Consider the following 57671-nt stretch of genomic DNA (forward strand, 5'->3'; position numbering starts at 1 on the left):
GGAGGTCTCGAATACGTCGACCTCCCAGCCCGCCGCGCGCAACGTATTCGCTGTGAGCAAGCCGCCGAGCGACCCGCCGATCACGACAGCGCGCGGTTTCTCGAGCGATTTCATGCTGCTTTCCTTTGCCCTGCCGAACGCAGGGCGTTAGTGAAGACCACGGGCGGCTGCGCGCCGCTGATCGCGCGGCCATCGATCAGGATGGTCGGCACGGCCTGAACGCCGAGCTTGTCCGCGCGGTCGCGCGCTGCTTCGACTTCCTGATTGCCGGCCGAGGAGAGCAGATACGCGCGCACTTCGTTTGCGTCGAAAGCGTGTTCGGCAGCGATGTCCACCAGTGTCTCGAGCAAGCCGATGTCGCGGCCTTCAGCGAAGTAGGCGGCGTAGAGCGCCTGATACAACGCGGCGGTCCTGTGCGGTTCGTTGCGCTGTTGCGCGAAGTGCATCAGGCGATGCGCGAGACGGGTGTTCGGCGTGCGCAACACCTTGTCGTAATCGAACTGCGCGCCGGCCGCGAGACCCGCCGCGGTCACCTGCGCATCCATGCTTTGCGAGCGTGCCCAGCTGCCGAACTTCTGCGTGCGGTAGGCGCGCCGGTCCATCCCTTCAGCCGGCATCGCCGGATTCAACTCGAACGGCACGTAGCGGATCGAGACAGCTGCGCCGGCATCGCCTTGCGCGAGCGCCGCAGCGAGATTGCGTTGGCCGATCCAGCACCACGGACAAATGAAGTCGTAATTGACTTCGACCTGAATGGCTTGCATCTCGTAACTCCCATTAGGTAATGCACGCAGCTTATATGTTGCGTTATGGTTGGTGAATTGGGATAAAATGCAAACCCGTGTTGCGCTATACGCAACCAAACTGTGCAAACTGTGGATGGGGCCGGTCATGGACAAATTCCTCGCCGTGAAAACATTGCTGGAAGTGGCTGACGCGGGCGGCTTTTCAAAGGCCGCGCAGCGCCTCGGCGTGGCCACCTCCTCGGTCACGCGTCTGATGGACTCGCTGGAGGCCTCCCTGGGCACCGCGTTGCTGACCCGCACACCGCGCAAGGTCAGCCTTACGGACGCCGGCATTGCTTACGTCGAGCAGGTCGCCAAGGTGCTCGACGATCTCGCCGAAGCCGACGAGAGCGTGTTCGACAGTGGCGCGTCGCCGGTCGGCGCGCTCAGAATTTCGGTGCCGTCCACGTACAGCCGCTTGCGTCTCGCGCCGCACCTCGCGGCTTTCCTCTCCGACAATCCGCGGGTGTTTCTCGACGTGGTTGTCGCCGATCACTTTGCCGATCTCGCGCTCGACCGCATCGATGTCGCGATCCGCATCGGCCTTGTCGATCGCGACGCGAATCTGATCGTCAAAAAGCTGGCGGACAATCCCCGCTACGTGGTGGCGAGCCATGACTACCTCGAACGCAACGGCACGCCGTCGACACCGCAGGAACTCGGCGGCCACGAGTGCCTGCGCTTCGCGTATGGCGGCAGCTATCGCTCGCATCAGGTGTGGACCTTCCTGCGTGAGGACGCACAACTGCGCGTCGATATACGCGGCCATCTGTTGTCGAACAATCTCGACATCCTGCTCGAGTCCGTGATTGCCGGACGCGGTATCGCGTTGCTGCCCGAATGGCAGGTCGCGCCCGAGATTCGCGCCGGACGTCTGATGCGGATGTTCGACGATTTCGATGCCAACCCTCATCAAGGCGATGCCGTCGTCTACGCCGCGTATTTACCTAATCGCCGCCACTCCAGCAAAGTGCGCGCATTCGTTCAATTTCTCGAGGCGCGACTGCACGCTTCGCTGGAAGGTTGACCCGCGTAGCGTGACGTGACTAGACGCGTCGCACGATTAAGTGCGTCGTTCGGTCTATTTCGGTCGTAGGCCATACTGATTGTCCTGGGCCTGAAACTGTCAACCAGCCGCTGTCTATCGCGCGTGCCCAGACAGTGAGGAGTCCATGATCGATCATGGACCATCCGATGAGCTTCGCAGCCCACGCACGACTCGATACTGGTTTACCCCGTCCGGCAGCAAGCACAAAAATGCCAACCAATCTAAGTTTTATCCATGGACCGGTCGTCGCCCGCGCAATTAACCTTGCCGAGTGATGTTCGATACGTGTTTCGCCGAAAGCGACATCGAGCACGCGGGAAATCCGATCAACCAAAGGAGATCAGATTGAGCAGCAAAACTAACTAAGGCTGTTAGCTTTCACCGCCGTTGCCGACTCGAAATCCGGCAGACAACAACCCAACGGTTGTATCGCAACCGACGCTCCATTCATAAGACCGCGGCATATCCCGGTGTATCGGCACGTCCGATCGATTTAGTACAAGACACTTCATTTAGCTAAATCGTTTCAACAAATATCAATAAAAGCATCGGCATTCCGATGCGAATAAAAATGGAGATCCTGCATGAAGAGACTGGTTACTCTCGCATCCGGCGCAGTCTTGTCCTGCGCGTCCGCTTCCCCCGCGCTCGCGCAGTCGACGGTCACGCTCTATGGCGTGCTCGACAACGGCTTCGTCTACCAGAGTTCGGGCGGTAGCAATTCGGCAATCCGCGCGGTACCCGGCGGGCTCTTCGCGACTCGCTACGGGCTTAAGGGCAGCGAGGATATCGGCGGTGGCCTGCACGTCAATTTCCAGTTGGAGCAAGCCTTCTCCGGTCAGACGGGGGCTGCGACGGACCCGACCAAGGCCTTCAACCGTCTGGCGTTTGTCGGCATGTCCGGTGGTTTCGGCGAAGTCCGTTTCGGTTTGCAAAACTCGCCGCAATACGATGTGCTCCAGGCCGCAATGGATCCGTCCTGGGTCAAAAGCATTGCGTCGCCCATGAATAATTTCAACGGCCTGATCATCCGTGCGAACAATGCCATTTCCTATTACACACCCACATTTGGCGGGCTGAACGCAAAATTCATGGTGGCATTGCGCGACTCGGCGACCGGCTCGGGTAATGGAATAGGGTTTTACAACGTTGTCTTTCAGTACATCAACGGCCCGTTGAATGTGGCGGCCGGCTACGAACGAGGAGACGAACCAGGCGTTGGAGCGGGTGGCAGCTATGCGCTGACGGGCGGTGCCGCGGCGGGTTCTGGTGCGGTATTTAGCGTGTTCAATGCGGGTGCTTCGTATGCGATCGGGGCCAACCGCATCTGGCTCGCCTATCACACGGAAAACCTGACTAATACGCCGAAATACATGCAGCACGATGTCTACCAGATCTCAGACTCGTATCAGTTATCGCCATTTGCCCTCGTTTCGCTGATGTACGGCTACGTGCACGACCGTACCGGAGCGAGCAACAATGCGCAGCAGTTGGGCCTGCTTTACGAATACGCTCTGTCCAAGTCGACCGAACTCTATACGGCCGCCGGTTTTATTCAGAATAGAAATCAGGCCAAATACACGCTCTCCGGCACCGCGTATTCGGGTCTTCCAGTCACTCCCGGTACTGACACGCGTGGCATCGGTGTCGGCCTGGTGCACAAGTTCTGAGGCCACGGCAGAGGCGCCGGCCCGGCGTTGTCCAGACGTGGCGCCCGGGTATTTCGATCTAACGTGGACGGTCGCCAAAAAAGTGCCATTGAATCTGAGTTTTGTGTAGGGACGCGCGTCCCATCCTCCCATATTCTTGACCCATCGAGACAAGCCGCCGGCGCCAGGGTCGTGACCCGGTCGCCGGCGACGGCCATAAACAGGAGAGGATGTTGCACGCGGCAGGCACTCGGCAAATAAGAGCAGCGCAGCCGCGCAGATTCTGTATCCGGTTCTGGCCTGAGGTTGCATCGCGGAATTCAACTCAACTAAAGAGAAACAAACAGATGGAGACAAACAAACCTGCAGGCGCCGGAATCGCGAGCCGCTGGGCGGTGCTCGCGCTCCTTGCGGTTGGTGTGTTGATCTCATTTGTCGATCGCACCAGCATTTCGTCGACGCTGGCGGACCCAGGCTTTGTTCGGCATTTCGCGCTGACCAGCGTGGATCGCGGCTGGATCAACGCGGCCTTCTTCTGGTCGTATGGATTGTTTCAGGTGCCGATGGGCTGGGTGGCGGACCGCTATGGCGTGAAATGGCCGTATGCGATCAGCTTCGCGCTGTGGTGTCTCGCCACAGCGTTGATGGGTGCTGTGACGGCGCTTGCGAGCCTGGTGGCGATGCGTCTGATCATCGGCATGGCGGAAGCGATCGTGATTCCGGCGAGCTATCGCTGGATCCGCAACAACTTCGACGAAAGCCGCAACGGCCTTGCGGTCGGCATCCTGGCGATGGGCAACAAGTTCGGACCCGCGCTGGGCGCGCCGGTCGGCGCATGGTTCATCGTCAACTATTCGTGGCAGGTGATGTTCATCGCGACGGGTCTGGTCGGACTCGTCTGGCTTGCACCGTGGTTGCTGCTGGTGCGCAACGACTTGCCGACGAAAGCGCAACTCGGCATCGCCAACCGCAGCGCCCGCACGGTGACGCTCGGCAGCATCCTGGCGAGTCCGGTCGTATGGGGCGGCATGATCACCAACTTCTGCTATGGCTACTTCACGTTCTTCTGCATGACGTGGATGCCCGCTTACCTGGTGGAGCAACGGGGTCTATCGATCACGCGTTCGGGTCTGTACACGTTCTTCAGTTTTGCCGGAATCGCGATCGTCGCGGCGCTGGCGGGATGGGCAGCAGATCGGATCATCGCGCGGGGCGGCAATGCCATCCTGGTGCGCAAGATTTTCACGATCGCGGGGTTCGTGGGCGGTTGCACGGTGCTGCTCGGCGCGTATGCCCACACGCTTGAAATGGCGCTGTTCTGGAACGTGTTGTCGCTTTCGCTGCTTGGCCTCACCACCGCGAACAACCTCGTGCTGTCGCGTCTGACGCTGATTCCCAGGCAGGCTATCGGGCTCGTCACCGGCGTGCAGCAGGTGGCGACGAGTCTGGCGGGCGGCGTGGCAGCGAGTCTGTCAGGTTGGCTGCTGCATATCAGCGGCAATTACAACTTGCCGATGCTCGTGATCCTCGTCTTCCTGGTGATCGGCGCATTGACCACGATGTTCCTGTTTCGTCCCGAATGGGCGCCAAAAGTGAACGACATACACGGTTCGCTGCAAGAAGCCTAGACATGATGGCGGGGCCGCAACACAGGGATCGACGGCCTCGTCGAACACATTAATTCACTGAGAACTCGTAAATGGCGAAGATCGTATTCGGCATGGCTGTGCCGCACAGCGGCATGCTGGGTCAAGCACCGGAAGACTGGCTGAAGAACGGTGAGCGCGACCGTAACAATCCGGAGTTGTGGTACCGCAATCGGACCTGGACGTACCCCGAGCTGGAAGCGCATCGCGAAGCCGCGTTCGAGAAATTCCTCACGATCGAGGAACGCACCGCTCGCGCCGCACGCTGCCGCGCCGCGCTCGACAGGATGGCCGAAGCGTATCGCGCGGCGAAGGTCGACGTCGCGATCATTCTCGGCAAGGACCAGAAGGAAATCTTCACCGATTTCTCGCCGTCCATCGCGATCTACACGGGCGAAAAAGTGCACAACGGTCCGCCGCAACGTTCGGTGTACGCGCCGGATCATCACGTCACGCACGAGTGCCATCCGAAGTTGGCTACGTATCTGATCGAGCACTTCCAGCGCGAGAACTTCGATCTGACCGATCTGTTCGCGTGGCCTGACAACGTGTGGATGAAGCCGTTGCCGGCGTATCCCGTGGTGCCGCACGCATATAGCTTCGTGTACCACCAGATCATGGGCGACAACCCGCCGCCGCATGTGCCGGTCATCATGAACTGCTTCTATCCGCCGACGCAACCGTCCATGGCGCGTTGTATCGAGTTCGGCCGCGTGCTGCGCGATGCACTGAACGCATGGCCCGACGACGTGCGGGTAGGCATCTTCGCCTCGGGCGGTCTGTCGCACTTCGTGAACGACGAGGAATTCGACCACAGCATCATGCAGATGCTCGCCGACTACGACTACGAAGGCCTTGCCGCAGTAGACGATCGTTCGTATCAGTCGGGCACGTCCGAAATCAAACTCTACGTCAGCGTGATGAAAGCGGTGCAGGAAACCGGCGCCGAAATGACGCTGGTGGACTACGTGCCGTGCTGGCGCACTCCCGCCGGCACCGGCGAGGGGATGGGCTTCATGTACTGGAAAGCGGAAGACTGAGCCGGCTTCGCGTCGCCGATAATCGTCTCGATCGATGAGAGAGAAAGATCATGAGCGACACACGCCTGATCGCGGCGTTTTACAAAGTGAACAAGCGGTCGGCCATCAACACGATAAAGGCGGCGCATAAAGCGGGTGAACGGATTGTCCCGTTCACCCGCGCATAATTAATGGAGGCAATACCCTGTGCATTTCTCACCATCATTGAAGCAGCTCCTGGCCAATACGGCGATTGGCAGCGCGTGGGTTCTGATTGCCACGGGGGCAGGGGCCGCGACACCCGGTTCGAGCGGTACGATGCTGCTGAACCGCGTGGGTCCGGTGACGTCCGAACTGTATGTCGCGAATGCGGACGGTTCGGACGAGCACAAGTTGCTGTCGACACCGGGTTTCGACTATCACGCGTCGTTCTCCAAGGATGGCCAGTGGATTGTCTTCACATCGGAGCGCGACGGTTTGGGCGAGTCGAACCTGTATCGCGTGAAAGTGGACGGCACCGGTCTGCAACAACTGACCAATCACATCGCGGTCGATGACGCCGCCGTGATTTCGCCGACCAATCCCGACCTTATCGCTTTCGTTTCATCGCGCCGCGGCGAACACGACTTTGGCACGACCAACGTCTGGACGCTGAACATCCAGACGGGTGCGCTAAAAAACGTCACGGGCGCGTTGAAATTCGATCCGAGCAAACCGCACAGCTATTTCCGTCCGTCATGGTCGCCCGATGGCAAGTGGCTGGCGATTTCCTCCGATATCGGTTCGGACTGGCGCGGTCACAATTTGCCGGTGGGTTGGGAGCGCACGCAGGAAAGCAGCATCTACCTGATCAAGCCGGACGGCTCCGGCTGGAAGAAGATCGCCAGCAAGCCGGGATTCGACGAAGGGTCGCCGTCATGGGCGCCGGACGGCAAACATGTGGTGTGCTATGAGACGCCGGTGGAATCGACATGGGGTGCGCATCGGCCCGAGTTGATCAACAAGGTGAGCTCGCAGATCGTCTCGGTGGACCTGTCGGATCTCGAACGCAAGACGTGGACGTCGACGCCCGGTTTCAAGGTGTTCCCGCAGTATCTGAACGACACCACCGTGGCGTATCACGTGAAGGGTGGCGAGACGGAAGGGATCTACTCGACGGCCGGCGCATTCCGTTCGACGGCGAACTCCGGCATTCGCTCGCCGCGTTATTCGACGGACGGCAGCAAGATGGTGTACGAGAAGATCACCATGCGTCCGGCGCATACGAACGGCACACCGCTGTTCAGCTTCGATCCCGACTGGAAATACACCTATATCGATGTGTTCCCGCAGCTTTCGCCAGATCGCAAGAAGCTCGTGTACACGGAGAAGGCGGTCAATTCGTCGATCGCGATCATTAACCCGGATTTCACGGGCTACACACGCATTTACGACCCGGCAACGAGCGGCCTGGACCCGGTCAAGATCAAGCAGGGGCTGGCCGGTGCGTTTCAACCGACGTGGTCGCCGGATCGTGAATGGGTGGCGTTCGGCGTGGGCGACTGGTTCTTCACGCGCGGTGCGGGTGAAGGCCGGATTGTGCGGATCAAGGCGGACGGCAGTATGAATGGTCATCCCGAAGTGCTGACGGACGGCTCGATAAATGCGGGGTATCCGAGCTATTCACCGGATGGCAGGAAGCTGGTTTATCGCGTGTGGAGTCAAACGGTGCAGGGTCTGCGGATTCTGGATCTGGATACGCGTCAGACGACGACGTTGACCACGGAGCCTGACAACCTGCCCAGCTGGTCGCCGGACGGGACAAAGATCGTGTTCACGCGGAAGATTGTGGATCCCGCCGATCCGAACAGGTTCAACTACGACGTGTTCACGATCAAGCCTGATGGAACCGGGCTGACGAGATTGACCTCGGACGGCTCCAACCAGGGGCACGCTGTGTGGACTTACGACGGACAGATTGGCTATAGCTCGGGGACGTACGGATTCCGCGATGAACTGGCGCTCTACGACAACAGCTTCCAGCCCGATGGACAGAACTGGGTGATGAATGCTGATGGAAGCGACCCGCATGCTGTCACGGATACGCTGTGGGAGGAAGCTATGCCGTTGTATGTGCCAGCGGCGCAATAAAGACGTTGTTGCTGGACTTTGGCCCCGCCGGTTTTCAGCCGGCGGGGCTTTTCCTTGGCCTGGTTGTTTCGCCTGCGGTGGTGCTGTTCTATTGATACCGGGATTGATTCGATTTCCAGAGGGAAATACGCAACCCGCTCCACGGGTCGCGTATTGTTGCATTCGCTACGGCTAGCGATCAAAAGTGAATTTCGGCCATCAGCATGGGTACTGAAGTGTTCGTGCTCACAGTTTCGCTGGCCGGCGTGCCGTACATGTGATGCCAGTATTCGTATCCGACTCCCGCATACACCGCGCGCGGATGATTGATGAACGAACCCAGGTCAGCGAGCAGCGAAACGCGCGTCAGGAATTCCGTGGTCGTTTGAACGCCGAAACCGTCCTTGCCCTTGGGACCGGTCAGGCTCGCGAAACCGCGCACCACCATCGGCACCGGCCCCACGCGGAACGGAAATAGCCACGAGCTTTCGATGTGCCACGCGGTGTTGAAGTGCACGTCCACGCCCATGATGCCGTTGTGGTTGCTTTCGGTGCGCAGCCCCGCGGTCAGGTTCAGGAAGCCGCGCGGCAGGGCGAATTCGATGGTCGGGCCCAGCACGAACATGCGCGCTCGCTCGGCGTAGGCGTCGTTCTTGGTGCCGAATTCAAAGCCGCCGGTCAGGCCGACGTCACGGATGATGCCGAGGCCCACCTGGCGTCCGAGAATCTTGCCGGCGCTCAACTCGACACGGCCCACGCTATACACTTCCTGCGCGCCGCCCGAGGAGGGACCGCCCGCCTCCGGATTGGCGGAGTTCGAGACGAGATAGTCGACGTTGAATGCATAGCTGCCGAACCGGAAGCCGCCGATCGTCGTGAGGGAGCCGATGTTTTGCGTCACCTTGTCGGGCACGCCGGGGTAGCGGAAATTCTGGCCGTAGCGATAGCCGATATACGTGTCGTTCCACGACACCGGCGGCGCGCCGATCTGTTCCGCCGACTTCAGATCCGGCGCGGTGAGCGGCGCAGTGCGATTCGAAGGAACCGTCTGGTTCGACTGCGAGGGTGAGGGCTGCAATTGCTGTCCCGTCGTCGGCGCCGATTCACTCGGTGCCGTGTACACCTCGGCGTGACTCGTTTCGCTCAAACAGCAGAAGAGGGCCGCGCCGAGCAGCGGCTTGCACAATGCTACCGATACTTTTCTCATGTCTCCGTCCATATGATTTTTTTGTTTGCCCGTTGCTGTTTCATTCCCCGCGTGACGAATAGCGAAATGAAATGATCGGGGGCGTGATAGTCAAAAGACTCGGCCGCGCACTCATGCAGGAACGGGCCAGGACGCGACCTGGCCCGGCGCGATGCGCCCGATCAAGGTGGTGTGCATGTCTGCGTCCAGATTGGCTTTATGCTGATGGCGTGCGCGGTCGTTATTCGACTCTTGAATCGACCGCAATGTCTGCTGTGCTGCACCGGGCGATCCAATGCAGATTTCTTATTGCGGTCGTGAAGATGGTATGGGATGCCAGGCGGTATGCCTCTACACAAAAAGTAGATTCGCTGGCATTTTTCGTTGAGAGAAATGTAGGCAATTTGCGCGCAACGGCACAGGGTATACCGGTATTGCGGCGGCCCCGCGTGCTGATGAGCGCCGTGCGATCGTCAGCGTGTTCACCGCTTGCATGCCCCGCCGGCATTGGCGTCGGCACGAACACGCCCTGCCGCCTGGATGTCGCACTTCACCGGTCGAGGAAATGTACGGAAAATTTTGGCTGTTTCCGCGACTCATCGGCAACGTTAAGATGATGCGTGTGAGGAGCGCATCACCGTGACGCAGCGGCCGCACGGATTCGATGCAGCCGCGAGGAGACGACAATGACACACAGTGCCGCTGCCAGGCATCAGGCGAAATCGGTTGGGAAAGCAAAGCTGACCAGCGTTCCCAAGGTTCGTCTGTACGGAGACCACCCTGAATCCGACAACTGGTTCGTACACGTCGGGCACGTAACCGACCGCGGTCGCTGGCGCACCGAGCCACATGCGCATCCCACCTACGGCCAGGTGATCTTCGTTCGCAACGGGCGCGGCATGATGAATCTGGAAGGCAGCAGTGTGCCGTTCGAAGGACCGTGCGCGCTGCTATTGCCCACCGAATGCGTACATGGCCTCGATTACGAACTCGACGCCGACCGCTGGGTCGTGACGATCGAGGTCTCCTATCTCGCGCAGGTCAACGCGAAGTTGCGCGAGTTCATCTCGCTGTGGGCGTCGCCGCGTGTGATCCCTCTCGTTTATTCGACGGAAGGGGGCGTCGAATTCCATAAGCTGATCAAGAGCCTCAAGCAGGAAGTCGAGTCCGACGCGGTGGGCCACGTGGTCGCCACGGAAGCTCTTTTGACGACCATCCTCCTGACGCTGGTGCGGGAAACCCGCTTCGACCAGGGTGTGAACGAAAGCGCTTCGCGTAACGATGTCCGCCAGGTGGACCGGTTCCGCAAGCTGATCGACGAGCATTTCCGCGAGAACCTGCCATTGCAGGATTACGCGTCGATGATGGCGGTGTCTCTGGTGCAGTTGCGCGCGGCGTGTGCATCGGCCTCGGAGCAGAGTCCCACCAAGATGATTCACGCACGGATCATTACCGAGGCCAAGCGCAATCTTATTTTCGGCGACATGTCGGTGGAGCAGATCGCTTTCGGGCTCGGCTTCACAGACGCGGCTTATTTCACGCGCTTTTTCCGCCGTGAGGTGGGCCAGGCACCGAGCCAGTTTCGCGTCGCGGCGCGACAGCAACCGCCGCAACGCAAGTCCGGTTCGTAGCTGCCGGTGCGGTTCGTCATCGCGCCCATTCGTCCCGATCGCCTCGTATCCAGGTTGCCTTGCCAGAAGGCCGACGGTTCCGGCGCGCGTAGCGTGACTGTGAGAGCGCTTGGAAAAAAAGTCCCAGCGAACAGGATTTTTGTGCAGGGACCGGCGGTGGCGAATCGACTACGCTTGATGTACCTGTCCAACACGTTCGATGGTGCGTGATGTTTGGGTGTGACGGGGAAGAGCACAAGGCCGCCCACGCGCGGCACATCTATAACATGGAGACAGACCGGGGCGTTGGCGCGCTCGCAGGTCTTCAATCAATCGACAATGACTCAGCTCTGGCAGAGAAGCAGATTGAGACGCTATGGCGTGATCGCGGCATTGGCCGCGACGATGTCGGCGTGCGCGCTGGTCGGGGCGTGCAGTAGTACAACGAGCGGTACCACGGTGGCGTCTTCGAATCAGGACCATACGGACCTGGTGTATGTGGGCACGCAGGAGCGCCAGATTCAGGCGCTGCGCTTCGAACCCGCCACGGGCAAACTGACGATGATCGGCCAGGTCGCGCAAGGCCTGAATGCCACCTGGGTGGCCGCGCATCCCGAACTCCCGGTCCTCTATTCCGTGGACGACGACAACGCCCGCGAGGGCAGCGTCACCGCCTTTGCGGTGAATCGCAACAACGGCGCGCTCACACGCATCGACGAAGTGGCGACGCAAGGCAGCGGAACCACCAATCTGTATCTGGACATTCCTTCCATGACGCTCTTCGCCGCCAACTACGGCGGCGGCTCGGTATCGACCATCGCGGTGAATCAGGACGGCAGCCTGGGCGCGCTTGGGTCGACGGTCAAGGAAACCGGCTCCGGACCGAACCGGCGTCAAGCTGGCGCGCATGCGCACAGCGCCGTGGTGGACTCTTCGGGAAAATACGCATTGGTGCCAGACCTGGGCGCGGACCGCGTCTTCGTCTATCCATTCGACCGCGCCACCCACGCGTTGTCACCGGATGATGCCGCGGTGTCGCACGCTTTCGTTGCGCCGCCGGGCAGCGGTCCACGGCATCTTGCGTTTGGTGCGGATGGACAATTCGTCTATCTGCTGACCGAATTGAGCGCGGACGTCTTGGTCTTGCGTTGGGACGCGTCGCAAGGGCGTTTGACGACTGTGCAAACGGTGTCGATAACCAGTCCGGGACTTCAGGGTGTGAAGAGCGGTGCCGAGATCGCGCTTAGTCGTGACGGCCGGTTCGCGTACGTCGAAAACCGTGCGGAGAATGCTCTCGTGGTATATCGCGTGAGTCCGGATTCGGGTCGGCTTGCTCTCGTTCAGCGCGTTCCCTCGGGAGGTGAAAAGCCTTGGGCACTTGCGATTCATCCGTCGGGGAAATGGTTGCTGGTCGCCAATCAACGCAGCGGCAAGGTAAATGTGTTCAGCATCGATCCGGTTTCGGGCGAAGTGGCGGATACGGGGCGGTCGGTGCAGATGGCAACGCCGGTTAGTTTGGCGTTTGTGCGGTGAGGCGAGCCAGGTGAACGGATTTAGCGAAGGGCCGGCATGCGCGTGGCTGCCTCCTCGATTTATTGATTGACGCAGTGTGCGTGGGTCGAAGCATGTCGCTTAGCGGCCTTTGTCGCCGCGCTAGTCAGATACCCATCTCCTCGGCCTAGAGCCTGTCGCGCAGAGTCTGCGTCGACATTCCAGATCAACAAACACAGTGCGCTGGACAAACCTTAACCGTTCGCTCAAGCCGAACGCGGTTTTATTCAATGGACCAGCGGCGGCGTGCTGTCAAAATTTCACTGCGTTACAAACAAACGAAAAACGTGGTTCACACCGGGCGGTGACCGTCTGGGCTCGCTACCAGAGCAATTCGTGAAGCACGACAGGAGACAGTGAAGACCATGAATTACAAGACCGCATTATGTGCGTGTGCCGCATTGATGAGCGCCGCGCCGGCATGGGCGCAGATTGAAGACGAAGGCGTGGCGCCCACCAAGGCAAGCACGGTCACGCTATACGGCTTGATCGATCAAGGCGTGGAGTACGTCAACAACGTAGCCAAGGGTAAAAATGCTACGACCAATGCGTATCGCACAGGAGACGGTACCGCAACGTCTTACTTCGGCATTCGCGGCAGCGAAAATCTCGGCGGAGGCGTGGAGGCCATCTTTGACTTGCAAGGCGGCTTTATGCCTGGCAACGGCACGTCGAGGCAAGGCGGTCGCCTGTTCGGCCGGCAATCCTATGTCGGCCTCGATGGAAAATACGGCCGTTTGACGTTCGGCCGCCAATACACCATGCGGTTTTATGCGGTTTCCTTCATCAACCCATTCGGAACCGGCGCCCAGGGCCTCACCACGCTCGATAACGGAATTGCCAATGCGCGGGCTGATAGTTCCGTCAGCTACCGTTATTTCCTCGGCAACTTCGAAGCCGGCGTGAACTACAGTTTCGGCCGCGATGCCGTCAACGGTGACCCGGCGACCGCTGCTGCCGCTAATTGCCCGGGCGTAGCGTCACCTTCGAACCAGTGCCGGGAATACTCCATGATGGCCAAATATGAAGGACACACCTGGGGCCTCGCCAGTTCCTACGAGCGAAACTATGGCGGCACGTCAGGGACATTCGGCGGCCTCACGTCACCCAAGCTCACGGACAGCCGGTTTACATTGGGCGGGTACTTCAAGATCAGTCAGGCCAAGTTCGGCGTAGGTTGGATCCGGCGCGATGACGAAGGCCTCAAGACGCCAAAAAGCAATCTGTTCTGGGTGACGGGCACTGTGCCGGTGACGCCGTACTTCTATGTCGACGGCATGGTGGCGGACCTCAAATACGACCATTCGCCTAATAAAGCGCTGGTGCTCGTGTTGCGCGGAGAATATCTGCTGTCCAAGCGGACGTTCCTTTATCTGACGGGCGAGCACATTCATAACGACGGCAATCTCGCTCTCTCGGCGACCACCATCACGCCTGTCCCGACGCCGCCGGCCGGCGGCTCGCAGATCTCCATCATCGCGGGTATCAGGCATACGTTCTGATTTTGTGGCGCATTCAGGCACTCAGCTTCGCCGCTGCACTCGCCGCCGACATGTCGGCCACCGCGGCGAACGGTTGCTTCTGCTTCAGGCTGCCAAGACCAATGAACATATCTTGCAGATAGCCGATGTCGCTACCGTTAAGCGTCAGGTCTCTGGAGTAGGGCCTTTGCATCTGATTGAAATCCCAGGTGGCCTGGGCCGACGCCGCGTCGAAATGCTTGTGGGCGCGCCTGCGCGCTTCGAAGAAGGCGTCATGAGCGCCCGGCGACATCAGGTACTCATAGAGCGCGCCATAGGCGGCCATCACCGCGACCATGCCTTCGTGCTTGTCACTGATCGCGGCATTGGATGCATAAGCAGTCTGGAAGATGCATCTGGGCAGTGCCTGCCACATGTTGGCCTCGCTGATCACGACCAGTCCGTCTTTGTCGTTCAGATGCGAGATGCTCGAGCAGCACGCGTGCGCCTCGCCATTGACAACCGCCTCATGGCACTGATCGTTGCTGCCTCTGTCGACGAAATTCACCTGCGAAGCGTCGATGCCTTTTTCTTTCATGAGTTGCAGCATCAGTGTGTGAAGCAAACCCAGGCGCGGGCCGACCGCGACTGTCTTGCCCTTCAGATCGGTGAGCGTCGTTATCGCAGCGGGCCTTGCAAAAACTGTCAGCGCACACTTTTTCATACCGGCGCCGACGATCTTGACGCTCGCGCCTTGCGCGATGCGGGATAACACCATGTTGTAGCCGGATACCATGCAGAGGTCCGCGGCTCCAGTGGAAATGGCATCGAAGGGGCCGGTCACACCGGGCACCTCGACAATCGCCGCATCGACGCCGAATTGCCTGAAATAGCCTTGCTCGTCCATGAGCGCGTTCAGCGTGGCGTTCTCCAGCCCCGGATTGCTGACGATCCGAATCCGAGTGGTGGCGGCCCGCGCAATAAACGGCGCGGCAATTCCGCTCGTGGCAACGCTCAGCCCGAGCAGGCCGGCGCCGCGCAGGAAGCGGCGGCGGTCGAAGGTGGGGGGCATCGGCTGTCTCCGTGCGCTGGTTGAACCAGCGAGTTATAGGCGTGCGGCGACGAACGGCTTCGACGCGCGCATTCGGAGTGTGCCTGCGGGTTGCCCCTTCAGTCGATTGAGTAAAATTGCCGTAGACTTAACGGATTGGTAAAACCCCGAAGAGAGGTATGTGACGTGTCGGAGCTTGACTGGTACCTGCAGCTCAACCTGAAGGCGCGGCAGCTGCGCCTGCTCGTGACGATCGACACGTATCGCAATCTGAGCCAGGTCGCCGAAGTCACGCATGTGACCGTGCCCGCCGTGTCCAAGTCACTGGCCGAACTCGAGCGGGGACTCGGATTCGCGCTGTTTTCACGCACCACACAAGGCTTGGTGCCCACGCCATACGGCGACTGCCTGATCCGGCACGCGCGCTCGATATTGGCGATACTGCATCAGGCCCGCGACGAGTTGAAGGCGCTCAGTTCCGGGACCGAAGGCAAGATTCACATTGGCATGTTGCCGGCCTCCGCCTCCGTGCTGCTGCCGCAGGCGCTGAGCCTGCTGAAGCAGCGTTCGCCTGGCACCAACGTGGTGGTGAACGAGGGCACCACAGCCTCGCTGTTGCCTGAACTCTGGCAAGGCCAGCTCGACCTGGTGGTGGGCCGCCTGCCGGCGCCCGACACGCTAGGCAGCTTCGAGGAAAAGGAGCTTCTCGAAGAGCCCGTGACGCTGGTAACCGGGCGTCAACATCCGTTGGCGCGAAGGAAAACCCTGGCGTGGTCGGATCTTCACCCTTATCCGTGGATCCTGCCGCCGCCCGGTTCGATTCTGCGCGATCCCCTGGAGCGGGCTCTCGAAGCGCACGATGTGCCGCTTACCAACAATTACATCGAAACACTCTCCATCCACGTCGTGCGCGCGCATTTGCAAGTCTCGGACTGCATTGCCGTGATGGCCGACACGTCCGCCAACGAGACCACGCAGCCGCTTCATACGCTTCCGTTGAGCCTGCCGCGATTGCTGCGCCCGGCGGGCGTGCTGTGGAATCGCAACCGCGGGCTGACGCCCAGTGCGCAACTCATGGTTGCTTGCCTCGAAGAGGCCGCCAAGCTTCTCGAACTGAAGGGGCAGGGGCGCAGCCACCGTATCCTTCGACAAGACTAGTCCTCAGCAGCGGGCTCTCCCTTCGCGCGCGGTGCCCGTGCGCGAGCCTTAACCGTTTACTCAAACCCTGGGCGGTTTTTCTCAATTGACCCAGTTTGACGCGCTGGCAAAATCTGATTGCGTCCAGTGATAAGCGGGCGGCAGCGCGATCCATCCGGGCCACGGAGGCTATCTCCGGTGCGTCACGATGGCGGATCGCGGATCAATACAAGGAGACAGGGACGACTATGAACTACAGGACCGCCATATGCGCTTGCGCGGCGCTGTTGAGTTTTGCCGCAACGGCATTTGCCGGGCCAATTCCTGATCCGTCTGTCGAAAAGTTCTATCACGGCAAAGCGCTGACTCTGGTTGTCAGCGCTGACGCGGGCACGCCGACCGACATCATTGCTCGGCAGTTCTCGCGCTTTTTCGTCAAGTACATCCCCGGGCATCCGCAGGCGATAGTGATGAACGTAGTCGGCGCCGGCGGGATGGTGGCGGCGGCTTCGCTCCAGTCCAGACAGCCTCATGACGGTACCGTGATCGGCTTCCTGCAACGCAATAATCTTTATATCCCGCTACTCGATCCGAGGCAAAACCGCTTCGATCCGCGGCAAGTCAGGTGGCTCGGCAGTCTGAACAAGGTCGAATATTGTCTGGTTGCCATGACCCGATCCGGTGTGACGACGGCGAGCGATCTCACCACGAAGAAAATGTATATCGGCGCGACCGGCTACGCCAATGAAGACAGAACGTTGCCGGCTTTACTCGATGAGTACATCGGCGCGAGGATGAGCATCGTGCCTGGCTATACGGGCCGCGGCGAAGTTTATCTGGCAATGCAGCGCGGCGAAGTTGACGGCTGGGCCTCGACCATCGACGGACTTCAGCAAGGCGAACCCGTGCGGATGCTCGCTGACGGGAAGATGAAGGTGCTGCTGCATCTAGGTTGGACAAGCCCGCCGGAGTTTCCGGATGTCCCGAATCTGAGTACCTACATCACCAAACCAGACGACAAAGCGCTCTTCAACCTGTTCCTGCTGCCCTTTCAGGCGGGGCGGCCGATCGCCGTGCCGAAAGACGTGCCTGCGGATCGTCTGAATGCGCTTCGCGAAGCTTTTTCAAAGACGATCGCGGATCCCGAGTTCATCGAGGCAATGAAGCATTCAGGCTTTCCAGTCGATGCGATCGATGGAAGCGCCGTGGAACAGATCGTCAGCAAGCTGTACGCCACGCCCGAATCGCAACTCGAAAGCGCACGCAAGCTTATCTTCAGTTCACATTGAATGCGGCCGGCGAGTGCGGCTGCCCGTTCCGCTTATCGAGCGGTCCTGGCCGGCTCCAACCCGGCAATGAGATTGTCATGAACCTCGCCAGGGTGACTGACAGCAAACCATCAGGAGGTCCAATCACATGACACCCGAAATCATCGACATCCATCCGCACATCATCTCGACGGATACGGTCCGCTACCCGATCGCGCCTCAGCATGGGCATCGCTCGAACTGGTCCGCCACGCGTCCGGTCACATTCGAACAGATGATCGCCGAGATGGATGAAGCCGGCGTGGCGAAAGCCGCGATCGTGCATTCCTCGACTACTTACGGTCACAATAACGCCTACGTGGCTGACAGTGTGGCGCAGTATCCGAAGCGCTTCACGGGTGTCTATTCCTTCGACCTGCTGGCCCCCGACGCATTGGAGACTTTCGATTACTGGTTGAAGCATGGCATGGGCGGAATCCGGCTTTTCACCGGCGGCGCCACTCACCAGAGCGACGGCAGCTGGCTGCTCAATCCGGCGACCTTTCCGATCTGGGCACGCTGCGCTGAAATCGGCATGACGATGGTCGTGCAGACGACGCCGGACGGTTTGTCGATGGTGGCTGAACTGGCCGAACGCTTTCCTTCCGTGAAGATCGCCCTCGATCATTGCGCGAGACCCGATCTGTCCGAGGGGCCGCCGTATGCAAATTGCGCGGCGCTGTTCGAGCTGGCGAAGTATGACAACGTCTATCTGAAGATCACCCCGCGCACCTTTGATCTTGCGCAGGCGGCACCGGGCGGAGCGGACGCGTTTTTCCCGCATCTGGTGAAGGTGTTCGGGGCGGATCATCTGGCCTTCGGCTCGAACTATCCGGCCTCGGCAGGGCCGTTGAAGAAGCTGATCGATCAGGGGCACGCCTGTTTCGCAAGTCTCGACGAGGAGGAGCGCGCATGGGTCTGGGGCCGTACGGCGAAAGTTCTCTACCCTGCGCTTGCGGACTGATCCTGACGCGACGCCGAAGAGTGAGCACTGCGTTTTCAATCGATTCAGCGCTGAAATCTTCGACCCCTCCTGGCTCACCGCGTGAGCCGACTGAGCCTGCTCTCTCATCAGGATGACGCATGCATTTTTACAACGACGCGACGCTGTTGGCGGCAGGCCATGCGCTGACGGCGCTCTTGCAGTTCAACCGCCTCATCTTTCTTGTCTTCGGCGTGGTGGTCGGACTGGCGATTGGGCTGTTGCCCGGCATCGGCGGACTGACGGGCTTCGCACTCCTCGTGCCGTTCACCTACACGATGGATCCGTACGCGGCCTTCGCGATGTTGCTCGGCATGGCTTCTGTGATTACCACTTCGGACGTGATACCGGCGGTACTCTTCGGCGTTCCGGGTCACGCGGCTTCGCAGGCCACGGTGCTCGACGGTTTGCCTATGACCAAGCGCGGGGAAGCCGCGCGCGCGTTGAGTGCGTGCTACACCTCGTCCCTGCTCGGTGGGTTGATCGGGGCGGTCATCCTCGCATTCTCGCTGCCTCTGGTCCGGCCTTTCGTCCTCTCTATCGGCACGCCGGAAATGCTGGGGCTCACGATCTTCGGCGTTTCGATGGTCTCGGCACTCTCGGGCAACGCGCCATTGAGAGGCGTGGTGGCCGCATGCTTCGGTATCCTGGTTGGCATGGTCGGCACCAATGTCGCAACAGGCCAGATGCGCTGGACAGGAGATCTCCTTTACCTGCAGGACGGTATCCCGTTGGTGCCGATCATCCTCGGCATATTCGCGTTGCCCGAATTGTGTGAACTCGCCATCAGACGCACGGCAATCGCCGAAAATGTGCAGTTCAGTTCGCGTGAAGGGATGCGCCAGGGGGTGGTCGATACGCTGCGCAACTGGTTCCTCGTACTTCGTTGCGGCACGCTCGGTTCGGTCCTCGGCGCGGTTCCGGGCATTACCGGGGCGGTGACGGACTGGATCGCCTACGGGCACGCGTTGCAGACCTCGAAAGGGGCGAAGCAGACCTTCACCACGGGCGACGTGCGCGGCGTCATCGCCCCTGAAGCAGCCAATAACGCGAGAGAGGGCGGCAGCCTCGTGCCCATGCTGTCTTTCGGCGTACCGGGCGGCGCGGCGCAAGCCATCCTGCTCGGCGCGATGATGGTGCACGGGTTTATCCCCGGGCCCGACATGCTCACCAAGCATCTCGACCTGACCTATTCCATGGTCTGGTCCATCGCGCTGGCGAATATCTTTGGAGCCGGCCTGTGCTTCCTGCTCAGCGGGCAATTCGCCAGGATCTCGACGCTGCGCTACACGCTGATCCTGCCGGTCATCATGCCGATCATCTACGTCGGCGCGTTCCAGGGTTCGCGTAGCTGGGGCGACCTGTTCGTGCTGCTCATTGCGGGGTTGATCGGCTGGACCATGAAGCGGTTGAGATGGGCGCGTCCGCCGCTGATCCTCGGCCTCGTGCTCGGCGTGCTGATGGAACGGTACATGTCGATTTCCTTCGTACGCTATGGAACGGATTGGGTGACGCGGCCGGTGGTGATGGTTCTGCTCATCCTCGCGGCGCTGGTCTTCTTCAAACCGCTCTTCAAGCTGGTGCGCGGCGGCGGCCTCGCACACTTGCGCCCGAGCGGAAAGATCGCACTAAAGCCCGAAGATCTCGTCTACGTGTTCTTCATCGGCATTGGAATCTACATGCTGGCGACTTCGCAGGGATGGCTGCTGATGGCTCGAATCGGGCCGACTGTGGTCGCGAGCATTCTCGTGATCGCCGGAACCGTCAGCCTTGCCTATAAGGTCTTCGTCATTCCGGCTCAGGCAGGACTGTCGCATGGCGCGGGTGGCATCCATATGGATGTCTCGAGCGACCACGGCGAGAAACTGTCGAACAAGGTCACGCTGCTGCGGGCCGCGCGGTTTTTCGGCTGGTTCCTAGCGTTTCTCGCCTGTATGGCCTTCATTGGTTTGATCCCGACCGTGCCGTTGATGATCGTCGCCTACATGCGGATCGAGGGGCGCGAGTCGTGGCGGCTCAGCCTGATCCTCGCTGTTTGCGTGACGGCGTTCCTCTACGCGATCTTCGACCAGATCATCCATATTCCCTGGCCGGACAGCTTGCTGGGGCAGTTATATCCGGCACTGTCTATTGGCGGCACGTGAGCGCGTTGAGCACGTGAATCAAGGCGTAAATCGTCGACGTGATGGCCAGTATTCCTATTGACACGAAGCGTGCCGAACTGAATTTCAGCTTCGGCCGCTTCTCACTGGATGGTGAAAGCATGATGGACAATCGACTCGAGCAGATCGACGCGGAGAAGGCCACCGACGAGCAGAAAAAAGTCATCGCGCGTTTGGGCGAAGGGCGTGGTCGGATTCCAACACCGTTCAATATCTGGCTGCACAACGCGCATCTGGCTGAGGGAATGGAAATCATCGGCACCCACGTCGATCATTCTCCGGTGCTCAGCGAAGCGGAAAGCGAAGTGGCCATTCTCTCCACCGCGGTTTTCTGGAACGCGCCTTATGTCATTGCCAACCATCGCCGGCATGCGCTGAAGTCCGGGGTTCCCGAGCCGGTGGTCACGGCCATCCTGGAGAAACGGCGACCCGAAGGTGGGGACGGGCGTTTGGGTCTGGTCTGCGACGCTGTCAGCGACATTCTCGCAGGAGGCGTGATCGACGACGCGAGCTTTGCCCGTTACGAGACGGGGCTGGGCCGCGCGGTGATTGCCGAGTTGCTCATTACGGTGGGCTATTTCACTTCGATTTCGCTCGGCATGAGTTTGCACGCTCTTCAGCCCAAGGGCTAAGAGCCCATCTCGCGCCGGGTTGTTCGATAGCCTTGCCGTTATCCGTGCACGCTCCTTGACGAGATGACAAAACCGCAGAGGTACACGACGTGTCAGCACTTGACTGGTATCTGCAGATCAACCTGAAGGCGCGGCACATGCGTCTGCTCGTAACGATCGACACGTACCGCAATCTCACCCAGGTGGCGGACGTCACCCATGTGACCGTCCCTGCCGTGTCGAAGTCACTGGCGGAACTCGAACGGGGACTCGGGCTCACGTTGTTCTCGCGCACGTCCCAAGGTCTGGTCCCCACGCCGTACGGCGATTGTCTGATTCGGCACGCGCGCTCGATGCTGACAATCCTGCACCAGGCCCGCGACGAGTTGAAAGCCCTGAGCTCCGGGACGGAAGGCAAAGTTCGCATCGGCATGTTGCCGGCCTCTGCCTCCGTGCTGTTGCCGCAGGCGCTGAGCCTGCTGAAACAGCGCTCACCCGGAACCAACGTGGTGGTGAACGAAGGCACGACGGCCTCGCTCCTGCCGGAACTCTGGCAAGGCCACCTCGACCTGGTGGTGGGCCGCCTGCCGCCGCCCGACACGCTGGGAAGCTTCGAGGAGCTGGAGCTTCTGGAGGAACCGGTGACGTTGATGACGGGCCGTCACCACCCGCTGGCCCGCAGGAAAACCCTCGCGTGGTCGGACCTCGTCCCTTACCCATGGATACTCCCGCCACCGGGTTCGATCCTGCGCGATCCGCTGGAGCGCGCTCTGGAGGCGCACGACGTGCCGCTCACCAACAACTACATCGAGACGCTGTCGATCCACGTCGCGCGCGCACAACTGCAGATCTCCGATTTCATTGCCGTGATGGCCGACACGCCTGCCAGCGACAGCATGCAACCGCTCCATACACTTCCGTTAAGTCTGCCTCGACTGCTTCGCCCGGCGGGCGTGCTGTGGAATCGTAATCGCGGCCTCACGCCTAGCGCGCAACTCATGGTTTCGTGCCTCGAAGAAGCGGCTCAACGCATGCTGACGGGCCACGGCGCCTCGCCGCGCACGGTCGCATCGAAGGCTTTACCAATTGGTTAAGGCACCTGCAGCTTAATTCAATAGACGGGAAACCCTGCGGGAAAGATCATGTAGTCAACGAAATCACCTGTTCAGCCTTGCAGCTTGCCGCACCAGACGTTCAAGCGGCGAACGGCGTCAGGTTCATCAATTGGTCCAGTTCAAAGGAGACGAAGTTGGCCAACAAAGTACATCTGAAGATCGCTATTGCGGAGCACCCGCACACCGCTGCGATCCGTGACGGTTCGATCCCTATCGAAGGCGTCGACGCCGAGTTCATCACAGTCCATCCGCAAATCGGCGCGTTTCGCCGCATGGTTCGCGATGTCGAGTTCGACGTGTGCGAACTGGCGCCGACTACCTACATCATTGCCCGCGCCTATGGCGCGCCTTTCGTCGCGCTGCCCATTTTTGTCGTGCGTCGTTTCCATCACGCCGGGTTGCTGGTGCGCCCGGATGCTGGGATCAAGACACCCAAGGATCTCGAAGGCAAGAAGGTCGGCGTGCGCGCCTATTCGGTCACGACCGGCGCGTGGACGCGTCAGGTGCTGATGGACGAATTCGGCCTCGATTCGTCGAAGGTGACCTGGGTGGTGGATGACGAAGAACACGTCACGCAGCTCAAGCTGCCGCCGAATGTCATTCACGCACCGGAAGGCACGTCGCTCGCGGAGATGATGGAGAAGGGCGAACTGGTCGCCGGGTTCGGCGCCAACGCGGGCATTGGCCGCACGGGCGCACCGACGGGCGGCTGGAAAGAAGTCGAAGCCGACTATCCCGATCTGTTCCCGAACGCGGCCGAACTGGAAGCCGAGTACTACGCCCGGACCGGCGTGTACCCGATGCATGGCACGATCGTCGTCAAGGATTCGGTGCTCGCGGAGCATCCGTGGGTGGCCAGGTCGATTTACGACGCTTTCGATCGCGCCAAGCAGGAGTGGCTGGCTCGTCTCGACGCGGGTGAACTCACCGACAAGAAGAACGCGAAGTATCTCGAGTTGCGCAAGATCGTCGGTCACGACCCGCTGCCCTATGGCATCGAAGAAAACCGCAAGACCATCGAAGCGCTCGAAGCCACCGCGTTCAAGCAAGGCCTGACGCCGCGGCGCATGTCCATGAGCGAGCTGTTCGTCGATCCCCGCGTCTGAATCCCGCACGGAAACCAGAAACATGATTATCGATTGCCACGGCCACTTCACGACCGTCCCGGCTTCTTTCCGCGACTGGCGCGCCAAACAGATCGAGTTCGCCAACGACCCGGCCAATGCGCCGTCCGTCTCGGGAGCACACGTGACCGATGACGAGATTCGCGAGGGCGTCGGCAACGGCCAGTTGCGTTTGCAGAAAGAGCGCGGCGGCGACCTCACGTTGTTCTCGCCGATCGCCGGCCTGATGAGCCACCACCTCGGCAACGAGCGGACGAGCCTGGAGTGGGCCGAGGTGTCGAATAACCTCGTGCGCCGCGTCTGCGACATCTACCCGGACAACTTCGTACCTGTCTGCCAGTTGCCGCAATCGCCGCTGGCGCCGCCGAAAAACTCCGTGGCCGAGCTGCGCCGCTGCGTCGAGGAAATGGGGTTCGTCGGCTGCAACCTGAATCCCGACCCGAGCGGCGGCTACTGGACCGGCAAGCCGGTCACGGACTGCGAGTGGTATCCGCTTTACGAGGCGCTGTGCGATCTCGACGTGCCCGCCATGATTCACGTCGCGGCTTCGTGCAACCCGTGTCACCACGGCACCGGCGCGCATTATCTGAATGCCGACACCTCGGTGTTCATGCAGTTGCTGCAGAGCGACCTCTTCAAGGACTTCCCGACGCTGCGTCTCGTGATCCCGCATGGCGGCGGCGCGGTGCCTTACCACTGGGGCCGCTATCGTGGCATGTCGCTGGAGATCGCCAAGCGGCCGCTCGAGGGTCTGCTGAACAACATCTTCTTCGACACCTGCGTCTATCACCATCCGGGCGTGGAACTGCTGACCAAGGTCGTGCCGACGAGCAACGTGCTGTTCGGCTCCGAAATGGTCGGCGCCGTGCGCGGCCGCGACCCCGACACCGGCGAGTATTTCGACGACACCAAGCGCTACATCGACGCCTGCGCGGCGCTGAGCGAGACCGACCGGCATGCCATCTTCGAGGGCAATGCGCGCCGCGTGTACCCGCGCCTCGACAAGCACCTCAAGGCCAAGGGCCTGTAAGCAGGCGAATAACAGGAGGGAGACCATGAGCATCATCGATATTCATCCGCACATCATTTCGGACGACGAGAAGCGCTACCCGCCCGCGCCGCTGTTCGGCAAGCGCTCGGACTGGTCGCAGGAGCGGCCCAATACCGTGGAGGCGTTGATCGCCGCGATGGATGAGGCCGGCGTCGCCAAGGCCGCGGTCGTGCATTCATCGACGACCTACGGCTTCGACAATAGCTATGTGGTGGACAGTTGCAACCGCTACAAGGATCGGCTCATCGCTGTCGGTTCCGTGGATATGCTGGCCGACGACGTGCCGGCAGTGATCAAGGCCTGGGCCGACCAAGGGCTAGCCGGCTTGCGCATCTTCACCGGCGGCTCGACCAAGGATTTCGACCCTAGCGAACTCGATAATCCCAAGTCCTTCAAGGCGTGGGAAATGCTCGCCGAATTGAAGCTGCCCATGTGCATCCAGACCGGGCCGATCGGCTTGCCTCAAGTGCGCATGCTGGCCGAGAAATTCGCGACCGTGAACATCATCCTCGACCACCTCGGCCGCCCCGATGTGCTCGACGGGCCGCCCTACGCCAACGCCGCCAGTCTGTTCGCGATGGCCGACCTGCCCAACCTTTATCTCAAGCTCACGCCACGCATCTTCGGCGACGTGAAGAAGGAGAAGGCCAGCGCGGAGACTTTCTTCCCGCGTGTGGTCGAGGCGTTCGGCGCGCAGCGTCTCGCGTGGGGCTCGAATTTCCCGACCTCGCCCGGCGCACTCAAGGACATTCTGGCGACGGCTGACGAAGGGCTCGCCAGCCTCGGCGAGGAAGACCGCGCCTGGATCTTCGGCAAGACTGCGCAGAAGCTGTACACGGCCTTGAGCTGAGCTTCGAAACATGCCAACCGCGTGTGCCGTCACTGAAGCGGCAGCGCAGCGAGAAAGAGAGATTCCTATGTCGACCAACCGTCTGAACAGCATCATTCGCGCCTTCGAATCGGGCAAACCCGCGCATGCCGCTTTCGCCAAGCTCGATAAGCAGACCGCCATCGAAATGAGCGATTCGCCGTATGACGGCATCGTGTTCGAAATGGAGCACAACCCGTACGACGTGAGCGCGCTCGGCGACGCTCTGCAGTACATGCTCAGCCGCAAACAGATCGCCGAGTCCGGATCGGTGGCCCCCAAGGTGACACCGCTGGCGCGAATCCCGGCCAATGGCGTCGAGATGAACCAGAGCTTCGCCAAGCAGGTGCTGGACCGCGGTGCTTACGGCGTGATCTGGCCGCATGTGGCGACCGTCGAGCAGGCCTATAACGCTGTCGCGTCCTGCCGTTATGCGCGGCCGAAGAGCGCGCCGCTGTACGAGCCGAAGGGCGTGCGCGGCGACGGCCCGGCCAATGCGGCGCGCTACTGGGGCCTCTCGATGCAGGAATACTACGAAAAGGCCGACGTGTGGCCGCTGGCTTCGCAGGGCGAGATTCTCGTCGGGCTGATGTGCGAAAGCACGCAGGCCATCGAGAACCTCGACGATATTCTCGCCAACGTGCCCGGCATCGGTTTCATTCTGATCGGCGAGGGTGATCTGAGCCAGGAGTTGGGTTTCGCGCGGCAGTACGAGCACCCCGAGGTCGTGGATGCAATGCGCCGGATCGCCGAGACTTGCCACAAGCACAAGGTGGTGGTCGGCAATCCGCACGTCACGGCCAAGAACCATCGCCGCCTGATCGACGAGGGCTACCGCTTTTTGATGTCGGCGCCGCAGCGGACTTATGGCGTGGTCGGCCTCGCACGTGAAGTGGCAGGTTACTGATGAACGGCGCGGAAAGTCTGGTCGCGACCCTGGTCGATCAGGACGTGGACATCTGCTTCGCCAATCCGGGCACCTCGGAGATGCATTTCCTCGCGGCGTTGGGTAACAACCCGAAAATGCGCAGCGTGTTGTGCCTTTTCGAGGGCGTGGCGACCGGCGCCGCCGACGGCTGGTACCGGATGAAGGACAAGCCGGCCTCGACGCTGCTGCATCTCGGACCGGGATTGGCGAATGGTCTCGCGAACATCCACAATGCAAAACGCGCTTCGTCGGGCATGGTGAACGTCGTCGGCGAGCATTCGGTGTCGCATCTCAAGTACGACCCGCCGTTGACATCGGATATCGAAGGCCTGGCGCGGCCGCTGAGCCATTGGGTGCGGCGTGCCGAATCGTCGAACACCATCGGCTGGGACACCGCCCAGGCAGTGGCCACGGCGAGCGGGCATCCGGGGCAGATCGCCACGCTGATCTTACCCGGCGACACCTCGTGGCAGCAGGTCACCGGTGCTCCGGTGCTGCCGCCGCCCGTCGCGGCGAAGCGCAACACGCCGGGCGCCGAGCGCATCGAGCACGTCGCCCGCGTGCTGCGCTCGGGCGAGCCGACACTGATCATCCTCGCTAACAAAGCCACGCGCGGCGCGGCGCTCGAGAAGGCCGGCCGCGTGGCCGCGGCCACCGGCGCGCAACTGGGCTCGCAGTTTTTCACCGCGCGCATCGAACGCGGCGCGGGCCGCGTGCCGATGGCGCGCATTCCGTACGCGGTCGCGCAGGCCACGGCTTTTCTCAGCGGCTTCAAGCACATCGTCACAGTCGAGACGCGGGAGCCGGTGGCTTTCTTCGCCTACCCGGACAAGCCGAGTCTGTTGAAGAGCGAGGGCACGCTGGTTCATACGCTCGTCGAAGCCGATGAAGACAGCGAACTCGCCTTCGACATGCTGCTGCAGGCGCTCGGCGCGGATGGCGCCGCGCCGCTCGTGCAGCCGCGCATCGAGACGCCGGTGCCGACCGGCGCGCTCAACCCCACGAGCATCGCGCATGCGCTGGCCGCGGCGCTGCCCGAGCACTGCATCGTCGTGGACGAATCGCTGACGACGGGCCGCGAATCCATGAGCCTGACCATGGGCGCGCTGCCGCACGACCTCATCAACAACATGGGCGGCTCTATCGGTTACGCCACGCCCGTGGCCACCGGCGCGGCGCTGGCTTGTCCCGACCGGCGCGTGTTCTGCATGGTCGGTGACGGCAGCGCGATGTACACGATCCAGTCGCTATGGACTCAGGCGCGCGAGAGCCTGAACGTCACGACGATCATCTTTGCAAATAACAGCTACGCGATCCTGAAGGCCGAGTACGCCAACATGGGCGCGGGCACGCCCGGCGAACGCGCAATGTCCATGATCGATATCGACAAGCCGCGCATCGACTGGCTGGCCATGGCGAAGAGCATGGGCGTGCCGGCGGTGGCGGTGGACACGGCAGAGAGCTTCCACAAGGCGATGCGGGACTCGGTGCGCGAGCCCGGCCCCAGCCTCATCGAAGTCCGGCTGTAGTTGCAACTCGATCCAGAAGATTCAGGCAAAAGGAGTGAACTCTATGACAACGACGCAGACCGCGGCGCCGACGCTGCGCACCAATCTGTCCGAATACGCGGTGACGAGGGCGATGCGGGACGGACGGGTGACATCGGAGCTCGTAACGCTCGACTACTGCGGGCCGACGCCGGCGCACAACGGCTTCAAGGCCATGGTGCGCGAGAATAAGTTCGACGCAGGCGAACTCGCGATCGTCACGTTTCTGCAAGCCAAAGCTTACGGCAAGCCATACGTTCTGCTGCCGACGCCGATTTCAGGCCGTTTCCAGCATCATTGCGCCGGTTACAACCTTGACTTCGGACACCTCGATCCAAAAGATATCGAAGGAAAAAAGGTCGGCGTGCGGACTTACACCCAGACGACCGCGCTGTGGATTCGCGGCGTATTGCGCCATGAATACGGCGTCGATCTCGACAAGGTGACGTGGATGACGCTGGGCGATGGCCACCTTGCCGAATATAACGATCCGGCCAACTGCGAACGCCTGCCGGCGGGCTCGTCGATTCCGCAGATGATGCTCGATGGCGAGCTTGCCGCGGCCTTGCTCGGCGAGGACATGCCGAAGGACGAACGCGTACGCACGCTGGTACCCGACGCTCAGTCCGCGGCGAAAGACTGGTTTGCGCGCACCGGGGTCGTGCCGATCAACCACATGTTCGTGGTGCACGAGAAGGTGTCGAAAGAGCATCCTGAGGTCGTGCGTGAGCTCTATCGAATGATCGTGGAAAGCCGCTCGCTGGCCGAAGGGGTGCCGGCCGTGTTTCCGCCGATTGGACTAGAAGCGAACCGCAAAGGCCTGCAACTGGCAATCGACTGGGCGCTCGACCAGAAGATCATTCCGCGTCGCCTGTCCGTTGACGAACTTTTCGACGATGTGACCGGCAGCCTGGGGTGACAGACTGCTGACTGTCGAATAGAACAACGAAAACATGGGAGACGGCGTGACAGAGGCAACTCGACGGAAAGCGATAAGGCCTGAGAACCGGTGGGTCATTCTCGTGCTGCTTGCACTCGGGCTGATGATCTCTTTCGTGGACCGCACGAGCATGTCCGCTGCTCTCGCCGACCATCACTTCGTGCACGAATATGCGCTGACACATGTAGAGCGCGGCTGGCTCGGCTCCGCCATGTTCTGGTCCTATGGCCTGCTTCAGATGCCGATGGGCTGGCTGGTCGACCGTTATGGCGTGAAGTGGCCATACGCGATCTGCTTCCTGCTGTGGTGTCTTGCGGCGGCTGCAACCGGTCTCGTCACGACGCTTTCCGCTTTGATCCTCGTGCGTCTGTTGATCGGCGTCGCTGAAGCCGTAGTGGTGCCCGCCACGTATCGATACCTCGCCAACAACTTCGATGAAACCCGCAAGGGCACGGCTCTCGGGATTTACTCCATCGGAGGAAAGATGGGGCCGGCGCTTGGCGCGCCGATTGCCGCGTGGCTGATCGCGATCAGTTCGTGGAAAGCCATGTTCATTGTCACCGGCCTCGCCGGCCTGGTCTGGCTGATGCCCTGGCTGCTGATGCTCAATAACGATTTTCCGTCGTCGGCCGAGCTGGCGGCGGCCAGGCGGCGGGCGGCCTCGGTGCCGCTCGGCAATCTTCTTGCGAGTCCGGTGGTGTGGGGCGGCTTGATTACCAATTTCTGCTACAGCTATTTCGCGTTCTATTGCATGACGTGGATGCCGGCGTATCTCGTCGAACAACGCGGCCTTTCTTTGCAGCAGTCCGGGCTTTACACCTTCTTTAGTTTTGCCGGCATTGCGATCGTGGCGGCGTTCGCCGGATGGGCAGCGGACCGGCTGATCGCGCGTGGTCACGACGCCGTGCTGGTGCGCAAATCGTTCATCGTGGCGGGCTTTATCGGCGGCACGACGGTTCTGCTTGGCGCGTACGCGCCGTCGCCGCACATGGCGATATTCTGGAATGTGGTCTCTCTTTCTCTGCTGGGTCTGGTCACGGCAAACAATCTCGCACTGGTCAAACTCACGCTGATTCCCAAACAGGCGGTGGGCTTGAACACAGGCTTGCAGCAGGTGGCGACCAGCCTCGCAGGCGGCGTTTCAGCCAGCCTGTCGGGTTGGCTACTTCATCTGGGAGGCAGCTATACGCTGCCCATGCTCGCGATCTTCGTGTTTCTGATGCTCGGGGCGACCAGTACGGTGGTGTTGCTGCAGTGGAAATGGGCGCCGAAAGTCAATGAGAGCGGACACGGTGAGCAGCAGAACGAAGACATGGCGGCGAGAACATTGCTGAACGCCAATACGCTCAGCTCAAAAGATCGGCCGATAAGCCGCTGATTCTTGTCGATGCTCTTTTTATCCTGACGGTTAACGCACCGAATGTTGGCCTTTCGCAGCATCTGGTCGTGCTCTGATTTTATGCCGATAAGAAATCCCTCTATTCACTCACCTGGCCACGCGGCGGAAAGCGGGTTGTTATTGCCGCGCGATCTGAGCGTGCATTGCTCAATGTCATACACGCTGTCGAAAGAGTGGAAACCGGCATGACGGGCAGTCACGATACGTCGTCGCGGGCGCTTGGGGCTCGCGCGGGCAATGCGTCCTTGCTGCGGCAATCCGCATTGACGCGCTTCCTCATAGCTCGAGTCGGTTCCATCACGGCCCAACAGATGCTGATGCTGGCGATCAGCTGGCATATGTATGACCTGACATCCAGCGCCTGGTATCTCGGCCTTGTCGGCCTCTTTCAGTTCATGCCCGGCCTGGCGACAACATTCGTCGCCGGCCACTGCGCTGATCGCATGCATCGGGGCCGGATGGTCGCAGTCTGTCTCGCAGCCCAGGCCGCGACGGCCACGCTGCTCGCCATATCGACCATGTCGCACATCGTGACGCACGACCTGCTGCTTGGACTCTCGCTCGTTCTCGGCGCGATTCGGCCGTTTCAGATGTCGGGACAGCAAGCGCTGCTGCCGATGCTCATCCCGCAGACACTGCTGGCGCGCTCGATGGCGCTCAGCACGGTGGTGCAACAGGTCTGCGTGATCGCCGGGCCGGCGTTGGGCGGCATGCTGTTCGCGGTCGGCGTCAACGCCCTCTATCTAACCTGCACCGTGCTGTTCTGTGTGAGCGCTGTGATGTACGCGCTGATACGTTACGACTACGTTCCGCCGCCGCGCGAACCGGTCACCGCGGCGACGGTCCTTGCCGGCTTGCGCTTCGTCTCAAGCAACCCGCTATTGCTAGGTGGCATCTCTCTCGATCTGTTCGCGGTCCTGTTCGGCGGCGCCACCGCGCTGCTGCCTGTCTACGCAAAAGAGATTCTGCATGTCGGCCCGCAAGGTCTCGGCTTGCTACGCTCCGCGCCGGCGGTGGGCGCGCTTTGCGTTGGCCTCGTGCTGTCCCGGCGAGCCATCGGCAGCCGCGTCGGCAAGAAGCTGCTGATTGCTGTCGCCATCTACGGAATGTGTATCGTCGCTTTCGGGCTGTCGCGATCGTTTGTGCTATCGCTGTTACTACTGGCGATCTCAGGCGGCGCCGACACGATCAGCGTAGTGGTGCGGCAGACGCTGGTTCAACTGGAAACACCGGATCGCATGCGCGGACGGGTCGCCGCCGTGAACACGCTCTTTATCGGCGCGAGTAACCAACTGGGGGAATTCGAATCCGGAGCGACCGCCACGGCGTTCGGTGTGGTTGGCTCGGTGGTATTGGGTGGCTGTGCGACGATCCTCGTCAGTGTTGCATGGAGTCGGCTGTTCAAGCCGTTGGCCAGACGCGAAACGTTCACTGAATGAAGGGCAATGCGGCGTGCGACAAGATCTCACGAACAGGCTTGACACTCTGGTTAAGTCATCGTCCTTTAACTTCAATGGACGGCAACCACAACGCGCGTGATGATATCGATACCGCCTCGTCGGTTGCATAGCATGGAGATGCGAAATGAACGATAGGTGCAAATCCCTTCGGGTTCTTGTGAAAGACTGGTTTGGCAACGGCGAGAGTTTTCGCGTCACCCGACCTGATCGTTCGAGGAAAATGCCATGGCGAGCGGTGAGAGTGGAAGTAACCCGTTCGGCCGGACCGCTGGCGCTCGTCTTCTTTCGACATGACGACGGCGCGTGGTGCGTCTACCCACCCTCGACTGTTCATCCAACCATGAATTCGCTTCGGAACTAGCTGCACGATTTGACGCTGTCGCGCCTTTCCCCGACACGGAGTCCACGCTTGCGCGCCCCCTTCGAATTGAAGCGGAGCGCCCTCTATTCTCGCGGTATATACGTTAATGCTCGTCGATATTCTCGTTTCGACGAGCCGCCCCGCGCCCCCCTCTCGCTCTGTTCTGCAAAACCCACTCGATTAAATTCAATCCAGGAAAACAACATGACCCTTACCGGCGAAATGCTCATCGGATTTTCAGCGGTGCGAGGCACCGAGGGCGACAAGCGCGCATTCAATCCCGCCGCTAACTCGGATATCGCGGCGCCCGTGTTTGGAATGGGCGGCGCAGAGGAGGTCGAGCGCGCGGTTTCGCTTGCCGCCCAGGCATTCGACGTCTATCGGCAGGTCACGCTTGCGAAGCGCGCTGCGTTTATCGAAGCAATCGCCGAGAACATTCTGGCTCTGGGAGACGAACTGATAGAGCGAGCGCACGCGGAGACTGGATTGCCGGTACAGCGTCTGCAGGGCGAGCGGGCACGCACGGTCGGCCAACTGCGACTATTCGCGAAGGTCGTGCGCGACGGACACTTTCTCGGTTCGACAATCGACCGTGCGCAACCCGAGCGTCAGCCGTTGCCTCGCGTCGACCTGCGTATGGCAAAAATACCGCTCGGACCGGTCGCGGTGTTCGGCGCAAGCAACTTTCCACTTGCATTCTCGGTTGCGGGCGGCGATACCGCATCCGCGCTGGCGGCGGGTGCGCCTGTCATCGTCAAGGCACACGGCGCGCATCTCGGCACGTCGGAACTCGTCGGCCGCGCAATTCAGAAGGCGGTGAAGGAGCAGGAATTGCCCGAAGGTGTGTTCTCGCTTCTGTTCGGCGCCGGCCGCAAAGTAGGCGAAGCTCTGGTTGGGCATCCTCAGATCAAGGCAGTCGGTTTCACAGGCTCACGGCAAGGAGGACTCGCTCTGGTGCGCATCGCAAATGCTCGCCCCGAGCCGATTCCTGTTTATGCCGAGATGAGCAGCATCAACCCCGTGTTTCTGTTTCCGGGTGCGCTCGCGAGCCGCGCCGCAGCGATAGGCAAGGCGTTTGCCGATTCGCTGACAATGGGCGCGGGACAGTTCTGCACGAACCCGGGCCTCGTCCTTGCCATCGATGGACCGGACCTCGATCGGTTCATCGAGGCGGCCGGTAATGCGCTGGCTACCAAGCCGGCCCAGACGATGTTGACGCCCGGGATTTTCGATGCCTACTGCGAAGGAGCGAAAACCGTGGGCGATGTTCCGGATGTGAAGAAGGTGGCTCAGGGTGAGCCGGCGGGCGAGCGTCCGAACGCTGCGCAAGCGGCGCTCTACGTGACCGATGCGCAGCGCCTGCTTGCCTCGACAGAGCTCGAGGCGGAGATGTTCGGGCCCGCGTCGGTCGTGATTCGCGCCCGTGATCTCGATGAGTTGCTGAAGGTTGCGGCACACGTTGAAGGACAACTCACCATCACGCTTCAGATCGACGCGGTGGACCATGCCGACGCGCGACGCCTGTTGCCGGTGCTCGAACGCAAAGCGGGTCGCATTCTGGTCAACGGGTTCCCGACCGGCGTGGAGGTGTGTCACGCGATGGTTCACGGCGGCCCGTTCCCATCTACTTCGAATTCGATGTTCACATCGGTGGGAGCGGCGGCGATCGACCGTTTCCTTCGTCCTGTCTGCTATCAGGATTTACCTGATGCACTGCTTCCGGACGCCTTGAAGGAAGCTAACCCATTGGGCCTTTGGCGTCTCGTCGACGGAGAGTTCATCACGCCGACGCAAGCTGGGAGCTGAGCGGACTGACTTCAGTCGGCTGTAACACAACGGACTATGAATCTGCCGATATAGTATTTGGTATCTCCAGCCTCCAGACAAGCCGTCTCAAGAGTCATCGCACCCCGCTCTGTGGGGGCGGGTGCGTGTCAAGACTGCCGGTGCATTTGATTAGCGAACCCTGTTTGCAACGCGCGCCGGTGCACAGTACTTGCGAACCTCGCGGTCTCCGGAGCATGCAGATTCCATAGCGACCAGAAACTTCAGGCATCCTGCGTAGACGACTCGTCGATACGTGAATCTGTGACCAACGTCAACGCGACTCGCGAAAAACCGCCACCAGCTTATCCACGATGTGATTGAGCTGCTCGCGTTCCTCGGCGGACAGCATCGATAGCATTTCGGTCTCGAGCGACTGGCCCAACTCGTCGCTCGCGACACGCATGCTTAAACCGGCCTCGGTCGGCCACAACTCGAAGTGGCGTGCATCGTCCGGGTGAATCGTGCGACGCACGAGCTTGCGCGCGATCAGATCCGCCATCAGCTTCGACAGCATCGTCTTCTCGATCAAAGTCAATTCCTTGAGCCTCGTTGCCGTAATGCCCGGCGAGTCGCAAATCAGCCGCAACACCCGCAACGAACGCACATCGACACCACATGCCGGCCGATAGACCGCGTTGGCCCGGTTGATCATCTCCGTCTTGATCAGGTCCAGCTTGAAAGTGAGGAAATACGCAGACTTCGCCTCGGTGGAAACCTTGGCCTTGCGTGTCGCTGATGGCTTTCCTGCGGGCATTTCGATGATCCGGTTGAAGAGCGCGTCGGCTCTGTTTTCAAGGGCGTGGCTTGCTGATCGGGCGCCGTTTTCCTGTCCACCGCGATGATAGCCGACCCGCGCGAGAATCCGGGTTTACCTGATTTTTGATTGGTTGCCATTTTCAACTGTTTCGATATTCTACCAAAATCGATTCATCGGACCCCGGTGCGTTTTCCCGGCTTTTACATCACAGGTAGGGGTGGTTGCATGCAGAAAGATGTTGATCTCAGCGGGCTCGCCGAACAGATGCAAGTCTGGCGCCGCGATATTCACCAGCATCCCGAGCTGGGTTTCGAGGAGCACCGCACGGCCGCGAAGGTCGCCGATCTGCTGCGCGGCTGGGACATCGAGGTCGAGACCGGCATCGCTGGAACGGGCGTGGTCGGCACGATTCGCGGCAGCCTGGGACCCGGCTTGTCGCTGGGCCTGCGCGCCGATATGGACGCCTTGCCGATGCGCGAAAAAAGCGCCGTGCCGTATCGCTCTACGCATGACAACGTGTTTCACGGTTGCGGTCACGACGGCCATACGGCGATACTCCTCGGTGTCGCGAAGCACCTGTCGGCGCATCGCGCGTTTCGGGGCACGGTGCACCTGATCTTCCAGCCGGCCGAGGAAACCCTGCGCGGCGGATCGGCCATGATCGAAGACGGTCTGCTCGAGCGTTTCCCGTGCGACGAGGTCTACGCCTTACACAACAATAACGCGCTGCCGGCCGGGAAAGTCGGCGTTCGGGTCGGCGCTATCCTGTCGGCCTGCGATCTTTTTCGCATCAGCATCAAGGGCATCGGCAGCCATGCCGCCGCGCCGCATAAGTCGATCGATCCGATCGTCGTTGGCGTCAATCTGGTGCAGTCGATCCAGAGCATTGTCAGCCGCAACGTCAACCCGCTCGACACCGCTGTCGTCAGTGTCTGCAGGTTCCTCGCCGGCACGGCGATCAACGTCATTGCCGATACCGCCGTCCTCGAAGGCACGGTGCGCACGTTGTCGGTCGACGCGCAGGCACTGATCCTCGCGCGCCTGCGCGAGATTTGCGCTGGCGCGGCCGCCATGTTCAGTTGCGAAGTTTCGTTCGAACACCTGCAAAGCTCGCCACCCACCGTCAATTCGGCACAACAGACCGAGGTAGTGCGTCGTGCGGCACAGCAGGTCGTCGGAGTTGAAAACGTGATCGTCGATGTCGCGCCCTTGATGGCCTCGGAAGACTTTGCCTACATGCTGCAACAACGCCCCGGCTCGTACTTCTTCCTCGGCCACGATGGCCTGACGTGCCACCACCCCGAGTTCGATTTCGACGACAACACTTCACCAACCGGCGCCGCAGTCTTCATCGAAATCGTGAAACAGCGTCTCGCCTGACGCCGACATCGACGCATCGTACATCTGCGATCTGGAGAAAACGAAATGAACATGACGCCCACGCCGGCGATGGTCAGGAAAGTGGTGATTGCCTCGGTCCTCGGCAACGCCTTCGAGTGGTTCGATTTTGCGATTTACGGCCTGTTCGCCGTGACCATCGCGAGGCTGTTTTTTCCGGCCGACAGTGAAAGTGCGTCGCTGCTGCTCACTCTGGCCACCTTCGGTGTGAGCTTTGCGGTGCGGCCCATCGGCGGGGTATTGCTGGGGCTCTATGGCGACCGTGTCGGCCGCAAGAAGGCCCTCTCCCTGACCATCGCGCTGATGGCGGTCGGCACCGGCATGATCGGCCTGTTGCCGACCCATGCCGCGATCGGTATTGCGGCACCTCTCTTGATGGTGCTCGCCCGCTTGATTCAGGGATTCTCGGCCGGCGGTGAGTTCAGCGGCGCGACCACCATGCTGGTGGAGTTTGCGCCGGCCCATCGACGCGGCTACTACGGCAGTTTCCAGATGTGCTCGCAAGCGTTGGCATTCTCGCTCGGCGCGCTCGCCGCGTATGTGCTGACGGCTAACCTTTCGCCGCACGATCTCGACGCCTGGGGTTGGCGCCTGCCGTTCCTCTTGGGCATCCTGATCGGTCCGGTCGGCTGGCTGATCCGCCAGCGCGTGGATGAATCGCCCGAGTTCGTCGAGCATACGGAGAAAGTCAGGAGCAGCGGGAAAAGCGTCGCGAAGACGCCGCTCGCAACCCTCGTGCGGGATTATCCGCGCGCCGCGCTCGCCAGCATCGGCGTGGCGGTCGTGGGGACCGTGTCGGCCTACGTCTTTGTGTTCTTCCTGCCTATCTTCGCGAAGAAGCAACTGGGCTTGTCGACGGCGGACGTCAACCTGAGCACGTGTCTCGCCACCGTTGTGATCGTGCTGTGCTGTCCGTTAGCGGGCCATCTGTCGGACCGGTTTGGAAGACGTGCCATTCTGTTGCCCGCCATCGTCGCCTACGGCCTCGCGGCGTATCCGCTGTTTCACGCGCTGGTCGACGCACCGTCGTTTCGCACGCTGCTCGAGGTTCAACTTGGCGTCTCGCTGTTGATGAGTTTCTTCTGGGGGCCCACGCCTATCGTGCTCACCGAGATCTTTCCCGTCGGCGTGCGTTCGACCGGCGCGGCCGTCACTTATAACATCGCCGTGCTGCTTTTCGGCGGCCTCGCGCCGTTCGTGAATACGTGGCTCGTGCGCGTCACGGGCAGCAATATGGCGCCGATCTATTACGTCGAGGCCAGCGTGCTGATCGGTCTTGCGGGCGTGCTCCTGTTGCCGATGAAAACACGCGCCAGGTCAGTCGGGCTGGCGACCTGAGCGATGGACGTGCGCCATCGCGGAGGCATCGTGCTGCAGACATTACAGCGCGGTCACCTCTCGTAGATGTCGCACGCTTCGAGAAGGCGTCGGACTTCGCAATACTCATCGGTCTGGTGCGCCATGGCCGGGTTGGCCTGGCTGTCGGCCAAACTCGGCGGCGGCTAGCTGACGGCGCTGCCGATTGCGGAAACGCTCGACGAACTGACGCAACGGCACCGGCAGGTCCGTCAGGACGAAATCACGGCTGACATCGTGGAATTGGCGGCGAGTGCCGAGACTGCCGTTTGAGCGGACGCGTAGTTGATGTCTTGACGCAAGTCAATTGGCTTAAGCCGTTCGCGCCGATGATCTAAATGTCCGGGCGGTGTTTTCATATCGCGATGCCAGCGATGCGGCCGCGGCAAGATTTCGCAGCGAGTTGCGCGACAAGGTGTTACGCCAGGGAGAAGGCAAATGGGAGTTGGCATGCAGATCGTCTATCTCGGCTTCGTGGGAACGTCGCAAATCGAAGCCGAGGCGGCGTCTCAATTGATTCGTCTGGAACGTTTCTGCAACTCGATTGCGGGCTGCCACCTGGCGGTTGAAGCCATCCGCGTGACGCCGGATGGCTGCCGGAACGGCGCCTATGCCGGTGAAGCGCCCACACCGCTGTTCGACGCCCGGCTCGACCTGATCATGCGCGATGGCGAACTGGTCCCGGTCAGACAGTGGATACATGTCAAGCGAGACTACGTCAGCCGGCCTATAGTCAGTCGTACAGCAGTTCTGTGTCGTCCAACGGAGGCATGACATGAAAGCGCTCGTGTATCACGGTCCCGGCAACAAATCGCTCGATGACCGGCCGATTCCCAAGCTCGCCGCACCCGGCGATGCGATCGTCAAGATGACGCGCACCACGATTTGCGGCACCGATCTGCACATCCTTAAAGGAGACGTGCCGACTTGCGAGCCTGGGCGCATTCTCGGACATGAGGGCGTTGGCATCGTCCAGGAGGTCGGTGCGGCCGTCTCCGCGTTCAAGCCAGGCGACAGGGTGCTGATTTCTTGCATTTCTTCGTGCGGCAAATGCGACTACTGTCGGCGCGGGATCTATTCGCACTGCACGACAGGCGGCTGGATTCTGGGTAACAAGATCGACGGGACGCAGGCCGAGTACGTGCGTATTCCGCACGCCGAGACCAGTCTGTACCCGATTCCGGCCGGCGCTGATGAGGAAGCGCTCGTCATGCTCTCGGACATCCTGCCCACCGGCTTCGAATGCGGCGTGCTGAACGGCAAGGTGCAGCCGGGTTGCACGGTGGCGATTGTCGGCGCTGGCCCGATCGGCCTCGCCGCGCTGCTGACCGCGCAGTTCTATTCGCCGGCGCAGATCGTGATGATCGACCGTGACCGCAACCGTCTCGACGTCGCTAGCCGCTTCGGCGCCACGGCCTGCATCGACATCGGCAGTGCCGATCCGGTGGACGCCGTCATGCAACTGACGGACCAGACGGGTGTCGATTGCGCGATCGAGGCCGTAGGGATACCGGCGACGTTCGAATTGTGCCAGGCGCTCGTTGCGCCCGGCGGCGTCATCGCGAATGTCGGCGTGCATGGCGTCAAGGCCGATCTGCACCTGGAAAAACTGTGGGACCGCAACATCTCGATCACGACGCGTCTGGTCGACACCGTCAGCACGCCGATGTTGCTCAAGACTGTCCGCGCGAAGCGCATCGATCCCGCGCAGCTCATTACCCACCACTTCCAGCTAGAGGACGTGGCCAATGCCTATGACACTTTTGGCCGAGCGGCTGAAACGCACGCGCTCAAAGTCATTATCGAGGTGTCTTAGGCATTTTATGAAACCCGGTCCCCCTGACGTTCACGGCTGATCCAAGGAGTAACACGATGAGCAACTCGACTTACAACGGCGCGAAGGCTGCATCGATTGCCGGCTCCAAACCGCAGGCGCCGTGCAGTGAAGACCGGCCACTCGACGCAGCCCCACCGTCTGCATGAGCCTTCACAACGCTGCGTCCACGCCGATCGCCTGAACTGGCTCGCGCTGATAGCCCGTGGTCGCGAGCAGCAGGCGGCGCGTGTACTCATGTTCGACCTGTTGCGCGCGAATGGACGCGATATCGCACTGCTCGACGATCTCGCCATTGCGCATGACCGCGACGCGCGAGCAGAGAAAACCGACCACCGCCAGGTTATGGCTCACGAGGATCATCGTCAGGTTGCGTTCGCGATGAAGCCGTCGCAGCAGGTTGAGAATCTCGGCTTGCACGGACACATCGAGCGCGGACGTCGGCTCATCGAGCAGCAGCACGCGCGGTTCGACAATCAGTGCCCGTGCAATCGAGACGCGCTGCCGCTGGCCGCCTGACAACTGATGCGGATAGCGGAAGCGATACGCCGGACCCAACCCGACTTCGTTAAGCGCGTCGACGATGCGTTCGTCCTGCCGGTCGATGCCGTTGATGGTCAGCGGTTCGCGCAAGGTCTGATCGACTGTGAAGCGCGGATGCAGTGAGCCGTACGGATCCTGAAAGACCATTTGCACGTCGCGTCGAAACGAGCGGTCGATCTTTTCTCCGAGCACGTGCGAGCCGATCGTCATTTTGCCGCCAGCGACGGGCGCAAGGCCGGTCAGCGCGCGCAGGATCGTCGACTTGCCGGATCCGGATTCGCCGACCAGTCCGAAAACTTCTCCTTCGCCGACGTGAAAGCTCGCCTCGCGCACTGCGTCGAAGTAACCGGTCTTCGTCTTGAAGCGGACCGTCAGGGCGTTGACGTCGATCATACTGACGCTCCTGTCGATTGCGTGAGCCAAGCTGCGTCCCGCTTCAGCACGGGCAGTTCAGCGGGCGGATCGACGAGCGGGGGATTCGCCGCGAGCAGGCCGCGCGTATAAGGATGCTGGGCATGGATGAGATCGCGGGCCGCGCAGGTTTCCACCACGCGCCCCGCGTACATCACGACGACGCGGTCGCAGAAGGACATCACGAGCGGCAGATCATGGCTGATGAAAATGAGGCCCGTGTCGTGCTTTTCGATCATTTCGTCGAGAATCGCGAGCACCTGCATCGAGACGAGCACGTCGAGCGCGCTGGTCGGCTCGTCGGCGACGAGGAGCCGCGGGCCGGACGACACCATCATCGCGATCATCACCCGTTGTCCCATGCCGCCCGACAACTCGTGCGGGTACGCATCGGCGGCACGCTCCGGATTGCGGATGTGCACCGCTGCCAGCGCCGCGATAATCTTCTCGCGCATCTCGCGGCGGCCGAGCTTCGGGCCGTGCAGCTCGAACGCTTCGCGCATCTGCTGCGCGACGGTCATTACCGGGTTCAACGAGTATTTCGGATCCTGCAGGATCATGCCCATCTGCCGGCCGCACAGTTGCCGGCGCTTGCGTGCCGGCATCGCCAGCAGATCCTGGCCATCGAACTTCATCGCCTTCGCATGGCATTGCGCGGCAGGCGGCAGCAGGCCGAGCAACGCGCGCCCGGACAGCGATTTGCCCGAACCGGATTCGCCGACGATGCCAAGCCGCTCGCCGCGATTGAGCGTCAGCGACAGGCCGCGCACGGCTTCCGTCATTTCGCCGTCGTGGCCGCGAAAGCCGATTCGCAGGTCGTCGATTTCACACAGGGGTTCGGTCATATCGGCTGGCATGTCAGCTTCCATGGCGAGGATCGAAGACGTCGCGCAGACCGTCGCCGAGCAGGTTGAAGGCGAGGCTCACCAGCAGAATGGCAAAGCCCGGAATGGTGGCCACCCACCACGAATCGAGCAGCACGTTGCGGCCCGACGCGACCATGTAACCCCACTCGGGGCTCGGCGGTTGTGCGCCGAGGCCGAGGAACCCGAGACCCGCGACGGTGAGAATGATGCCGGCCATATCGAGCGTCGCGCGCACGATCACCGACGACGAGCACAGCGGCACGATATAGCGCAACAGAATGCGCAGCCGCGACGCGCCCTGCAGCCGCGCGACGTGAATGAAATCGGCTTGCACGAGCCGCAGGGTCTCAGCCCGCGCGAGACGTGCGTAGGCTGGCCACGCTGTAATCGAAATCGCGATCACCGCGTTCATGACACCCGGTCCCAGCGCGGCCGCGAACGCGAGCGCAAGCACGATCTTCGGAAACGCAAGGGCCACGTCGGTGATCCGCATCAGCGCGTTATCGACCCAGCCGCCAAAGAAGCCCGCGGTGGTGCCGATCAGCAGGCCGACCGGCACCACGATCACCACGACGAGAATCGCAATCGAAAGCGTGAGCCGCGAGCCGTAGATGAGCCGCGAGAGGATGTCGCGGCCAAGCTGGTCGGTGCCGAACCAGTGCGACGGCGAACCCGGCGGCAGAAGTCGGTCGGAGAGGACTTGCTGCAACGGGTCGTGCGGCGCGATCAGCGGTCCGACTGCCGCGACGATGATCAGCAAGGCGAGAATCACAAAGCCGAACACGGACAGCGGATTGCCCGCAAAGCGTCGCCAGCGTCGATAAGCGAGCCCGAGCGCGGCCTGCTTGCGTGACGCGGGCGTGTCGGTCAGCAGCCAGTCTTTCCATCGTCGGGGCGCGGCATTCATCGGCCAGTCCTGCGTTTGCGTTGATTGATCCAATGGGGGACGCACGAAAGAAACCTCCGGAGCATCAGCGGGCGCGCGGATCGAACACGCGATAGAGCGCGTCGGTCAGCAGATTGAGCGCGATGAACGTAACGCCGATTACGAGCGTGCTGCCAAGCACGGCGTTCATGTCGGCATTCAGCAGCGCGCCCGTCAGATACGAGCCGATACCGGGCCAGGCGAAGACGATTTCGGTCAGCACCGAGCCTTCGAGCAGATAGCTGTACGTGAGCGCGATGATCGTCAGCAGCGGCACGGCGATATTGCCGAAGGCGTGACGCCAGATCACGCGGCGCTCGGGCAAGCCTTTTGCTCGCGCCGTGGTGATGTACTCCTGGCTCAGCTGCTCGAGCATGAACGAACGCGTCATCCTGCTCAGATAAGCGACCGAGTAGTAGCCGAGAATGGCCGCGGGCAGCGCGATATGGGAGAACGCATTGAAAAACACGTCCCATTCGCCCGCGATGAGCGAATCGACCAGCAGGCTGCCCGTACGTGTATCGACCATACCGTCGAATACGGGATCGACGCGCCCCGGACCGGCTACCCAGTGCAGCTTCGCGTAGAACAGCAGCAGTCCCATCAGTCCAAGCCAGAAGACCGGCACGGAGCTGCCGACGAGACCGACAAAGCGCGCAACATGATCGATCCAGCGGTTGTGGCGCACGGCGGCGATCACGCCCAGCGGCACTCCTATCAGCACACCGATGATGGTCGATAAGGTGGCGAGTTCGAGCGTCGCGGGGAACACGCGCTGGATGTCTTCGATGACAGGGTGCGCCGTCAGCAGCGACATGCCGAAGTTGCCGTGCAGCACATCGCGCACGTAGATCAGGAATTGCACGCTGAGCGGCTTGTCGAGCCCGAGTTGCAGGCGTGCCGCCGCGTAGGCCGCCGCCGAGGCGCGATCGCCGAGAATCGCCAGGACCGGGTCGATCGGTATCTTGCGGCCGATCACGAACGTGACCGCCAGCAAGCCGGTGAAGGTAATCACGAGCGTGAAGATCCAGCGCACGAGGCGCAAGGTCCAGCGCACGCTGGCGCGTTCAGCCGAAAGCGCGCGCATTCGCTCGAAAGTCGTGAGAGGAGTCGACATGATGGGTTCCCCGGTCGAAGGCGAAGCCGGAACGGCTTCGCCCTCGCCCCATACGTTACTGCTTCTTCAGGTCACGATACGACACCAGGTCGTTGATCGGACCCACTTCGAGCCCCGTCACGCCCGGCCGCGCGGCGACCTGCGAGACCTGTTGGAACATGATCACGAAGGGTGAGTTCGCAAGCACCTGCTTCTGCATCGTCTGGTACAGCTCGGCGCGCTTCGCGGTCGACGATTCGGCGAGCGCCGCGTTGGTTTCCTTCGTCAGATCTGGAATATTCCACGAGTTGCGCCACGCGAGCATCTTGTAGGCCGACTTGTCGGAATTGTCCGGATTCCACGTGAAGCCCTGCGCATTGCTGTGCGGGTCGATGTAGTCCGCCGCCCATTCGCCGATATAGATGTCGTGCGAGCGCGAGCGGTACTTCGCGAGCGTCTGTTTGTTGTCCCCCGGGATGATCTGAACCTTGATGCCGGCCTGGGCGAGATTGGCCTGCACGGCCTCGGCGATTTCACCGTACGGGTAGCCGTTACGCACGTCCATCGTCACGGAGAAGCCGTTCGGAAGTCCGGCTTTTGCCAGCAGCGCCTTGGCCTTTGCGACGTTCTGCTGGTACGGATTCGTGTTCAGCACGCCGAGAAAGCCTTCCGGCAGGAATGTTTCGTGCACCTTGTAGGTGGTCTTCGCGACATTGCTCTGGATGCCGTTATAGTCGATCAGCCACTTCATCGCTTCCTGAACTTCCGGTTTTGCCAGGTTCGGATTCTTGACGTTGAGGCCGAGGTACAGAAGCGTCGCCTGCGGCACGGCGCTCACATGCGCCTTGCCGGATTTCGTCAGCGCGGCGAGGTCGTCCGGGCTCAGATTGCGCGCCACATCGACGTCGCCGTTCTCGAGCAGCAGGCGCTGGCTCGATGCTTCCGGCACGTGACGCAACACAATGCGCTTCATCGCGAGCGGTAAGCGATAACCGTCGAAGCGCTGCAGCACGATGCTGTCGTTCGCCGTCCACTTGACGAGCTTGTAGGCGCCGGAGCCCGCCTCGTTGGTGCGCAGCCAGTCGTTGCCGAAGTCATTGCCTTTCTGGTGCGAGAGCAGCAACTGTTTGTCCACCACCGACGCAGGCCACGCGCCGAGCACGTTCAGGACAAACGTCGGCGCGTATTTCTGGTCGGTCGTCACACTGACGGTTGTGTCGTCGATCTTCTTCACGTTGCTGAGCGCGTTGTCTTTGGTCAGGCCGATGCCTTGCAGCACGGCGGCCGCGCCTTTGTCGAGCAGGACCGTGCGCTGGATCGACCAGGCGACGTCGTCGGCGGTCAGCGGATTGCCCGAGTGGAACTTGAGACCCGGACGGATCTTGAACGTGAAGGTCAGACCGTCGGGGCTGACGGTCCATGATTGCGCGACATCGCCGTTGAATTTCGACGGGTCTTTCAGATCGACTCGCACCAGCCGGTCATAGGTATTAGCCACATATTCTTCCGGCACCAGCTCGTAGACTTCGCCGGGATCGAGCGTGGTGAATTCGTCGAGGAAAGTCGCCATGACGAACATGTCTTTCGGCGTGGCCGCCGCGGCGGGGCTGGCCGCCGTGAACGACAGGGTCAAGGCGGAGGCGATCGCTGCCGCCGCCAGTGCATTGCGCAATACCAGTTTCATACTCGCTCCAAAAGGAATGGGGTAGAGCCTGTCGAGGAACAACGAATGCGGAAATCGGAAGCCACTACATGAGACGCAACGGGCCGCTTTCGCTGTTGTCGATCACAGGCAGCGCGCGGGAGCCCGGCAGTTCGTAATGCCACCATTCGTTCTTGATGTGCGCGAAGCCCGCGGCGTGCATGATGCCGAGCAGTAACAGGCGGTTGCGCTGCACGTCCTCGGGCAGGCCCGGATGGAAGTGCTCGGATTCGATCGTCATGGCGTCGAAGCCCGTGCCCATGTCGAGTTCGTTGCCGCCGGCATCGAGCAGCGTCAGGTCGATCGCCGTGCCGCGGCTATGGTTCGAACCACGGCCGAGCTCAGCGACGTAGGTGGGATCCGGCAGGAAATCCCATAGCACCTGCTGCGCCTGGGGCGGACGGTAGGCGTCGAAAATCCGCAGCGTCAGGCCGGCGTCGCGGGCAATCGTGACTGCCTTCTTCAAAGCGGCTTCGGCTGGTTCGAGCAGCAGGCAGTGGGCCTGCTTGTAGATGGGCTTGCCGGTCAGGTTGCGCTCGGTGGCATAGACGAGGTCGATGTCGACGCCGTGCCCGGCGCGCGTGATTTCGATGAGTCGCGGTTCTGTCATGGAGGGCGCGGTGGAATATTGAATGGGAGAGGGTGCGGAGATCGAACTGGTTAGATTCGCCTTGTAGTTCGCGATTCGTGCGGCGCGTTTGTCGGCGGCAGATGTATTCGAGGTATAGATGAAACGCGTTGCCGATGCCGCGCGTCGACTGAATGCCGAGGATACACTGAGCCGGCGCTGTAGATGCGCTCTGCGATGCGCGCGAGCGTGGGCGCTTGCGTTGACTGGGACACGTGCTGAATCGCGTTGGCACAGGCGGATTTGGTTAGATGCATGTCATTTAACGGAGTGATGACATGCATCTAACAAGGCCAATAACCTCAGCGCGAGTATAAAAAATCAATTGAGGACGATTCTTTAATAGTCTCGTTAGAAGTGAACCCGCGGGGTCGTGCAATTTTTGCTTTTATGGTGCTGACCATTCAGGGGTGTAAATATGCGCCGCGAAGAATGTGTTGATCTGACGCCGCGCCGCCGGCCATAAGCGCGCCGGCATGCGCGAGCACGATAGATTCCCCGGCGTTCGCTGGCGTTCAGAACTTATGACGGATGCCCGTGACGGCAATGAACTGCGTGCCGCTGCTGGACGGGCCGGATGCCCCCTCGATCTGCGCGACCGCGTTCGTGGCGCGCTGGTACAGCAAGTCGATATAGACGTCGGTCGATTTCGACAGGAAGTACTGAAGCCCTGCCGTCGTCTGCCAGTAGTGCCATGAGTCCACCTTCCCGTTCGTCGATACATTCGTGTAGGTCTCGCCGATTGCCGCATGCACGGCGGGCGAAATGCGGTAGCGCAGGCTCGCCTCGGCATTCTGGTAGGTCTGGTACTGGCTCGCGGGTGTCAGCTCGAAGCGTGTGTTGGTGTACATCAAGCCGACGCTTGCGTTGCCGATGTCGTACAGTCCGCCCGCGCCGTAAATGCGCTGCTTGCTGATGCCCTTCAGGAAAGTGAAGTAGTTGTCGGAGGGAATCGCGCCGGTCGTGTCGGTGGCGGGATGATCGAGCATCACGTAGGCAGCGCCCAGATGCCATGGACCATTCGCGTAGCTCGCGCCGACGCTGTATGAACGGTTCGTCGCGAAATTGCCCGGATTTCCCGACAGCGCATACATGGTGTTGATCTGCAGACCGTAGAAGGTCGGCGTCACGTATTTGATCGAGTTGTCGGTGCGAAACGTGTTGTTGATATCGTCGACGTCGAACGGATGCGTGCCGTACTGCACGGTGTCAGCGGCGAGTTGCAGCGGTTCCAGCGAATCTTGCGACGCGTTGTACTGACGGCCGAACGTCAACGTGCCGTAGCGATCGCTCGACAAACCGACCCATGCCTGCCGTCCGAAGATGCGTCCATTCGCGCTGGCCGTGCCGTTCATCAGATTGAAGCCGTTCTCGAGCCGGAATACCGCACGGTTGCCGCCGCCAAGGTCTTCGCTGCCGAGCAGACCCCAGCGCGAACCCTGTTCGCTGCCGGCGGTCGCCTGATAGTTCGACTTGCCGCCCTGATTGCTGGTGTAGGTGAAACCACCGTCGGCGATGCCGTACAGCGTCACGCTCGACTGTGCGTGTGCCGCGCCGGCCGACAGGCCGATGCCGCCAATGGCGAGCAGCGTCGCCGATAGTGTCTGTTTGCGCATGGTGCTTTTCCTCTTGGAGTGGGTCTTACTGTTGAAAAGAAAAATCGGCGCGCGACGAACGGAAGCTGTCGTGCCGGGTTTGGGCGCTTCCGGCCTTTCGCAGAAAAGCCGGGCAAAAAGGGGCCTCGGACGTCGCGCTGAACGCGACGCCTCAATGACCGGGAACGGGGTGTAGCGGAGGCGCTTCTAGCCGGTTTTGCGGCTATCCGCCGGGTTCGGCTGCATGGCTTCGAGCGAAGCCGCCGGGACGAGCGGCAGTACGACGTGCGACGCTTGACCTGCGCCGAAATGCACACGGTTCACCGCGACGCGTGGTGTGCGCGCCAGCGCGGGCGACTCGCCGCTATTCGGGTTGACGTCGAAGTGCGGGAAATTGCTGCTCGACACATCGAGGCGGATGCGATGGCCACGTTTGAACAGATTCGCGGTGGCGAACGGTTCGATTTCGATCGCGTAGACGCGGCCTTCTTCGAGGGCACGCGGCTCGGTCCACGATTCGTGAAAGCGACAGCGGAAAATGCCGTCGGTCAGGTTCATCGCGTAGCCATGCGGGTAATCCGCGTTCGGCGGATAGACGTCGATCAGCTTCGCGGTGAAGTCGGTGTCGGGCGCATCGGACGAAATCCACAGCTTCACGATAATCGGCCCAATCACGGCGACGTCTTCTTCGAGCGGCTCCGTCTGAAACACGAGAACGTCGGAGCGTGCCGAGAGCGGCATGCCCATGTGCCGCGTGCCGAAGAAGCGCGCGTCCTCGCGCTGGTCGAACGCGCCGCCTTCGAAAACCGGCGCGCCCGAGGTCAGCGCGCCGCCAATCGTCGGCACCGGATTGGATGGATCGGACGAATACGAGGTCGCAGCGGGCGCCGCGTGCAAGGCATCATTCGACGCTGAAAGCGAGCCGTCCTCGGCAAGATAGAACGGCGTGAGGCGCGTACCGGGCAACGGCCATTGCGCTGACTTGACCCAGCGTCCGCCGTGCTCCATGCGGCCCTGCAGATTACGCGCCCCACTGCCGCCGCCCATCACGAAGATACGTGCGACGGCATCGCCTGCCCCGTGCGACGCGCCGTTCGGTTGCAGCCAGCGGTCGAACCAGTCGGCGCGGAATGCCAGCCAGTCTTTCGCAATCTGGCCTTCGATCACCGCGTCGGGCCCGAATTCGACGTCGCCGCTGTATGACACGTTGCGGTCGCCGTGCAGCCACGGGCCCATGATCAGATAAGCCGGAGCGCCGGGCGTGCCGGATAACGCGGCGAAATTATCGAGTGTGCTGCGCACATAAGCGTCGTACCAGCTCGACATCAACACCGCCGGCACGCGCGTCATGCTGTCGTAATAGCCCTCGGCATAGATGCCTGGCTGTTTCCAGTAGTCGTCGAACACATCGTGCGTCCATTGCTCGAATAGATAGCGCTCGTATTCCGGCACCGTCGCCAGCGGCGAGTGACCCGGCCGCCACGGCATCCGCGCAAACCATTGACGCAGATCGCTCGCATTCAGCGCCGCCGCAACCAGCGGATTCCCGGCGGCCGCGGTACTGTTCTTTGCTCGGTTGAAGGCCCACGTCGCCTGCTTCAGTTCGAAAGCGCCACCCTGGCGAATGCCGCATCGATACCCGTTGGCGAAACCGCCGGAGTCCAACACCATGCACGCGAGCCCCGGCGGATTCAGGCAGGCGGCTGCAAGCTGCGTGTGGGCCGCGTACGAGAGCCCCATCGTGCCGACCTTGCCGTTCGACCAACGCTGTTGCGTGATCCATTCGATCGTGTCGAAACCGTCAGGCCCTTCAGCGATATATTTTGTGAACGTGCCCTCGGAGTTGTAGCGCCCTCGGCAGTCCTGCAGCACCACGGCATAGCCTCGCGCGGCGAAATAGCGGGCCAAGTCGGCGCGATTCGCGGGCGGCTGGCCGTGATGGATTTCCGAACGCGAAATATCGGATTTGCCATACGGCGTGCGTTCGAGAATCGTGGGCAGCGGCGCGTCGATGCCGACGCGATAACCGGCGGGGAAGTACACGTCGGTGGCGAGCCGCACGCCGTCGCGCATCGGCACCAGTACGTCGCAAAACGGGTTGAGCGTCGAATCAGCGGGAAGCGCCCCGCTGCGGGAAAAAGCGTCGGTCATGGTTGGGTCTCGATGAAAAGCAGCGAGGTGCGTTCAGATTTGTTCGGATGGAAGATCACGCCGTTGCGTGCCGCCCAGTAGTCCACCGGGAAATAGAGCGGCACGATGCCGTAGTCGCTGAAGCCCGCGTGCGCGGCCTGTTGCAGCAACTGGTTGCGCCGCGACGGATCGAAGGTCGCCGCGGCTTCGCGCAGCAGCCGGTCGAGCGTCGGGTTCGAATAGCGAGTGCGGTTGAAGGCGCCCGTGCCGCTCTCACGTGAATAGCTTTCGAGCACGTTGGTGAGCGCGATCGCGGAATCGCTCGTCGTATTGCCGAAACTGAAGACGAACGCACTGTAGCTGCGCCGCGCGGCAGCGCCTGCATACACGTTGTACGGTTGCGTGACGACATCGATTACGGCAATGCCGCCGCGCGCGAGCATCTGGCCAAGCGCCTGGCCGAGATCGCCGTCACTCGCGAAGCGATCGTTCGACGAATGGATCGTCAGCCGGAAGCCGTTCGGATAGCCGGCCGCGACAAGCAGGCGTTGCGCGCCGGCAGGGTCGTACCGGTCCGGTCGAAGCTGCGGGTCATAGCCGCCCATGCCGGGCGGCACGATTTGCGCAGCCGGCAGTCCGGCACCGTTCAGCAGATGCTGCGTGATCGCATCGCGGTCGATCATCTTCGAGATGGCTTCGCGCACGCGCACGTCGCGCAGCGGATTGCGCGCGATCGCCGAGCCGTCGGCGGCGGTGACAAACGGGGAAGCGTCGCGCGACGAATCCAGTGCGAGATAGATGAGCCGCGCGGACGGACCGGAAAAGAGCGTCACGTTTCGTTCGTGGCGCAGGCGGCCGATCGTGACCGGCGGTACGTTGTCGATCAGATCGACGGAGCCCGACAGCAAGGCCGACAGTCGCGCGGCGTCGTTCGACACGAAACGGATGGTGCAGGTGTCGAAAACAGGCCGCTTGCCCCAGTAGTAGTCGTTGCGCACGAGTTCGAGACGGTCGCCGGGAATCCAGCGTGCGAGACGATACGGACCGGTGCCGACCGCGACGGCGGGCAGGCGGTAGTCGTTGCTCGCGTGACCTGCCGTGGCGTGCTGCGACACGATATACACGAGCCCGATCTGCTCGACGAACGCGGGTGAAGGCGTCTTCGTCACGATGCGCAGCGTCAGCGGGTCGACGACCTCGATGCGCTCGATGTTCGCGACCGCGCCCGAATACGGCGCGGGGCTGTTCGGCACGGACCGCGCACGGCGCAGTGAATACGCGACGTCGTCGGCACTCATTGTCGAGCCGTCCGAGAAGCGCACGTTCGGGCGCAGATGGAATTCCCACGTGAGCGGATCGACCGCGCGCCAAGACACCGCGAGGCCGGGCCGGACCTGCAGGTTGTCGTCCTGTTCGATCAGCCGCTCGAACATGTTCTCGGCGGTTTGCATATTGTTCTGCGTGCGCGAGAACAGCGGATCGAGCGACTGCGGCTCGGACGCGAGCGCCATCGTCAGCGAGCGCGCCTGGGCGCTGGTGGCCGCGCTGGCGAAGCTCAGTCCGCACGCGAGTGCGATTGCCGCCGTGCGCATGAGGCCGCGTCGGCGCATGGATGAAATCACCGCGTTCATCGCACCTCCACCAGATGACACGCGACCTGATGGGCGGCGCCACTCTGGCGCAACAAGGGGCGTTCGGTGCGGCAACGCTGCGTCGCGTGAGGACAGCGTGGATGGAAGTGACAGCCGTCGGGCGGCGCGAGCGGCGACGGAATCTCGCCTTGAATCGACTCGAACTGCCGTTTGCGATTCGACAGGCGCGGCACCTGTGCAAGCAGCGCGATCGTGTACGGATGCTGCGGATTGGCGAACAGTTCGACGGTCGGCGCGGTTTCGACGATACGGCCGAGATACATGATGGCGACACGATCGCTGATGTGCTCGACGACGCCCAGATCGTGGCTGATGAACAGGTACGTGAGACCGAGATCGCGGCGCAGTTGCATGAAGAGATTGATGATCTGCGCCTGGATCGACACGTCGAGCGCCGCGATCGACTCGTCGCAGATCAGAAAATCCGGCTTCACCGCCAGGGCGCGGCCGATACCGATGCGCTGACGTTGCCCGCCGGAAAACTGATGCGGGAAACGTTCGCGGAAATCCGGATTCAGGCCGACGCGCTCCATCACGTCGACGACATAAGCGTCCAGCTGTTTGCGCTCCACGATTCCGTGTACGAGCGGCGCTTCGCCAATGATGTCGCGCACCCGCTTGCGCGGATTGAGCGACGACAGCGGGTCCTGAAAGATCATCTGGGTTGCGAGCCGATGGCGCGGAGTGCGCTGTCCGGCGCGAGTGCCGTCAAGCTCGCTGCCTGATGCCGATGGCTCGGCGGTCTTCTCGATTGTGCGGATCGAGCCGCTCGACGGCGTGCCGATCCCGGCCAGCATCCGGCCAAGCGTCGATTTTCCACAGCCGGACTCGCCGACCAGACCGACCACTTCGCCGCGATGAATCGTCAGGCTGACATCATCGACGGCATGGACGATCTGTTCCTCAGCGCGCGCGCCGAGCCAGCCGGCGATCCGCTCGGCGTAGTTCAGGCGTCGGACGAAGCGGCGCGACACGTGATCGACTTCGACCAGCGGCGCCGTGACATGGGGTGCGTTCATGCGGGCGCTCCGGAACGGGGATGGAAACAGCGGAACAGATGCGTGCCCTCGCCGGTGACGGGAGGCTCGGCGCTGCGGCACAACGAAGTGGCGTAGGCACAGCGCGGCGCGAACGCGCAGCCCACCGGCAGCTTGAGTGCGCTCGGCGCGATGCCCGGAATCTGCTTGAGCGACTCGCCGCGCCGGGCCTTTTCGGGCAAGGAGTCGATCAGCCCGATCGTGTACGGGTGGCGCGGTCGTTCCAGAATCTCGTCGACGCTACCCGTTTCGACGACCCGGCCGGCGTACATCACGCAAATGCGGTCCGCCAGGCCCGCGACCACGGCGAGATCGTGGCTGACCCACACCATGGCGGTATGCGAGCGGACGCATAGCTTCTGCATTTCAGCAAGGATCTGCGCCTGAATCGTGACGTCGAGCGCGGTGGTCGGTTCGTCGGCGATGATCAGCTCCGGGTCGTGCAGCAGCGCGATCGCAATCGCCACACGCTGCCGCATGCCGCCCGACAACTGATGCGGATACGCGCGCAAGCGTTCGTCCGGCGAAGGAATGCCGACCGACGCCAGTGCGTCACGCGCCCGTTGCCGCGCTGCATGCTTCGATACGCGCGTGTGGGCCTGGACCGCCTCGATCATCTGCGTGTCGATGCGCAGCACCGGGTTCAGCGTCATCATCGGGTCCTGGAAGATCATCGCGATGCGATTGCCACGCAAGCGGCGCAGTGCTTCAGGCGTGAGCGTCGTCAGGTCTTCGCCTTTGAATAGAACGCGCCCGCCGACAATGCGTCCTGGCGCGTCGATCAGCCCGAGCACGGAGAAGCCCGTAATCGATTTGCCGGAGCCGGATTCGCCGACGAGGCCGACGATCTCGCCTGGCGCGACGTCGAAACTCGCGTCGTCGACGGCTTTCGCGACGCCGGCGCCGGTAAAGAAATGCGTGCGCAAATTCTGCACGGACAGGGTAGGGGTGGACATGCGAAATCCTATTTCTGCAGACGCGGGTTCAATGCTTCGCGCAGACTGTCGCCGACGATATTCATGCTGAACACCAGCACGAGCAGCAACAGGCCGGGAAAAACACTGATCCAGTAGAAGCCCGCGATCAGTTGCTGATAGCCGTTTGCGATCAGCAGACCCAGCGAGGGTTGCGTGACCGGCAGGCCGATGCCGAGAAAGCTCAAGGTCGCTTCGGCTGAAATGGCGGCGGCAATCTGTACGAGGGCAATGACGATGACGGGCGGCAGGCAGTTCGGCAGCAATTGGCTGAACAGCGCGCGCCGGTGGCTCAGGCCGAGGCAAAACGCGGCCTCCATATATTCCTTGCGGCGTTCGACGGCGGCGACGGCCCGCACGGTGCGTGCGAAATACGCCCACTGCACGACCACCAGCGCGAGGATCACCTTGTCGACGCCCTGGCCGAGAATGGCGAGCATCATCAGCGCGACGAGGATCGTCGGAAAAAACCGAGCATCAGATCGACGGCGCGCATCACGAGTGTGTCGATGCGACCTCCGAAGTACGCGGCCACGAGGCCGAGCGTCGTGCCGAGCGACATTGCGAAGACGCCGCTCAGCAGGCCCACGCCAAGGCTGATGCGCAGTCCGTACATCATGGCGGCAAACATGTCGCGCCCGAGCGCATCGCTGCCGAGCAGATACAGATGACCGTTCACGCCGCGCGCGCCGGGTGGGAGGCGGCCGTCGACGAGATTGAGCGCGGCGAGATCGTACGGATTCTGCGGCGCGATCCACGGCGCGAGCAGCGCGATCGCGACGAGCAGAAGACACACGCAAGTCGCCACGGCGACGGCCGGGTTGCCGAACAGGCTGCGCAGCACGATGCCCGACGTGGTATTGCGGTCAGGCCGCCATGCAAAAACGGTGGCGCTATGTCTCATGCCGCCTCCAGCCGCACGCGCGGATCGAGTAGCGAATAGATGATGTCGACGAGCAGGTTGAGTAGCGTGAACATCGCGACCACGATCAGCAGATACGCAACGATCACCGGACGGTCGAGCTTCGTGATGCTGTCGATGATCAGTTTGCCGACGCCAGGCCACGCGAAGATCGTCTCCGTCACGGTGGCGAAGGCGATCAATGAACCGAATTCCATGCCGACTACCGTGACGATGGGAATCAGAATGTTCTTCAGGACATGTACGAAGATCACGCGCCGCTCGCGCAGTCCTTTGGCGCGGGCGAACTTCACGTAGTCGAGCGGCAGCGTTTCGCGCACGCCGGCGCGCGTGAGGCGCGTGACGAGCGACATCTTGAAGAGCGACAGGTTCAGCGCGGGCAGCAGCAGGTGCCGCAGGCCGTCCCATGTTGCGAGGCTGGTGTGGATGCCGAACAGGATGCCGGGTTGGCCGCGGCCGGCCGATGGCAGCCAGCCCAGCGTGACCGAAAAGATCAGCACGAGCATGATGCCTTGCCAGAAGTTCGGCAGGCTGAAGCCGAGGATCGAGCCCGTCATCACCGTGCGGTCGAGCACCGATCCCGCCTTCAGCCCGGCGATCAGGCCGAGCGGCAGACCGACTATCAGCGCCAGTACCAACGCCACGCACGCGAGTTCCAGCGTTGCCGGCAGGCGTTCGAGAATCAGCTGGATCGACGGCTGGTTGAACACGAATGAGCGCCCGAGATCGCCGTGCAGTGCTCGCCCGATGAAATGCAGATACTGTTGCCAGAGCGGCCGGTCGAGTCCGAGCGATTGCACGGCCTGGGCGATTTCGGCCGGGGTCGCGTCGGCCGGGACGAGAATCGCGATCGGGTCGCCGATGGCGAACACGCCGCAGAAGACGAGCACTGACGTGAGCAGCAATACGCCGATGCTCTGGATGAGCCGCCGGATGATGAAGGCGATCATTGCGTGTGAAACCTCAAATGATGAAAATGCGGGGGGTACGGCGCAAGCGGCACCGGGCTCATGCAACGCCCCGATCATTCGACGGCAAAAAACTGTCCGCAACCTTATGTCGAATCCACATACCCCTATGCGGAACCTGAAATGAACCTCAAGCAACTCGAAGCTTTTGCGGCGATTTCAGCGCTGCATACGACGACGGCGGCCGCGCAGCGGCTGGGCTGTTCGCAGTCGGCGGTGAGTCGTCTGCTGAGCCAGTTGGAGGAGAATCTTGGCCTGAGCCTGTTCGTGCGCGAACAGGGCCGCCTGATGCCGACCCGCGAGGGTGACGCGCTCGTGCAGGAGGTGGAAACGATCGTCGAGGCGGCGCGCTGCCTGGAACGGCATGCCCAGCAGTTGCGGCTGGCCGGCACACAGCGCAAGCTCGTGCGCATCATGGTTCCGAATACCTTTGCCCAGTTTCTGCTGCCCGCTGTCATGCAGCATTTCTACGAATCGCATCGCGACGCGGTATTGGAAGTGTTTTCGGGTACTTACGACGCGTCAGAGCGCGCATTGCTGAGCCGCGAGGTCGATCTGGCGTTCGTGCGACTGCCGACACGCCTGTCCGGCTTTTCAGTGAAGTGGCGCTTCAAAAGCGAATCGGTGTGCGTGATACCACGCTCGCATCCGCTCGCCGGCAACGCGACCGTCTCCCCGCGCGATCTGGACGGCGTACCGCTCGTGCTGCTATGGCGTCAGAGCGCGCTTCGCCACGAAGTGGACTCGGCGTTCCGCAGCGCGCGGGTAACGCCCAATGTAGTGGCTGAGGTGCATTCGGTGAGCGTGGCATGTGCGATGGCGGCGCGTGGGGTCGGCGCGGCGATCGTCAACCGGCTGATCGCGCAATGTTGCGACACGGAGCAGTTCGTCATGAGGCCATTCGTGCCGACGATCAGCTTCGAGACTGGCATAGCATCCCTCGAATCCGATCCGATCAGCGGAACCTGCCATGCATTTGCCGCCTGCCTCGCCGAAGCACTGGACAATCTCCATGCGCTGCGCGAGGCTGATTAGCCTCTACCATGCATCGCCGTCCGACATTTTCGTGGCCTCCTGTCCGTCAGCATGCGGCCCGCGCGTCATTGTGATGGCGGCCCGATGTAATTCTCCCGCCTCAACCTCATGACGGAGGCTCACATGCAATACCTGTTGATGATCTATTCAGAAGAAAACGGCTGGAACCAGATGAGCGCCAGCGAGCGGCAGCAAGGCGTCGCCGCGTATCAGGCGTACACCGAATCGTTGAAAAAAGCGGACGTTCTGGTCGGCGCCAACCGGCTGCAGCACACCAACACGGCGACCACGGTGCGGCTCGTCGATGGCAAGCCGCAGGTGCTCGACGGACCGTTTTCCGATTCGAAGGAGCAGCTTGCCGGCTACTACCTGATCGACGTGCCCAATCTGGACGCGGCGATCGCGTGGGCGTCTCGTTGCCCCGGCGCAGCGCACGGCCTGATGGAAGTGCGCCCGGTCTGGACTGCCCCGTATGATGCGTCCTCTGTTGCATGAGCCGGTATGGCTGGGGCAGTGAACGCTGACGGCGCGGCGCGTTCGATTGCCGAGGCGGTCGCCCGTCGCAGTTACGGCAAGCTCGTCGCGCTGCTGGCCATGCGCACGCGCGACGTCGCCGCAGCCGAGGACGCGCTGGCCGATGCGTTTGCGGCCGCGCTCGCCGACTGGCCGGAGCGTGGCTGCCCCGCGAACCCCGAAGCGTGGCTGATGACGGTCGCGCGGCGCCGGGCGATCGACGGCGCGCGGCATCGCCGCGTCGGCGACGAAGTGACGAACCAGCTCACGATCCTCGCCGACGAGATCGACGGGCGTGAAGCAGGCGCGTTGCCCGACCGGCGGCTTGCACTGCTGTTCGCATGCACGCACCCTGCGCTCGAGGCTGCGATTCGCACGCCGCTGATGCTGCAAGTCGTGCTGGGGCTCGAAGCGAAGACGATTGCATCCGCGTTCCTGATGTCGCCCGCCGCGATGAGCAAACGCCTCGGGCGGGCGAAGAACAAGATCCGCGCGGCGGGCATTCCGTTCAGCGTGCCCGAGCGCGAGGAGTTGCCCGACCGGCTCGCCGCGGTGCTGGAAGCGGTCTATGCGGCGTATGCGGAAGGGTGGACCGACCCGCTCGGCCGCGATGCTCAGAGGCGCGATCTCACCGGCGAGGCGCTGTTTCTCGCACACCTGCTCGTCGAACTGCTGCCTGAGGAGCCGGAGACGCTGGGTCTGCTCGCGCTGATGCTGTATGCGCAGGCGCGTTGCGACTCGCGACGCGACGAGGCCGGCGACTATGTGCCGCTGTCGGCCCAGGATCCGGCGACATGGAACGCGCCGATGATCGACGCGGCCGACGCATTGCTGCTGCGCGCGAGCGCATTCAACGCAATCGGACGCTTTCAGCTGGAGGCCGCGCTGCAGTCGGCGCATGTGCACCGCTGCCGCACGCATCGCTCGAACTGGGACGAGATCGTGCAGCTCTACGACGCGCTGTTCGCGATTGCAGCGTCGCCCGTGGTCGCGGTGAACCGCGCGCTCGCGCTGGCGGAACGGGACGGCCCGCAGGCGGCGCTCGATGCGCTCGAGCCGTATGCGAACGATCCGCGGCTGGCCGACTACCAGCCGTACTGGGCCGCGCGCGCCGATCTGCTCGCGCGCGCCGGCGCAACGGCTGAAGCGCTCGGCGCGTACGATCTCGCGATCGGACTCGAACGCGATCCTTCCGTGCGCCGATTTTTGCAGCGCAAGCGCATCGAGCTGTCATCAACGAGAGGCTAGATCGGCGCCTTGTGATTGCCGCGCGAGATTGCAAGGCGCGCGCTGCGCGGTGCGGATCATTCGGTCCCACCGGAATCGCGTTGTTTCCGGATTTGCATGCGTTGCGCGTCGCTGCGATTCAGACCTGTTTCAACGCATTGAGATGCGA

Annotated in this window: 48 protein-coding genes and 1 pseudogene (1 of these 49 running past the window's edge); 30 read left to right on the top strand and 19 right to left on the bottom strand. The window is 61.9% G+C overall.

The window, feature by feature from the left end; genetic code table 11:
- Both PQR54_RS38975 and PQR54_RS36825 read right to left on the bottom strand, forming a co-directional pair.
- Nucleotides 1–114 (bottom strand): NAD(P)-binding protein (locus tag PQR54_RS38975; protein WP_494478645.1); only part of this gene is annotated, 114 nt, incomplete at its 3' end.
- Nucleotides 111–764 carry a DsbA family oxidoreductase gene (locus PQR54_RS36825; protein ID WP_408254646.1) on the bottom strand — a complete coding sequence of 218 codons (654 nt, stop codon included), beginning with the start codon at nt 762–764 and terminating at the stop codon, nt 111–113. The genes PQR54_RS36825 and PQR54_RS38975, both read right to left, overlap by 4 nt.
- A 127-nt stretch (nt 765–891) precedes the next feature.
- Here PQR54_RS36825 and PQR54_RS36830 point away from each other — a divergent pair, with 127 nt between their 5' ends.
- The 5 genes from PQR54_RS36830 to PQR54_RS36850 all read left to right on the top strand — a co-directional run bounded on the left by PQR54_RS36830 (nt 892) and on the right by PQR54_RS36850 (nt 8277).
- Nucleotides 892–1812 (top strand): LysR family transcriptional regulator, encoded by a 921-nt coding sequence (locus tag PQR54_RS36830; protein ID WP_408254648.1) that lies wholly within the window; start codon nt 892–894, stop codon nt 1810–1812.
- A gap of 641 nt (nt 1813–2453) precedes the next feature.
- Nucleotides 2454–3503, top strand: coding sequence for a porin (locus tag PQR54_RS36835; protein ID WP_408254650.1), 1050 nt, complete (start codon nt 2454–2456; stop codon nt 3501–3503).
- Between the two features lie 326 nt (nt 3504–3829).
- A complete protein-coding gene (locus PQR54_RS36840) occupies nt 3830–5110 on the top strand; it encodes an MFS transporter (RefSeq protein ID WP_408254653.1) in 1281 nt (426 codons plus the stop codon).
- A gap of 71 nt (nt 5111–5181) precedes the next feature.
- Nucleotides 5182–6168, top strand: a complete 987-nt coding sequence (locus PQR54_RS36845; RefSeq protein WP_408254655.1) for a DODA-type extradiol aromatic ring-opening family dioxygenase — start codon at nt 5182–5184, stop codon at nt 6166–6168.
- Nucleotides 6169–6354: 186 nt separating this feature from the next.
- On the top strand, nt 6355–8277 hold the full coding sequence (locus tag PQR54_RS36850) for a TolB family protein (RefSeq protein WP_408254657.1): 1923 nt from the start codon (nt 6355–6357) through the stop codon (nt 8275–8277).
- Between the two features lie 178 nt (nt 8278–8455).
- Here PQR54_RS36850 and PQR54_RS36855 read toward each other — a convergent pair whose 3' ends face one another.
- On the bottom strand, nt 8456–9463 hold the full coding sequence (locus PQR54_RS36855) for a hypothetical protein (RefSeq protein ID WP_408254659.1): 1008 nt from the start codon (nt 9461–9463) through the stop codon (nt 8456–8458).
- A 665-nt stretch (nt 9464–10128) separates the two neighbouring features.
- Here PQR54_RS36855 and PQR54_RS36860 point away from each other — a divergent pair.
- The 3 genes from PQR54_RS36860 to PQR54_RS36870 all read left to right on the top strand — a co-directional run bounded on the left by PQR54_RS36860 (nt 10129) and on the right by PQR54_RS36870 (nt 14105).
- Nucleotides 10129–11073 (top strand): helix-turn-helix domain-containing protein, encoded by a 945-nt coding sequence (locus tag PQR54_RS36860; RefSeq protein ID WP_408254661.1) that lies wholly within the window; start codon nt 10129–10131, stop codon nt 11071–11073.
- 345 nt (nt 11074–11418) lie between these two features.
- Nucleotides 11419–12585: a lactonase family protein gene (locus PQR54_RS36865; protein ID WP_408254664.1), complete on the top strand. Its 1167-nt coding sequence runs from the start codon at nt 11419–11421 to the stop codon at nt 12583–12585.
- Nucleotides 12586–12968: 383 nt separating this feature from the next.
- Nucleotides 12969–14105 carry a porin gene (locus tag PQR54_RS36870; protein WP_408254665.1) on the top strand — a complete coding sequence of 379 codons (1137 nt, stop codon included), beginning with the start codon at nt 12969–12971 and terminating at the stop codon, nt 14103–14105.
- Nucleotides 14106–14118: 13 nt separating this feature from the next.
- Here PQR54_RS36870 and PQR54_RS36875 read toward each other — a convergent pair whose 3' ends face one another.
- Nucleotides 14119–15135: an ABC transporter substrate-binding protein gene (locus PQR54_RS36875; protein ID WP_408254668.1), complete on the bottom strand. Its 1017-nt coding sequence runs from the start codon at nt 15133–15135 to the stop codon at nt 14119–14121.
- Between the two features lie 165 nt (nt 15136–15300).
- On the opposite strand from PQR54_RS36875, the gene PQR54_RS36880 reads away from it, so the two are divergent.
- The 15 genes from PQR54_RS36880 (at nt 15301) to PQR54_RS36950 (ending at nt 33912) form a co-directional block, all read left to right on the top strand.
- Entirely contained in the window at nt 15301–16272 is a 972-nt protein-coding gene (locus PQR54_RS36880; RefSeq protein WP_408254670.1) for a LysR substrate-binding domain-containing protein, read from the top strand.
- A gap of 95 nt (nt 16273–16367) precedes the next feature.
- Complete coding sequence (locus PQR54_RS36885) at nt 16368–17540, top strand: Bug family tripartite tricarboxylate transporter substrate binding protein (RefSeq protein ID WP_408254672.1); 1173 nt, start codon at nt 16368–16370, stop codon at nt 17538–17540.
- A gap of 127 nt (nt 17541–17667) precedes the next feature.
- Nucleotides 17668–18522 (top strand): amidohydrolase family protein, encoded by an 855-nt coding sequence (locus PQR54_RS36890; RefSeq protein WP_408254675.1) that lies wholly within the window; start codon nt 17668–17670, stop codon nt 18520–18522.
- Between the two features lie 119 nt (nt 18523–18641).
- Nucleotides 18642–20684, top strand: coding sequence for a tripartite tricarboxylate transporter permease (locus tag PQR54_RS36895; protein ID WP_408254678.1), 2043 nt, complete (start codon nt 18642–18644; stop codon nt 20682–20684).
- A 41-nt stretch (nt 20685–20725) separates the two neighbouring features.
- Complete coding sequence (locus PQR54_RS36900) at nt 20726–21334, top strand: carboxymuconolactone decarboxylase family protein (protein WP_408254779.1); 609 nt, start codon at nt 20726–20728, stop codon at nt 21332–21334.
- Between the two features lie 89 nt (nt 21335–21423).
- Nucleotides 21424–22407 (top strand): LysR substrate-binding domain-containing protein, encoded by a 984-nt coding sequence (locus tag PQR54_RS36905; protein ID WP_408254681.1) that lies wholly within the window; start codon nt 21424–21426, stop codon nt 22405–22407.
- A 155-nt stretch (nt 22408–22562) separates the two neighbouring features.
- A complete protein-coding gene (locus PQR54_RS36910; protein ID WP_408254683.1) occupies nt 22563–23534 on the top strand; it encodes an ABC transporter substrate-binding protein in 972 nt (323 codons plus the stop codon).
- Between the two features lie 22 nt (nt 23535–23556).
- Nucleotides 23557–24582, top strand: a complete 1026-nt coding sequence (locus PQR54_RS36915; RefSeq protein ID WP_408254684.1) for an amidohydrolase family protein — start codon at nt 23557–23559, stop codon at nt 24580–24582.
- Nucleotides 24583–24607: 25 nt separating this feature from the next.
- Nucleotides 24608–25453 (top strand): amidohydrolase family protein, encoded by an 846-nt coding sequence (locus tag PQR54_RS36920; protein WP_408254687.1) that lies wholly within the window; start codon nt 24608–24610, stop codon nt 25451–25453.
- Between the two features lie 67 nt (nt 25454–25520).
- Nucleotides 25521–26378, top strand: coding sequence for an HpcH/HpaI aldolase family protein (locus PQR54_RS36925; RefSeq protein ID WP_408254689.1), 858 nt, complete (start codon nt 25521–25523; stop codon nt 26376–26378).
- Entirely contained in the window at nt 26378–27928 is a 1551-nt protein-coding gene (locus PQR54_RS36930) for an acetolactate synthase large subunit (RefSeq protein ID WP_408254692.1), read from the top strand. The genes PQR54_RS36925 and PQR54_RS36930 overlap by 1 nt, the downstream gene beginning before the upstream one ends.
- A gap of 43 nt (nt 27929–27971) precedes the next feature.
- On the top strand, nt 27972–28865 hold the full coding sequence (locus tag PQR54_RS36935; RefSeq protein ID WP_408254695.1) for a substrate-binding domain-containing protein: 894 nt from the start codon (nt 27972–27974) through the stop codon (nt 28863–28865).
- 34 nt (nt 28866–28899) lie between these two features.
- A complete protein-coding gene (locus PQR54_RS36940; RefSeq protein ID WP_408254698.1) occupies nt 28900–30264 on the top strand; it encodes an MFS transporter in 1365 nt (454 codons plus the stop codon).
- A gap of 206 nt (nt 30265–30470) precedes the next feature.
- A complete protein-coding gene (locus PQR54_RS36945) occupies nt 30471–31724 on the top strand; it encodes an MFS transporter (protein ID WP_408254700.1) in 1254 nt (417 codons plus the stop codon).
- Between the two features lie 586 nt (nt 31725–32310).
- Nucleotides 32311–33912 (top strand): aldehyde dehydrogenase (NADP(+)), encoded by a 1602-nt coding sequence (locus tag PQR54_RS36950; protein WP_408254702.1) that lies wholly within the window; start codon nt 32311–32313, stop codon nt 33910–33912.
- Between the two features lie 292 nt (nt 33913–34204).
- On the opposite strand, the gene PQR54_RS36955 is transcribed toward PQR54_RS36950, so the two are convergent.
- Nucleotides 34205–34687, bottom strand: a complete 483-nt coding sequence (locus PQR54_RS36955) for a MarR family winged helix-turn-helix transcriptional regulator (protein WP_408254705.1) — start codon at nt 34685–34687, stop codon at nt 34205–34207.
- Nucleotides 34688–34915: 228 nt separating this feature from the next.
- Between PQR54_RS36955 and PQR54_RS36960 the strand changes: the two genes are divergently transcribed.
- The 4 genes from PQR54_RS36960 (at nt 34916) to PQR54_RS36975 (ending at nt 39260) form a co-directional block, all read left to right on the top strand.
- Complete coding sequence (locus PQR54_RS36960; RefSeq protein ID WP_408254707.1) at nt 34916–36070, top strand: M20 aminoacylase family protein; 1155 nt, start codon at nt 34916–34918, stop codon at nt 36068–36070.
- 45 nt (nt 36071–36115) lie between these two features.
- On the top strand, nt 36116–37426 hold the full coding sequence (locus tag PQR54_RS36965; protein ID WP_408254710.1) for an MFS transporter: 1311 nt from the start codon (nt 36116–36118) through the stop codon (nt 37424–37426).
- Nucleotides 37427–37894: 468 nt separating this feature from the next.
- On the top strand, nt 37895–38218 hold the full coding sequence (locus tag PQR54_RS36970; protein ID WP_408254713.1) for a hypothetical protein: 324 nt from the start codon (nt 37895–37897) through the stop codon (nt 38216–38218).
- Nucleotide 38219: 1 nt separating this feature from the next.
- Complete coding sequence (locus tag PQR54_RS36975; protein ID WP_408254715.1) at nt 38220–39260, top strand: zinc-dependent alcohol dehydrogenase family protein; 1041 nt, start codon at nt 38220–38222, stop codon at nt 39258–39260.
- Between the two features lie 171 nt (nt 39261–39431).
- Here PQR54_RS36975 and PQR54_RS36980 read toward each other — a convergent pair whose 3' ends face one another.
- The 13 genes and pseudogenes from PQR54_RS36980 to PQR54_RS37040 all read right to left on the bottom strand — a co-directional run bounded on the left by PQR54_RS36980 (nt 39432) and on the right by PQR54_RS37040 (nt 54709).
- The gene (locus PQR54_RS36980) at nt 39432–40214 is read right to left on the bottom strand and encodes an ABC transporter ATP-binding protein (RefSeq protein ID WP_408254718.1); all 783 of its coding nucleotides are present in this window, start codon (nt 40212–40214) and stop codon (nt 39432–39434) included.
- Nucleotides 40211–41089: an ABC transporter ATP-binding protein gene (locus tag PQR54_RS36985; RefSeq protein WP_408254720.1), complete on the bottom strand. Its 879-nt coding sequence runs from the start codon at nt 41087–41089 to the stop codon at nt 40211–40213. Before PQR54_RS36985 ends, PQR54_RS36980 begins: the two co-directional genes overlap by 4 nt.
- A 1-nt stretch (nt 41090) precedes the next feature.
- The gene (gene nikC / locus PQR54_RS36990; protein WP_408254722.1) at nt 41091–42005 is read right to left on the bottom strand and encodes a nickel transporter permease; all 915 of its coding nucleotides are present in this window, start codon (nt 42003–42005) and stop codon (nt 41091–41093) included.
- A 64-nt stretch (nt 42006–42069) separates the two neighbouring features.
- The gene (locus PQR54_RS36995; protein WP_408254724.1) at nt 42070–43140 is read right to left on the bottom strand and encodes an ABC transporter permease; all 1071 of its coding nucleotides are present in this window, start codon (nt 43138–43140) and stop codon (nt 42070–42072) included.
- 55 nt (nt 43141–43195) lie between these two features.
- A complete protein-coding gene (locus PQR54_RS37000; RefSeq protein WP_408254727.1) occupies nt 43196–44803 on the bottom strand; it encodes an ABC transporter substrate-binding protein in 1608 nt (535 codons plus the stop codon).
- Between the two features lie 64 nt (nt 44804–44867).
- A complete protein-coding gene (gene ddpX, locus PQR54_RS37005; RefSeq protein ID WP_408254728.1) occupies nt 44868–45431 on the bottom strand; it encodes a D-alanyl-D-alanine dipeptidase in 564 nt (187 codons plus the stop codon).
- 533 nt (nt 45432–45964) lie between these two features.
- A complete protein-coding gene (locus tag PQR54_RS37010; protein WP_408254731.1) occupies nt 45965–47065 on the bottom strand; it encodes a porin in 1101 nt (366 codons plus the stop codon).
- A gap of 186 nt (nt 47066–47251) precedes the next feature.
- Complete coding sequence (locus tag PQR54_RS37015; protein ID WP_408254733.1) at nt 47252–49195, bottom strand: CocE/NonD family hydrolase; 1944 nt, start codon at nt 49193–49195, stop codon at nt 47252–47254.
- Nucleotides 49192–50805 carry an ABC transporter substrate-binding protein gene (locus PQR54_RS37020; RefSeq protein ID WP_408254735.1) on the bottom strand — a complete coding sequence of 538 codons (1614 nt, stop codon included), beginning with the start codon at nt 50803–50805 and terminating at the stop codon, nt 49192–49194. Before PQR54_RS37020 ends, PQR54_RS37015 begins: the two co-directional genes overlap by 4 nt.
- Nucleotides 50802–51845, bottom strand: coding sequence for an ABC transporter ATP-binding protein (locus PQR54_RS37025; protein ID WP_408254737.1), 1044 nt, complete (start codon nt 51843–51845; stop codon nt 50802–50804). Before PQR54_RS37025 ends, PQR54_RS37020 begins: the two co-directional genes overlap by 4 nt.
- A complete protein-coding gene (locus tag PQR54_RS37030; RefSeq protein WP_408254739.1) occupies nt 51842–52819 on the bottom strand; it encodes an ABC transporter ATP-binding protein in 978 nt (325 codons plus the stop codon). The genes PQR54_RS37025 and PQR54_RS37030 overlap by 4 nt, the downstream gene beginning before the upstream one ends.
- An 8-nt stretch (nt 52820–52827) precedes the next feature.
- Nucleotides 52828–53741, bottom strand: a pseudogene (locus PQR54_RS37035) (ABC transporter permease).
- Nucleotides 53738–54709, bottom strand: coding sequence for an ABC transporter permease (locus tag PQR54_RS37040; protein WP_408254742.1), 972 nt, complete (start codon nt 54707–54709; stop codon nt 53738–53740). Before PQR54_RS37040 ends, PQR54_RS37035 begins: the two are co-directional and overlap by 4 nt.
- 141 nt (nt 54710–54850) lie before the next feature.
- Here PQR54_RS37040 and PQR54_RS37045 point away from each other — a divergent pair, with 141 nt between their 5' ends.
- From PQR54_RS37045 to PQR54_RS37055, 3 genes are all read left to right on the top strand, one after another.
- Nucleotides 54851–55762, top strand: a complete 912-nt coding sequence (locus tag PQR54_RS37045) for a LysR family transcriptional regulator (RefSeq protein WP_408254744.1) — start codon at nt 54851–54853, stop codon at nt 55760–55762.
- 123 nt (nt 55763–55885) lie between these two features.
- Nucleotides 55886–56257, top strand: coding sequence for a YciI family protein (locus tag PQR54_RS37050; protein ID WP_408254746.1), 372 nt, complete (start codon nt 55886–55888; stop codon nt 56255–56257).
- A 6-nt stretch (nt 56258–56263) separates the two neighbouring features.
- Nucleotides 56264–57523, top strand: coding sequence for an RNA polymerase sigma factor (locus PQR54_RS37055; RefSeq protein ID WP_408254748.1), 1260 nt, complete (start codon nt 56264–56266; stop codon nt 57521–57523).
- A gap of 118 nt (nt 57524–57641) precedes the next feature.
- On the opposite strand, the gene PQR54_RS37060 is transcribed toward PQR54_RS37055, so the two are convergent.
- Nucleotides 57642–57671, bottom strand: partial view of an MFS transporter gene (locus PQR54_RS37060; RefSeq protein ID WP_408254751.1) — the 3' end only. It continues 1305 nt past the right edge of the window; the window shows 30 of its 1335 coding nt (coding positions 1306–1335); its start codon lies off the right edge, out of view — the gene reads right to left on this strand; its stop codon occupies nt 57642–57644.

It is taken from the genome of Paraburkholderia phytofirmans (assembly GCF_046028095.1).
GTDB lineage: Bacteria > Pseudomonadota > Gammaproteobacteria > Burkholderiales > Burkholderiaceae > Paraburkholderia > Paraburkholderia phytofirmans_A.

Bases quoted from the DNA above. Each gene is read 5' to 3' on its own strand.
- PQR54_RS36825 (WP_408254646.1), bottom strand. From the start codon at position 764: ATGCAAGCCATTCAGGTCGAAGTCAATTACGACTTCATTTGTCCGTGG.
- PQR54_RS36830 (WP_408254648.1), top strand. From the start codon at position 892: ATGGACAAATTCCTCGCCGTGAAAACATTGCTGGAAGTGGCTGACGCG.
- PQR54_RS36840 (WP_408254653.1), top strand. From the start codon at position 3,830: ATGGAGACAAACAAACCTGCAGGCGCCGGAATCGCGAGCCGCTGGGCG.
- PQR54_RS36845 (WP_408254655.1), top strand. From the start codon at position 5,182: ATGGCGAAGATCGTATTCGGCATGGCTGTGCCGCACAGCGGCATGCTG.
- PQR54_RS36855 (WP_408254659.1), bottom strand. From the start codon at position 9,463: ATGAGAAAAGTATCGGTAGCATTGTGCAAGCCGCTGCTCGGCGCGGCC.
- PQR54_RS36860 (WP_408254661.1), top strand. From the start codon at position 10,129: ATGACACACAGTGCCGCTGCCAGGCATCAGGCGAAATCGGTTGGGAAA.
- PQR54_RS36870 (WP_408254665.1), top strand. From the start codon at position 12,969: ATGAATTACAAGACCGCATTATGTGCGTGTGCCGCATTGATGAGCGCC.
- PQR54_RS36875 (WP_408254668.1), bottom strand. From the start codon at position 15,135: ATGCCCCCCACCTTCGACCGCCGCCGCTTCCTGCGCGGCGCCGGCCTG.
- PQR54_RS36890 (WP_408254675.1), top strand. From the start codon at position 17,668: ATGACACCCGAAATCATCGACATCCATCCGCACATCATCTCGACGGAT.
- PQR54_RS36895 (WP_408254678.1), top strand. From the start codon at position 18,642: ATGCATTTTTACAACGACGCGACGCTGTTGGCGGCAGGCCATGCGCTG.
- PQR54_RS36900 (WP_408254779.1), top strand. From the start codon at position 20,726: ATGGCCAGTATTCCTATTGACACGAAGCGTGCCGAACTGAATTTCAGC.
- PQR54_RS36915 (WP_408254684.1), top strand. From the start codon at position 23,557: ATGATTATCGATTGCCACGGCCACTTCACGACCGTCCCGGCTTCTTTC.
- PQR54_RS36920 (WP_408254687.1), top strand. From the start codon at position 24,608: ATGAGCATCATCGATATTCATCCGCACATCATTTCGGACGACGAGAAG.
- PQR54_RS36925 (WP_408254689.1), top strand. From the start codon at position 25,521: ATGTCGACCAACCGTCTGAACAGCATCATTCGCGCCTTCGAATCGGGC.
- PQR54_RS36930 (WP_408254692.1), top strand. From the start codon at position 26,378: ATGAACGGCGCGGAAAGTCTGGTCGCGACCCTGGTCGATCAGGACGTG.
- PQR54_RS36935 (WP_408254695.1), top strand. From the start codon at position 27,972: ATGACAACGACGCAGACCGCGGCGCCGACGCTGCGCACCAATCTGTCC.
- PQR54_RS36940 (WP_408254698.1), top strand. From the start codon at position 28,900: ATGGGAGACGGCGTGACAGAGGCAACTCGACGGAAAGCGATAAGGCCT.
- PQR54_RS36945 (WP_408254700.1), top strand. From the start codon at position 30,471: ATGACGGGCAGTCACGATACGTCGTCGCGGGCGCTTGGGGCTCGCGCG.
- PQR54_RS36950 (WP_408254702.1), top strand. From the start codon at position 32,311: ATGACCCTTACCGGCGAAATGCTCATCGGATTTTCAGCGGTGCGAGGC.
- PQR54_RS36955 (WP_408254705.1), bottom strand. From the start codon at position 34,687: ATGCCCGCAGGAAAGCCATCAGCGACACGCAAGGCCAAGGTTTCCACC.
- PQR54_RS36960 (WP_408254707.1), top strand. From the start codon at position 34,916: ATGCAGAAAGATGTTGATCTCAGCGGGCTCGCCGAACAGATGCAAGTC.
- PQR54_RS36965 (WP_408254710.1), top strand. From the start codon at position 36,116: ATGAACATGACGCCCACGCCGGCGATGGTCAGGAAAGTGGTGATTGCC.
- PQR54_RS36970 (WP_408254713.1), top strand. From the start codon at position 37,895: ATGCAGATCGTCTATCTCGGCTTCGTGGGAACGTCGCAAATCGAAGCC.
- PQR54_RS36975 (WP_408254715.1), top strand. From the start codon at position 38,220: ATGAAAGCGCTCGTGTATCACGGTCCCGGCAACAAATCGCTCGATGAC.
- PQR54_RS36980 (WP_408254718.1), bottom strand. From the start codon at position 40,214: ATGATCGACGTCAACGCCCTGACGGTCCGCTTCAAGACGAAGACCGGT.
- PQR54_RS36985 (WP_408254720.1), bottom strand. From the start codon at position 41,089: ATGCCAGCCGATATGACCGAACCCCTGTGTGAAATCGACGACCTGCGA.
- nikC (WP_408254722.1), bottom strand. From the start codon at position 42,005: ATGAATGCCGCGCCCCGACGATGGAAAGACTGGCTGCTGACCGACACG.
- PQR54_RS36995 (WP_408254724.1), bottom strand. From the start codon at position 43,140: ATGTCGACTCCTCTCACGACTTTCGAGCGAATGCGCGCGCTTTCGGCT.
- PQR54_RS37000 (WP_408254727.1), bottom strand. From the start codon at position 44,803: ATGAAACTGGTATTGCGCAATGCACTGGCGGCGGCAGCGATCGCCTCC.
- ddpX (WP_408254728.1), bottom strand. From the start codon at position 45,431: ATGACAGAACCGCGACTCATCGAAATCACGCGCGCCGGGCACGGCGTC.
- PQR54_RS37010 (WP_408254731.1), bottom strand. From the start codon at position 47,065: ATGCGCAAACAGACACTATCGGCGACGCTGCTCGCCATTGGCGGCATC.
- PQR54_RS37015 (WP_408254733.1), bottom strand. From the start codon at position 49,195: ATGACCGACGCTTTTTCCCGCAGCGGGGCGCTTCCCGCTGATTCGACG.
- PQR54_RS37020 (WP_408254735.1), bottom strand. From the start codon at position 50,805: ATGAACGCGGTGATTTCATCCATGCGCCGACGCGGCCTCATGCGCACG.
- PQR54_RS37025 (WP_408254737.1), bottom strand. From the start codon at position 51,845: ATGAACGCACCCCATGTCACGGCGCCGCTGGTCGAAGTCGATCACGTG.
- PQR54_RS37030 (WP_408254739.1), bottom strand. From the start codon at position 52,819: ATGTCCACCCCTACCCTGTCCGTGCAGAATTTGCGCACGCATTTCTTT.
- PQR54_RS37040 (WP_408254742.1), bottom strand. From the start codon at position 54,709: ATGATCGCCTTCATCATCCGGCGGCTCATCCAGAGCATCGGCGTATTG.
- PQR54_RS37045 (WP_408254744.1), top strand. From the start codon at position 54,851: ATGAACCTCAAGCAACTCGAAGCTTTTGCGGCGATTTCAGCGCTGCAT.
- PQR54_RS37050 (WP_408254746.1), top strand. From the start codon at position 55,886: ATGCAATACCTGTTGATGATCTATTCAGAAGAAAACGGCTGGAACCAG.
- PQR54_RS37055 (WP_408254748.1), top strand. From the start codon at position 56,264: ATGGCTGGGGCAGTGAACGCTGACGGCGCGGCGCGTTCGATTGCCGAG.